Raw genomic sequence first — 57403 nt, 5'->3', positions numbered from 1 at the left:
AGTCTCGATGCCAATCCTGGCACCAATCTCCTGAATCGGCTTCTTGTTCGCTTCGCGGGCGATTTCGATATCGGATTTGTAACTCATTGGGCAGGGTCCCTGATTGAATGCCGTGCAAAATCGACGCGATGCGCCGATGCTGCGCAACACATACAATCGCACACAATGCCGATGGCTATGGATTCCGACATATTCATGCCGCGAAACGGCGTCGCCCGAAATCGTTAGGATCAAATCGGAAACGAATGTCTCTTATGGCCGCCAAAGCGGCTGATCCGGCACAAACAACCGCATCTTGTCCCCGACCCTCAAATTCCCCGGACGCTCGACCCAGGCCGTGACACCGCGACGTCCCTGCGCCGCAGGTTTGAACGCAGCCCCCAATCCTGTGTGATCGGCCTCGATCTCGCGCCCCGGCAGAACGCAGGGGGCGTTTTCCATATCCACCGTGACCGTCGTACCAGTTCCGGCCTGCAGGCGCGAAGACGGGGGGATATGCGAAAAATCGGGAATCCCCTTCACCACAATTGACGCCCCGAGGTAAGACGGATCAAGCTCAGCCAAGTTCATCTCGGCTGCGATGCCCGACAGTTCTTCTTCGGACAGGATCGAAACCTGTCTGACATTTCTGATTTCGGTGCCTTGCGGATACAGATTCCTGACCCGCACGCAGGACCCCCGGTTGAGCCCCTCATGACGCTCACCCAGCACGCCGTCAAAGTCCAGTTCCAATACCTCTACGGGATGCGCCTTCAAGGAAGCGCCCGCAGGCACATGGCCCAGCCAGATCACTTCGCCCGCATATTCGGTTTCACGCAAAAACGGCATCGGCATTTCCTTTTCACCTGCACTCTTGCGCGCATAATGCCCTGCGACACCACGATGAAAAGAGAAAACCCGGAGGCTGGCTCCGGGTTTTGCTGTTATGTGGTTGGTTCAGGTTCCATCCCGCCCTCGGGTGGAGATTTTTTAGGTTTGGTCTTGGGAATGGCAGTGACGCTGGGTGCGCTGCCCTGATCCGGGCTGTCGCCTTCGTCATCGCCTTCGGTCGGCGATTCACCATTCATGACGCGTTTGATCTCATCACCTGTCAGGGTCTCGTATTCCAGCAACCCTTGTGCCAGGCGTTCCCACTCTTCGCTCTTGGCACTCAGGATCTTGTGCGCACGCTCATAGCCCTGCTGGATCAGGCGCTTCACCTCTTCTTCGATCAGCTCTTTGGTATGCGCGGACACCGAGAACCCGGCGGTGTTGCCGGAATAGCCCTCATGCGCTTCGGCATAGTCGATGTTGCCGACCTTGTCGGACATACCCCAACGCATCACCATGGCCCGCGCCAACTGGCTGGCCTGCATGATGTCGCCGGCCGGGCCGTTCGAGACGTGGTCTTCACCATATTTGATCACCTCGGCGGCTTTACCGGCCATGGTCATCGCCAATTTTTGTTCACACTCATCTCGGTGATAGTTCAGGCGATCCATCTCGGGCAGCGACACAACCATTCCCAGCGCGCCACCGCGCGGAATGATCGTCGCCTTGTAGACCGGATCACACAAGGGCAATTCCAAACCAACCACCGCATGGCCCGCCTCGTGATAGGCGGTCTTTTCCTTTTGGTCCTGGGTTAGGACCATCGAGCGGCGCTCGGCCCCCATCATCACCTTGTCTTTGGCGTTCTCAAAATCTTCCATGGTGACAAAGCGGCGCCCCACCCGTGCCGCCATCAGTGCGGCTTCGTTCACGAGGTTCGCCAGATCGGCACCTGAAAAGCCCGGCGTTCCGCGCGCGATGATGCGCAGGTCAACGTCGGGGCCCAGAGGTGTCTTGCGCGCATGCACGCCCAAAATCTTCTCACGCCCTTTGATATCGGGGTTGCCGACGGTCACGTTGCGGTCAAACCGGCCCGGGCGCAGCAACGCAGGGTCCAGCACGTCCTTACGGTTGGTGGCCGCCAGAATGATCACGCCCTCGTTGGCTTCGAACCCGTCCATCTCAACCAGCAACTGGTTGAGCGTCTGTTCGCGTTCATCGTTACCGCCGCCATACCCGGCACCACGATGGCGACCAACGGCGTCAATCTCGTCAATGAAAACGATGCAAGGCGCATTCTTCTTGGCCTGTTCGAACATGTCACGGACACGGCTTGCGCCGACACCTACGAACATCTCAACAAAGTCCGAACCCGAAATGGTAAAGAACGGCACGCCCGCCTCGCCCGCAATGGCACGGGCCAGCAGCGTCTTACCGGTGCCCGGAGGGCCAACCAGCAGCGCACCTTTTGGAATCTTACCGCCAAGACGGCTGAATTTTTGCGGATTACGCAGGAATTCGACGATCTCTTCCAATTCTTCCTTGGCCTCGTCGATGCCCGCGACGTCGTCAAAGGTCACACGGCCATGCTTTTCGGTCAGCATTTTCGCCTTGGACTTGCCAAAGCCCATTGCACCGCCTTTGCCGCCGCCCTGCATCCGGTTCATGAAATAAACCCAGACACCGATCAGCAGCAGGAAGGGCAAAAGAGTGATCAGGAAGGACTGGAAACCCGATTGCTGCTGCTTTTCGGCCCGCACCGGGATGTTTTCGTCAATCAGCAGCTTGGTCACCTCGGCATCGCCGGGTTTGATCGTCACATAGGTCCCGCCAGATTCGGTGGTATAGCGGATCTGCTCACCATCCAGCGTCACATTCTTGACCTCACCGTTCTGAACGGCACTGACAAAGTCGGAATAGGTTCGTTCGTTGTTCTGAAGTGTTCCACCCGGTCCGCTGAACAGATTGAACAGTGCAAGGATCAGCAAGAACAGAACGACCCAGAAGGCGATATTGCGAGCGTTGCCCAAGGAAATTCTCCCAAAAGATATCGGCAGATGGGGATCTGCCGGGTTGTCTCTTAAAATAGAGAGGATTGTGGCATGTTCAATGCGATAAAAGCGACGCGTGAAACTCGGGCCAGTCCGGTGCCGGGTCCGCGCGCCATCCATTGGTCAAACCTGCCAAAGGCGCGGCCAAAAGCTCGTCCCCTTGCCAAACTGCCGGAGAAGACTGCAACGCAAGACGCGGTCGCCCCGTGGCGCGCCAATCCGGTAGCATTGCAATGCCGTCTTCACCCAGCGCGCGCACCTCGGCCCCGTCAGGCTCGGGGCCGGTCAAAATCCATCTTGCGTCCCATTTTGCCCCAACCGGCGCTGTCAAACCTTGGACGGCCTTAAATTCCCTGCAAATCCGTACGTTATCGCGTTGCGGGACCAGCAGACAGCCGCCAATAGACCCGGCCTGCCCGTTCAAAACTGCTTGAATAGCCTGATCTACACCCGATTGTCGGGGCGGATAACCGGGGCCTGCGATCCAGGACACGGCACCAATCAAAAGCCTGCGGCGGATTTCTTCAGGCAAGATCGCAAAGCCGGCGCGGTTCAAAATTAAATCGCCAGCTTCGACATAGGTGATTTGTTGCGCAGACTCCTGCGCAAACCGGTCCAATGCCTCACGTGCCTGTGCCAGATTTTCTGCAACGCGCGTCAAGGATTCGGCCGTTATTCCCAGTGGCTGCAACGCCGCCATAGCTTGTCGGGCCTTGATACGGTCATAGCGCACGTCCTGATTCGAGGGATCTTCTGCCCATCGGACATCGATGTCGCCCATGTAGTGACGCAGCCGTTCCCGTGTGATCTTCAGCATCGGCCGAAGCATGGCGATGCCCTCGCGGTGTCGAATGGACGGCATACCTGACAACCCGGTCACACCCGCCGCCCGACCCAGCCGCATCAGTACCGTTTCAGCCTGATCATCCGCAGTGTGACCCAAGGCAATCGCTGGAACGTCATTGTGCCGCGCCCAATCTGCAAGCAACGCATAGCGCGCCTGCCGCGCCTGATCCTGCAGGTTGCCAGCCCCATCCCAGCCCCGCCAGCGCAACGTGTCATGGCGCAGACCCAATGCCGCCGCCTGACCTGCGACCATTTCGGCCTCTTGTGCCGCATCCGGGCGCAACCCGTGATCAACCGTTGCGGCAAACAACTCTACCGCGTCCCCCTGCGCGATCTTGTGCAAAAGGTGCATCAAAGCGACCGAATCGCCGCCACCCGAGACGGCGACACCCAGCCGTCGCGGCAATCGCTCAGGCAGCTGTGCCCGGATTTCGGATGTCAGGCTGTCGATGCCCTGCGTCAAGAACACCCCAAAGTGGCCATTTCCTGCGTGGCGTTGGTGGCCAGACCCGAAGCCGGGAACCGAACGCCCACCTCAGCCAGTGTGATACAGGCCTGATCCGTCTGGCCCAAACGGCCCAGGGCGGCACCAAGCTCGAAAAGCGCTTGCGGCGCAACGGCCCCTTCGGAATCTCCAGTGAAGCTGGCGAGGAACGCACGCGCGGCCTCGCGTGTGTCTCCGAGCCCTTCGAGCGCCTTGCCGCGGTTCAAATGCGCCTCGGGCGCAAGGGGGCTGCCGGGGTATGACGTGTCAAACTGTGCGAACATGGTCGCGGCCGTTTGAAAGTCGCCATCAGTCAGGGCTTGCGTGGCATCGTCAAAATCGGCCCGCTCACCAACTGCCAGCTCACCCTGATCTGTGGCGCCGGGTTGCGTGGGCGCTGGCGTGATCACCGCGCCAGATTGGCTTTCGCCACCTAGCGTCGAGGTCTCGCCCAAGGTCGACAGGTCGCCGCCTTCCAGTTCGACCAAACGGAATTCGAGGTCTCCGATCCGATTGGTCCCGTCTGTCACGATGTTCTGTACACGCTGGTTCAGCTGCTCGGTTTGGCGGGTCAAACGCTGTAACTCGGCCTCGATCGCGTCAACGCGTTCGAGGATCGAACTGCCGGACAGGTTCGGAGCGGGCGAGCCAGTGGTCGAAAACTCACGCTTCAGGCGCTGTATCTCAACATGCAGCACCGTCAGTTCCTGACGAATATCCGCCAGTGTCTGCTGATCCTGCGCTTGTGCAACGCCCGCCGTTGTCAATACCGAGGCCAAAACCCATCCTGCAAGTCTCATCGTCTTACCCCAAGGTTGAACCGGTCAGCACCGTCACCGCACGGCGGTTCTTGGAATAACATTCCTCGGTACTGCAAATTTCGATCGGGCGTTCCTTGCCATAGCTGACAGTGGTCAGGCGATTGCCCGCCACACCGCGCGAAATCAGGAACTCGCGCGCGGCATTCGCCCGACGCGCGCCAAGTGCAAGGTTGTATTCGCGTGTGCCCTGCTCATCGGCATGACCTTCGATGGTCGCAACATAATCCGGGTTGGCCATCAGCCAGTCTGCCTGCCCTTGCAACACGGTCTGCGCTTGCGGCGACAGTGTTGACTGATCCACTGCGAACAACACGCGATCACCAACCGTCTGTTGGAAATAGGCAGGCGAGCGCGGATCACTTGGCGAGCCCGGAACCAGTGCGCCGCCACTGCCGCCCGGACCACCGCCACCCAATGCCGAAGGATCATTGCTGGTGCAGGCCGCGATCACGCTTAGCGCGCCCACAGCCAGGATTTTGCCCAATACATTCATCTCAAGTGCCTCGTTGTTTTGTTTATTGCCGCCTGTCTACCACAGCGGCGGTTTATTGTGAACTTTGCCGCGCCTCAGCGGCGATCAATTCTGCAACGGACCCCAGGATGGATCGCTGCCGCCGTCCGGTGTCCGCACCGGGCGCAGGTTCCGACCCGAAATATCCACCGAATACAGGGTTGCCCGACCGCTCGCGCCCTGCGTTTCACGGGTGAACATGATGACGCGCCCGTTTGGCGACCAGGTCGGGCCTTCATCCAGGAAAGACGATGTCAGCAGGCGTTCCTCGCTGCCATCCGTGCGCATCACGCCGATATGAAACCGGCCTTTGTTCTGTTTGGTGAATGCGATCAGGTCGCCGCGTGGAGACCAGACAGGCGTGCCATAGCGACCCTGGCCAAAGCTGATCCGCGTCGCCTCGCCCCCGTTTGCAGGCATGACGTATAACTGAGGCGTTCCCGACCGGTCGCTTTCAAATACGATCTGGCTGCCATCCGGCGCATAGCTGGGCGCGGTTTCGATTGCAGGCGTATTGGTCAGACGGGAGCTTTGGCCCGAAGCCAGATCCATCCGCCAAAGATCCGTGTTGCCACCTTGGATCAACGAATAAACGATCGACCGTCCATCCGGCGAAAAACGCGGCGAAAAGCTCATGGTGCCATCTTGCGTGCGCAGCTCACGCCGCTGAACCCGCCCGACGTCCAGAATGTATATCCGGGGGCTGCCGGTTTCGTAGCTGGTATACAGCAGTTGCTCGCCTGTTGGCGAAAAGCGTGGGGCCAGAACGATGGCGGAACTGTCGGTCAGATACTGAACGTTTGCCCCGTCATAGTCCATGATGGCCAGCCGCTTGAGGCGCTGATCCTTGGGGCCACTTTCCGATACAAACGCCACGCGGCTGTCGAAATATCCGCCCTCGCCCGTAATGCGGCTGTAGACCTGATCGGCAACCTTGTGGGCCATGCGCCGCCAGCCATCCGTGGTGCCCGCCAGTTGCAGGCCGTTCCCAAGCTCCTGCCCCGAGAACACGTCCCAGACCCGGAACCGAACCGTCAGGCGCTTGCCCGAGACATTCACCGCCCCCGTCACCAGCGCCTGCGCATTGATCGCTTTCCAGTCCGCAAACTGGACCGGTGCGTCAAAGCTGCTGACGCGGCTGATGAACGCGTCCGAGGAGATTTCGCGGAACAGCCCCGTTCCGGTCAGATCCGCGGCAACAACACGGGAAATGTCGCTGGCATATTGCGTCGCTGCCGGACCATCGGGCACGAAATCCGGCACCGCAAAGGGCATCGGCTCGATGATCCCTTCGTCAATTTCCAGACGCAAAGGACCGCTTTGCGCGTAGACCGGCGCCGACATCAGGGTCAGGCCAAGGAAGAGGCTGGTCAGAAGTTTCATCATTTGATCCGCATCCTCTCGGGATTGAATGTAATCTCAATATCCTGCCAGTGATCGTATTTGTCAGCAGGCAGATCGTATCCACGCGCGCCACAGCGCAAAATTGCGCGTCGGGCCGCCTGATAGGCTTGATTTTCAGCACCCGACCCACCGCCAGAACTGTTCAGCAGCCGGATGCTCTCGCCAATGACCGTGCCGTCCCGGTTAAGCGAAAACGCAACGACAACCACGACGTTCAATGCATCGGTCGACAATGAGCCGACATTCCAGCACCGTGACACGGCGACGCGCATCGCATCTTTTTCGCCGCTGGTAAGCGGTGGACCAGACGGTTCGTTGCCACCAGCCAAAGCCTCGGACAGGGCATCGTTGATTGCGTCGCTGTTGTCGGTCGTCGGCGTCTCTGGGGCAGGCTCGGGTGTTTCGGCCACTTCGGGCTCGGGTGTCGGGGTGGGTCGATCTGGCCGCACGCGCGGGCGCGGAGAGGTCAGCGGCGATTGCTCAGCCGTTTCCTCGGCCTCGGTCACAATCTCGGGTGCGGCCTCTTCCGGCGCGGTCTGATCCTGCTGCTCCTGCTGCGTCTCCGCACCGTCGTCCAAAGAAACAGGCGGCGTCTCGACCTCATCCGGCCTGGCATCGGGCGGAGGCGGCACGATGGGTTCGGGCGCGACTCGCTCGGCCGGGCTTGGCTGCGCCTCGGGCCCTGGTGGAACGGGCAAGGCGGCCGTCTCGGGTTCCGTCAATGTCGGGGGCTCTTGCGGCAACTCAGGCTCCGGCGGAACCTCGACCGTTTCCGGGACGACTTCTGGTTCCGGCTCAGGCGGAGCCACAGGTTCGGGGCGCGGTTGTTCTTCCGGGGTCACTTCGGGGGCGCTTGCTTCGGGTTCCGGCGCGTCTGGCTGCTCTAGCGTACCGGGCGACTCCGGCAGTTCGGGCGCGTCCGTCTGCGCGGTCAGCGCTGCGAATTGCTCAGCCGAAATCACAGATACGTCCTGCACATTCATCGGCAAAGGCTCGGACCGGAAGGTGCCGCCGAACAACGCCCAGCCGATCAGGCTGACATGCGCAATCGCTGAAATCTTGGTGCCGGTATCCACCGCGCAACCCCACCTTTACCCGTCGTCCAGCGTCGGCCCGCCGGTATCCGTTACCAGACCCACATTCGAAAACCCGCCCGCGTTCAGCGCACCCATGACCTGCATCACCTGAGCGTAGGGGATCGCCCCATCTGCCCGCAGGAAGACGCGGTCACTGCTGCGTTCCGCCGCAATGGCGCGCAACCTGCCGACCAGCTCTTCGCGCAGAACATCCGTGGTCTGAATCTGAACCCGGCCATCCGCCGTCAGCGTGACCGTCAGCGGTTCTTCATTGTCACCCGGCAAGGCACTGGCCGCGGTCTTGGGCAGGTCCACCGGCACTCCAACCGTCAGCAACGGAGCCGCCACCATGAAGATGATCAGCAACACAAGCATCACGTCCACAAACGGCGTCACGTTGATCTCTGACATCGGCTGCGCCCGGCCGCGGCGACGCCCGCGTCTTCGTCCGTTCCCACCCGAGCCCTGCTGAACCGCCGCACCCATGGTCAGCTGTCCAACTGGCGCGACAGGATCGTCGCGAACTCGTCTGCAAAGGCCTCGTAGCCGCCAACGATCCGGTCGCTGTCAGCGCTGAGCTTGTTGTAGAAGATCACCGCAGGAATCGCAGCCAGCAGGCCCAAACCCGTGGCCAACAGAGCCTCGGCAATCCCTGGCGCTACAACGGCAAGATTGGTGTTCTGCTGCTCAGCGATCTCGATGAAGGCATTCATGATGCCCCAAACCGTGCCAAACAGGCCAATGAACGGCGCAGTCGAGCCAACGGTGGCCAGAATAGGAAGACCTTTCTGCAAGGTTTCCGCTTCTTTTGCGATGGCAACATCCATCGAACGATCGATCCGAGCCGTTGCCCCGGCAATCAACCCGCCATCCGTGCGATGCGACCTGCGCCACTCGATCATGCCAGCGGCAAAAATCTTTTCAGAACTGCCATCGGGCTGGGACCCGATCTGCTCAAACAGCTCGTCCAGAGGGTTTCCAGACCAGAAATGCTCGTCAAACACCTGCGCCTCGCGTCGTGCGGCTCGATAGTTGATGAGTTTCTGGATGATGATACCCCAGGACCAGATTGATGCCGCGATCAGCATCAGCATCACCAGTTTGACGATAAAAGTTGCGCGGGCATACAGCCCCCACATGGAGAAATCGATCTCCTGCGCCAGCGCCAGCGTTTCAGCTTCCATGAACCTGCTCTTTGTTTTGCCTGACGGCCGTTGGTTTGGCCTTGTTTTGCCAAACGCTAACGCAGTTGGGGCTGAAATGCCAACAGAACCACCCCCGGCATCGAAATTGTTACATCAATGCGCGAATCTCTGCCGGGAGGCGGATTGGCCTACCATCTTTGTTGATGCAGACGGCGGTGACCGAAGCTCGAAAGATCACGGTCTCGCCACGGCGCACAAGCTGCGCCATGGTCAGACGCACGCCCGAAATCTCGGTCACTTCAGTTTCGACAACAAGCTCGTCATCGAATCTTGCGGGCGACAGGTAATCTGCCTCGACCCGTCGCACCACCCAGACAATGCCTTGGTCCCGCATTGCATTCTGATCGTTGCCCAGATTCCGGACCCAATCCGAGCGCGCACGTTCAATGTAGCGAAGGTAATTCGCGTGATAGACAACACCGCCCATATCGGTGTCTTCGTAATAGACGCGTATGGGAAAGATGTGCGTCACTGGGCAGGCTCCAACCGCGCAAACAGGCGCAAGGCATGCGAGGGATCTTGTGCCGCGCCCGGCAACACCGGGTCATAGGCGGCGCGGATCAGACCGGCAATGTCAGGCCGCAGGATCGTCGTCTCACCTGCCACAGCCAACGGCGACTGTGCCCGGAATGCGGTATCCGACCATAGCAGGATGGTCTGCACCACCTGGCTGAGCGCAAGGGTTTCAGCGGGCACTTTGGACAATTCCTTATCCATACGCAGGAACACAAACGCCGCCCGAATTGCACCATCCTCTTCGAACCGGAAAATCCGGTATTGGTTGGCGTCCGCCTCCAACAGGCGCGCCACCAAAGGTCTAAGATCGGGGATCAGACGATCCAAATCCGGCACGTCCGGCAATTCCTGCCAATCTCGAAAAAAGAACACCATGCAATTGGCGCCAAGCTCCGGGTCGGTCTCGGCCATCTGGTGTCCGGCCAGTGTCACAACCGCTTCGAACGCGCCCTTAACCGTCGCAAGCGTCTCATCCTCGACGCCAAAAACAATGGGAACGATGGGCCGCCCCCAGCGTGCAAACAAGAACTCACCGTTTTCGCGCGTAAACAGCGCCTCGATGTCTTCTGGTGTCACGCGCAGCCTTTCATCATTTGGAAAACACTCTCGCCAAAGGCATAGGTTCAAAAGCGCGCGGCTTCAACCAAACAGATCGCTCTGGCCTTTGGGCGCGGCCATCCCCAAATGTGTCCACGCTTTCTGCGCCAGCATCCGACCGCGCGGCGTGCGTTGAATCAGACCCTGCTGGAGCAGATACGGCTCGATCACCTCTTCCAGTGAATCCCGGCTTTCAGAAAGCGCCGCCGACAGAGTTTCAATCCCCACCGGTCCACCCGCATAGTTCTCGGCAATCAAAGTCAGATACCGCCGGTCCGCGCCGTCAAGCCCCAGATTGTCGACACTCAACCGCGTCAAAGCACCATCAGCGAGGTCGCGCGTAATCCGCCCGTCGCCTTCAACGATGGCAAAATCCACTACACGCCGCAACAATCGCCCTGCAATCCTGGGCGTTCCACGCGACCGGCGTGCAATCTCGCGCGCGCCTTCATTGTCCGCCGGCGCCCCCAGTTTGCGGGCATTGCGGGTGACGATCTCGTGCAACTCATCGACCGTGTAGAACTGCAACCGCGTGGGGATGCCGAACCGGTCGCGCAAGGGGGTCGTCAGCAACCCCATCCGCGTTGTCGCCCCCACCAATGTGAACGGCTGCAACTCGATCCGAACCGTCCGGGCCGCCGGGCCTTCGCCGATGACCAGATCCAGTTCAAAATCCTCCATCGCTGGATACAGCACCTCTTCGACCGCAGGGTTCAGACGGTGGATTTCATCGATGAACAACACATCGCGCGCTTCCAGATTGGTCAGGATCGCCGCCAGATCGCCCGCCTTGGCCAGAACCGGACCAGAGGTCATGCGGAAATTCACCCCCAACTCGCGCGCCATGATCTGTGCCAGGGTGGTCTTGCCCAGCCCCGGGGGGCCATGGAACAGCGTATGATCCATCGCCTCGCCCCGGTGCTTGGCAGATTGGATAAAGATGCGCAGATTGGCGCGCGCCTCGGCCTGTCCGATGAACTCATCCAAACCCTGCGGACGCAGTGCCCGATCATTGTCCTCGGGCAGCGGGTCGGGGCGCAAAGTTTGGTCAGCATCTACCATTCAACTACCCTTTCGGTGCCAAAAGCTTCAGTGCCGCCCGGATCAACTCGGCCTCGCCCGCATCGGGCAGGGTTGCGGCTGCTTCGGCCACGGCAGAGGCCGCCTCGGACGGCCCGTAGCCCAAATTCGAGAGTGCCGACAACGCCCCCGCCGACACTGCCGCAGATCCCGATGCCGGTTTGACGGTACGTTTCGGGGCCGGGGCCGGTTCGGCCAATTCCACCACTTCCAGTTCGGGGCCGTCCGTCGCCTCGGTCACCGTGCCGCCCATGGCCATGACACCCGGTGCCTTGTCCTTCAGGTCCAGCACGATCCGCTGTGCCGTTTTCGGACCGACACCCTTGGCGGCCTTGACCGCCCCCCAATCGCCCAACGCAATAGCACGGCTTACGCCATCGGGCCCCAGCGCCGACAGAATAGACAGAGAAACCTTGGCCCCGACACCCTGAACAGAGCAGAGCAACCGGTGCCATTCCTTTTCGATCAGGGACAGAAACCCATAGAGCTGCATAAGGTCTTCGCGCACCACCATGTCGGTGTAGATCGAGACCGCCTCGCCTGCCCCCGGCAAGGCCGCCATTGTCCGGTCCGAACAATAGACGAGGTAACCAACACCGCGCACGTCGATCAGGACATGATCCGCCGCGCGGTAGTCGATACGCCCCGTCAGCTTGCCGATCATGCCCGCACCTCTTTCAATCGTGATTGCTGCGTCTTGCCGTAATACGCGTGACAAATCGCAATCGCCAGCGCATCTGCCGCGTCCGCGCCTTTTGGCAGACATCCCGGCAATTGCAGTTTGACCATATGCAGGACCTGTTCTTTTTCGGCATGGCCGACGCCCACGACCGTTTTTTTCACCCGGTTGGGCGCATATTCCCCAACCGGCAAACCTGCCTGCGCCAAGGTCAGCAAAGCAACCCCGCGCGCCTGACCCAGTTTCAGCGTACCGGCCCCGTCTTTGTTCACGAAAGTCTGCTCGATGGCTGCCTGATCCGGCTGATGATCGGCAATGACCTCGACAATCTGATTGTGCAGAGAGAGCAAGCGTTCACCCAGATCGTCGCCGTCTGATTTGCACAACCCATTGGCAACATGGCTCAGGCGACTGCCGTTTGATTCGATGACGCCCCATCCCAGGGTTCTCAGCCCCGGATCAATGCCCAGAATTCTCATGTTTCGCCTTGGCCTGCTCGGGTTGTGTGGTGTTTTTTCAACGCCTAGCACGAAGCGTGAACATTTTCCAAGCGAATTGACCCCGGGCCCAAAAACGACATCACTGTTCTGCCCGCGACCCCAAAGCAAATTTGCGACCCGGAACAGTCTGAAATCGACACAAAAATGAAGGCGAATTCACCAATTATTTAAGGGGATTACAGCTGTGTGAAGCATTGCAGAAATTGCATAACACACATGCAAAAAATGATCTTGCACACCCGAAATCGCGACACTAGATGCCGCTCAGATCGCAAGATCAAACGTGAACACAAACCAGAAGGAAACAGGATATGGCTGCACTGGATACCACCCGCATTGCCACCACTGGCTCGTTCGGCCTCGTTGGCCGTATCGGCGCATTTTTCGCATCGGTCGTGAACGCCGCTGTCGAATGGAACGACGCCCGCGTCACTCGTAACGCGCTGACCGGTCTGACGGACCGCGAACTGGAAGACATCGGCCTGTGCCGGGGTGACATCGACGTCATCGCCGAGGGCCGTCGTTAATACCGACTACCACTCACACGCCCCTTCCTCCTCTCTTTGGGGCAAACAGAAACACCGCGTCCTGAGAAGGCCGCGGTGTTTTTCGTTTCAGCCAGTGCTTAGTAGAGAAGTTTGTTGAGCTGAACCGAGAGAAGCTGTGACAGCGGGTCGATCTGCATCACCCACGCGCCGGCCTGTTCGACCTGCGTCCCTTTGTTGAGGTCGTCCACGCGGGACTGGTATCCTGTTGGACCCAGACTGGACAAAAGGAAGGCCTTAAAGGCGAAAAACCCGACCAAGCTCAACAGCAGGACTTTGGCAGGAACCGCCGAGCGTACCCGTTGCGGCCTCATGACCACCAGACCATCCTTGCGCATTGTCGCGCGGTAGCCGCGGCTGAGTTTCGCGTGTTTCTTGTTCAGGCGATGAACGCGCTGATCAAATTCCAGTTGCTTTCCAGACATGGCAGCCTCCAAAAACCGCCCCCCATCAATTTGATTAAAAACGGTACGTAGAGATTGCGCCAAAATCGTGGCAAAAATCCAAAAAACTCCTGTAAATGGTCTAATTTAAGCCCTGTTTGCTTAAGATTAGCGTCGTCCATTCACCAATCTCACCCCTTTGATGCAGATTGAACCCGTATTCGGAATAAACGGAAACCACGTCATCTGCTTGCTCGTTTAGGAGTCCCGACACGATTGCATAGCCTCCGGGACGGAGATTCGCGGCAATTTCCGGGGACAGGGCTACCAGTGGGCCTTTGAGTATATTGGCAAAAATCAGATCGTAGGGCGCATGCGCGCTCAGGTCGGGGTGGTCGAACCCTGCGGCTTCGACACAGCGAACCCGACCGAACATGCCATTGGCTTTCAGATTTGCCTCGGCAACATCCACGGCAACCTGATCGATATCGCTGGCGATGATCTCCCCATCCCAAACACGGGCCGCCGCCATCGCAAGAACCGCCGTTCCGCAGCCGATATCTGCGACCTTGGAGGCAGAGAGACCTTCGTCCAACAACTGATCCAGTGCTTTAAGGCAACCCAGAGTGGTGCCATGATGACCGGTGCCAAAGGCCATCGCGGCCTCAATCAACAAGGGGATACGCCCTTCCGGCACTTTGTCGGCATCATGGCTGCCATAGACGAAGAAACGACCTGCCTCAACAGGGGCAAGCTCGCGGCGGACATGGGCGACCCAATCCGTTTCAGGCAGTTCCGAGACAACAAAAGGCTTGGCATCGAAGGCTGCAGAAAGCACCGCCAAAGCAGTCTCGTCCGGTGCTTCGGTGAAATAGCCCCCGACCTCCCAAAGACCAGAGCCGTCCTCGACTTCGAATACGCCAACACCTGTGGGTTCCGGTTCCAGTCGCTCCATCGCCTCACCCAGACCTTCGGCGGCTTTCTTGCCGGTCAGAGTGGTCAACGCGGTGAATGTGGGCATGGCGGTCTCCTGTCTCAGTTGAGACTGCGCCTATGGCGTGGGCCCCGCAAGGTCAAGCTCCAGCGCCTACTCGGCGGGGGCCGGAGCGTATTTGGTCAGCGTCGTCTCATTGCCCGGCTCGGGGTGGCGCGGTATCAGCAGCGACAGCAGCAGTGACACGATGGCCATTCCGGCTGCAAGACCAAAGACCGCGCCGGGTGAGATAACCCACAAAAGGCCCAACAGCGCAGGCAGGAAAACCGCAGCGATATGGTTGATGGTGAAGGCTACTGCAGCCGTTGGCGCGATATCCGCCGGATCCGCGATCTTTTGGAAGTACGTTTTCAAAGCTAGTGCCAGAGCAAACAATACATGGTCGATCACATACAGGATCGCGGCAAGCAGCACACCCCAGCTGAACCAGTAAATCCCGCCATAGGCTGCAAAGACGATTGCCAAACCCGCGTATTCGAAGATCAGCGTCCGGCGCTCTCCGAACTTTGCCACGGCTTTCCCCAGCATGGGGGCAACGGCCATGTTGATCATCAGGTTGATCAGATAGAGGCTGGTAAGCTCATGTACTTTGAAGCCGAACTTTTCGACCATCATAAAGCCCGCAAAGACGACAAAGATTTGACGTCGCGCACCGGCCATGAATTGCAGTGCATAATACAGCCAGTAGCGTTTGCGCAAAATCAGCTTCTTGGTTTGCGGTGTCGGCGCTTCGAATTGTGGGTACGCAATCAGGCACACCAACGCCAGCACCGCCGTGACACCCCCGGTGATCATGAACACCATGTTGTAGGTCAGATCAAACCGATCCCAGGTCAGCACGATCAGCCCATAAACGACGGCCGTCGCCGCAGACCCCATGGCGACGAGCCAACCCAGTATCTGCGGGGCGCGGTCCTTGGGCAGCCATTGCAGCTGTAGTGATTGGTTGACCGTTTCGTAATAGTGAAATCCGATCGAACTGAACAGCGTCACGAACAACAGCCCGCCGAGGCTGGGAAACCATGCCGTTATCGCCGTGGCAACGCCGAGCATCATCAGCGAAATCATCGCCAGCACCTGCTCGCGGATGAAGATAATCACAGCAATCACGCCGACGGCCAGAAAGCCCGGAATCTCTCGCACCGTGTGCAGCAGACCAATATCCGCCCCGTCGAAATTCGCCACTTCGATGACAAAGTTGTTCAACAATGCGCTCCACCCGTTGAACGCAATGGGCATCATCAACGCCATCATGAACAGCAACGTCATGGGACGTCGCCAGAACGGCAGGCTTTTCGCCTCGGAAAGCGGCACGAGTTTCAGCATAAGTCACCCTCTACGCCCATTTCCCAGGTTTGGCGAGGGGGAAGCTGTCGCCGCACATCAGGTCTGCGCAGATGCAGAGGTCAGTAGAAGTTTTGCGGGTCGATGTCGACGGTCAACCGGATATCCCGTTTCAAACGCAGCGGCGCAATCCAACGGGCGATGGCATCCTGAATCGGCGCGCCTTTGGGGGCTTTGACCAACAGCCGCACCCGATGCCGCCCCCGGATACGCGCAATCGGCGCAGGCGCGGGGCCAAAGACCTGCGCATCGATATCCCGCAGAGGCGCATCGTTGCGGGCCATCGCGTTGCCGATGTCGAACACCGGTCCGACCTCTGGCCCGGACAAAACGATCCCGGCCATGCGCCCGTATGGCGGCACACCTGCGGCCTGTCGCCCAGCGGCCTCGGCTTTCCAGAACCCTTCTTCATCACCCGACAGGATGGCGCGAATGACGGGATGTTCGGGCTGAAAGGTCTGCAACAGCGCCTGTCCGGGCTTATCCGCACGCCCGGCGCGGCCAGCCACCTGACGCATCAGCTGGAACGTGCGCTCGGCCGCACGTAGGTCCGCCCCGTGCAGGCTGAGATCGGCGTCGATGACACCCACCAAGGTCAATTTCGGAAAATTATGCCCCTTGGCCACAAGCTGCGTGCCGATGACGATATCAGCATCACCCGCAGCAATCTCTTCGATCTTCGCCTTCAAGGCGCGCGCCGATCCGAACAGATCAGAGGACAGCATTGCAATATTCGCCTCGGGGAAAGTCGCCTCGGCCTCTTCCGCCAGTCGTTCAATGCCTGGGCCAACCGGGGCCAGCTTGCCTTCGACCTGGCAAGAGGGGCAGACCTCGGGCATAGGTTTGGTCTCACCACATTGGTGGCACATCAGACGCTTGAGGAACCGGTGTTCCACCATGCGCGCATCGCAATGATCGCAAGCAATCTGTTCGCCACAGGCGCGGCACAGGGTCACCGGCGCATATCCACGGCGGTTGATGAACAGCAACGATTGCTCGCCCCGCTCAATCCGCTGCCGCACCGCCTGCCGCAAAGACGGGGAAATCCACGTCCCCGGCTGCATCTGCTCGGCCCGCATGTCGATGGGCTTCATCTCGGGCAGCACCGCGTCGCCAAAGCGTGAGGTCAGATCAAGACGCTCGTATTTGCCCGCCTCGGCATTGGCCCAGCTTTCCAGTGACGGCGTCGCGCTGGCCAGGATCACCCGCGCGCCACAGATGGCCGACCGCAGCACCGCCATGTCACGAGCGCTGTAATGCACCCCGTCTTCCTGTTTGTAGGACGTGTCGTGTTCCTCATCGACCACGACCAAGCCCAGATTGCGAAACGGCAGGAACAGTGCGGATCGCGCGCCCACCACCAGCTGCGCATCACCCTGCCCCACCATGCGCCAGACCCGGCGGCGTTCGGTCATCGTCGCGCCCGAATGCCATTCGGCCGGGCGCGCACCAAACCGAGCCTCGACCCGGGTCAGGAATTCGGCGGTCAGAGCAATCTCGGGCAGCAGAACCAGCGCCTGCCGACCCTGCCGCAAGGCCTCGGCGACGGCCTCAAGGTACACCTCGGTCTTGCCCGACCCGGTGACGCCTTTCAGCAATGTGGTGCCATAGTCGCCCGTCCGCAAACCAGATTGCAGAACCTCAACGGCGGCAGCCTGATCCTGGGTCAACGCCTTGCCGGGCAAATCCGGATCAAGATGCGGATAGGGCAGATCGCGCGGGCTGTCCTCTTCCCGCACCGCGCCCAGTTTCACCAATCCCTTGACGACCGAAGAGGTCACGCCCGCCTGTTCGGCCAGTTCCTTCAACGTAAAGGCCAAACCGCCATACTCTCGCAGTACCTCCAGCACACGGGTCCGCGAGTCTGTCATTCGATCGGGATCTTTGTCGCCAAGCCGATAGATCTTGCGCATAGACGGCGGATCGCCCAGCCCCGGCGCGCGCGTGGCCAGCCGCAGCATCGCCGGCATCGGCGTCAGCGTGTAATCGGCCACGCGACCCAGAAACAGGCGCATCTCCTCGCGCATCGGTGCAACCTCAAGCACCCGGATCACCGAACGGGCCTTGGCCAGATCAAAACCACCCTGCCCCGGCCCCCAGACCACGCCCAACACTTTGCGCGGGCCCAGCGGCACCTCGACATAGGCGCCCAGAAAGCACCCGCCCTCGGGCGCTTTGTAATCCAACGTCCGGTCCAGCGGCTGCGTTGTTAGCACCGCAACCAGCTCTCCTTGGTCGAAAAATCCGTTAGCGCTCACGGCATATCCTTCGCAGGGGGTTCCAGCATGGGTCTCTTTGAGGTAAAGCCATCCGCGACCAAGGCCAACCCATCAAAGGACTGCCCGCATGAAATTCTTCGTAGACACAGCCGAGATCGACGCAATCGCCGAACTGAACGATCTGGGCATGGTGGACGGTGTCACCACCAACCCTTCGCTGATCCTGAAATCGGGCCGCGACATTCTGGAAGTGACCAAGGAAATCTGTGATCTGGTCGACGGGCCGGTCTCGGCCGAGGTCGTGGCAACCGAAGCCGACGACATGATCGCCGAAGGCCGCAAGCTGGCCAAGATCGCGCCCAATATCGCGGTGAAAGTGCCGCTGACATGGGCAGGCCTGAAAACCTGCAAGACGCTCAGCGACGAAGGCCAGATGGTCAATGTCACCCTCTGCTTCTCAACCAATCAGGCGCTTCTGGCCGCCAAAGCGGGCGCGACCTTCATTTCACCCTTCATCGGGCGTCTGGATGACATCAACCTCGATGGCATGGACCTGATCGCCGATATCCGTCAGGTCTATGACAATTACGGGTATGAGACCGAGATTCTCGCCGCCTCGATCCGCACGGTGAACCACGTGACCGACAGCGCCCGCATCGGTGCCGACGTGATCACCGCACCGCCAGCCGTGATCAAAAAGCTGGCCGACCACCCGCTGACCGACAAAGGCCTCGAAACATTCCTGGCCGACTGGGCCAAAACCGGCCAGAAAATCCTCTGATCCTATGCGCGACCGCGCGGCGCCCTCAGGCGCCGCGCCCGGCCCAACTGCGCGGGGCTGATCCATGATCAGCTCCAAACAGGCGGGAGCGTTCCGGACACAGCGCAGCACGAAATCCACCTTTGCGTGCATTTTTTCCAAGGCAACTCCGTTTGGTCGTGTTATAAGCCGCCAAAACAAAAAACGACCGGACGGGACATGAGCAGCAACCCTAAACTCGAGGATAACCTCCGCGCCGCTATTCTGGCCAAGCCAGATGCTTTGCTGGACGACAAAGACCTGATGCAGGCATTGGTCACCGCCAATGAACAGGCGCGCGGCGACAATGTGATCGACCTGCGTGGCATCGCCATGCAACGGCTTGAGGCCCGGCTGGACCGGCTGGAAGATACGCACCGCTCGGTTATCGCCGCTGCCTACGAGAACCTGGCCGGGACCAATCAGGTTCATCGCGCGATCCTGCGGCTGCTTGAACCGGTAGAGTTCGAAGATTTCCTGCGCGTGTTGGGTAAGGACGTGGCCGATATCCTGCGGGTGCAACGCATCACGCTGGTGCTGGAAACCATTGCTTTCAAAGACGACACGGGCATCGACACACTGGGCGGTGTGCTGACCGTGACCGAGCCCGGCTTTATCGACCAGTACCTCACCTATGATCGCAGCGGCCCTGCCCGAGAGGTTACACTGCGCGAAATCCATCAACCCAACCCGCGTGTGTTCGGCAATCTGGCCGCGCAGCTGCGCTCCGAAGCTTGCCTCAAGCTCGACCTTGGTCCGGGTCGCCTGCCCGGGATGATTGTGATGGGGGCCACCGATCCCAGACATTTCACACCGCAACTGGGCACCGATCTTCTGGCGTTCTTTGCCGGTGTGTTCGAACGCTCGATGCGCCACTGGTTATCGTGAGCCTGATCTCACCAGCCTGCCGCGACGCGCTTCAGCACTGGCTGGACAGCCTCGGCGCACTGGCGGGACGATCCGAGAACACCCAGACAGCCTACCGGGGAGATGTGACAGACTTCCTGTCCTTCATGACGCTCCATCATGGGGATCGTCAGGGCCTTGCGGCGTTGGACCGTATCACGATTTCCGACATGCGGGCCTGGATGGCGGATCAACGCGCGGGGGGCGTCGGCGCGCGGTCGCTGGCGCGCAAGCTGTCTGCCGTCAAAAGCTTCTACCGTTGGCTGGCTGAGCGTGAAGGGTTTGAGCCTACCGCCGTTCTGTCGACCCGTGCGCCGAAATTTACCAAGAAACTGCCTCGTCCACTGGCCGAAGACGCGGCCCGTGCGATGATCGATACCGTCGAACTGCAATCGAGCAACGATTGGGTCTCGGCGCGCGATGTGGCCGTTGTCACGTTGCTTTATGGCTGCGGGCTGCGCATATCCGAGGCACTTTCGCTGACGGGCGCGGACGCTCCTTTGCCGCCAACGCTCCGCATCACGGGCAAGGGCGACAAAGAGCGGATCGTCCCTGTCCTGCCTGCCGCGCGTGAGGCTGTCGATCGCTATGTGCAGCTCTGCCCGCATCCGAAATCTGACAATCAGGCACTGTTTCGCGGTATCCGCGGTGGGTCTTTGAATCCAAGGGCCATTCAGGGCGTCATGGCCAAGGCCCGCATGCAGTTGGGCCTGCCGGCAACGGCGACACCACATGCCATGCGGCACAGTTTCGCCACCCACCTGCTTTCGGCCGGTGGGGACCTGCGGGCTATTCAGGAACTGCTGGGCCATGCCTCGTTGTCCACAACGCAGGCCTATACAGCCGTTGACACAGCACGTCTGATGGAAGTCTACAACCGCACGCATCCCAAGGCCTGAGGGGACAAAACCGGGACAATCCCGACGTCCTTTCAGGATAAGGAGCTTTTTGCTTTGCATCTGCGGCACGCATCGTACATGACACGGGCATGACACTCAGATTCAAAGCGCTTGCCGTTCATCTTTTCACTGCAACCGGAGCTGTTTTTGCCATGCTCGCCATGCTGGCAGCGGTCGAGGAAAAGTGGAGCCTGATGTATCTGTGGCTGGTGGTTTCGTTCATTGTCGATGGCATAGACGGCCCCTTGGCCCGGCACTACCACGTCAAAAAGAATGCACCTGAATTTGACGGCGTATTGCTTGATCTGATCATCGACTACCTGACCTATGTGTTCATCCCCGCCTATGCGCTGTTCAAGTCAGGCCTGATGGATGGTTGGACCGGCTGGTTTGCGATCATCGTCATCACCTTCACCAGCGCGATGTATTTTGCCGACACCCGGATGAAAACCAAAGACAACTCGTTTTCCGGTTTTCCCGGATGCTGGAACATGGTGGTCATTGTCATCTTTGCGCTCGAGCCGAACTTCTGGGTCAGCCTCATCCTCGTGACCCTGCTGGCGGTTGCGATGTTCCTGCCATTGAAGTTTGTCCACCCCGTGCGGACCGAACGCTGGCGCAGTTTGACCTTGCCCATGGCGCTGGCCTGGACATTCTTTGCGGGTTGGGCGGCCTGGGTCGATTTTCACCCGGAAAGCTGGGCGCATTGGGGATTGGTGATCACCAGCCTGTATCTGGTTTTTGCAGGTATTGCGCAACAGATGATTCCGCAGCGCAAAGATGCGGGTTATAGAACGTCCTGAACCTCGAACTCGGTTCCGTTATGGGTAAAGACATCGCCTGCCTGCAATCCGACCATGGCCAGGTAAATCGGGCTTTGGGTTGAGATTCCCATATAAGTTTTGCCGTCCACCTCGAACCGGGTTGTCGAAACGCAGACCACAAATCGGCGATTGTTAAACTTGATGACCGCGCCCGGCTGCACTGTGTCCGTAAGCCCGAAATTCGTATTCTCAATGACATCGATTTTGGCATGATGCGCGTGAACCGGAGCGTCGAAAGCGGCAGCAAGATCTGCATTCTCGCGCGAGGCCGCGATATCGTCCTTGTCGTGCCCTTCACGGTCATCCAGTTGCGCGTCCTTCAGAAAAGCGTCGTAATGCGCCTGTGCGGTGGCCAGTTCCTGGGCCTCCAGCGACATCAGGCGATCTATGATGGCCTTCTTGTAAGCGGCGCGTTCTGCTTGGTCGGTCATTCAATACGATCCTTCAAACTCTCCATCTGATACAAGGTGAGGCTCGGACCCTTGAAATGCAATAGGTTTTCAGCATTCAGATCAACAGGCCCGCCGCCCGTTCATGTCGCAACAGGGCGACCTTGGTCTCGATCCCGCCATCGCCCGAGAAACCGCCCAACCCGTTGGCGGCCAAAACGCGATGGCAGGGAATGATGACGGGGATCGGGTTCGCGCCGCAGGCCTGACCAACCGATTGCGGCGGTTGCCCCAGGTCTTTGGCGATATCGCCGTAAGTGCGGGTTTCACCCAGTGGTATCGCATACATCAGATCGCAGACCTGCCGCTGAAACTCGGACCCGGACACGCGATAGGGCAGATCAAACTGTTGCAGCCGTCCCTGATCATAGGCCGTCAACTGTGCGGCGGCCTCAGCCAGCAAGGGCGTTTGTGGCTCGTCGTCCCGGCCGTTCCAAACAAGGCGTATAATGGCCCCGTCCGTCTCTTCGACGCCAAGGCGACCAAACTGGGTTTCAACAGCTATCATCGGCATGGGCGCAGGGTTTCAGATCACCGAGCCCAGCGCAAGCGATGAAAAAACCCCCGGCGAGCCGCCGGGGGCTCGGATCGCTAGTTGAGCGCTTCGTTGCAGCGCCCACAGACACCCGGGTGAGAATGAAGCCCCACATCGGGCAGAATTTTCCAGCACCGCTGGCATTTCTCGCCCTGGGCTTTTTCGAACACAACAGCAACGCCATCGATTTCCGGTACACGAAATGCCTCGGCCGGAGCCGGATCGCCGGTGACCGTCAGGCCTGACGTGATGCACATGTCATCCACGTCAAATGTCGCCAGCAGATCGCGGGTTTCGCTATCCTCGACATGAACGATGGGTGCGGCCTCCAAGCTGGACCCGATCATCTTGTCCTGACGCTGAATTTCCAACGCAGCGGTAACGGCGCGACGGACACGGCGGACCTTGGCCATGCTGGTTTCCAGCTGTTCATTGTGCCAGTCAGCAGGCGTATCCGGGAAGTCGACCAGATGAACCGAGCTGTCATCCCCCGGGAACCGCTCCAGCCAGACCTCTTCCATGGTGAACACCAGCACCGGTGCCAGCCATGTGGTCAGACGTTGGAACAGGATATCCAGCACGGTACGCGCAGCGCGGCGGCGCAGGTTATCGCCGTCACAATACAGCGCATCCTTGCGGACGTCGAAGTAGAAGGACGACAGATCAACGGTCGCAAAGGTGAACACGGCACTGAAAACCCCTTGGAAGTCGAAGGTCGCATAGCCTTGGCGCACTTGGCTATCCAGATCGGCCAGACGGCTGAGCACCCACCGTTCCAGACGCGGCATGTCATCGGGCGCGACGCGGTCGGCCTCGGTGAATTCCGCCAGTGAACCCAGCATGAACCGCATGGTGTTGCGCAGCCGGCGATAGCTGTCGGCGGTGCCTTTCAGGATTTCCGGCCCGATCCGCTGGTCGGTCGTGTAGTCAGTTTGGGCCACCCAAAGACGCAGGATATCCGCACCGTACTGTTTGATCACTTCCTCGGGCACGATGGTGTTGCCGATGGACTTCGACATTTTCATGCCCTTTTCGTCCAGCGTCATGCCGTGAGTGATGACATTGCGATACGGTGCCCGCCCCTTGGTGCCACAGGCCTGCAACATCGACGAATGGAACCACCCGCGGTGCTGGTCAGTGCCCTCCATGTAGACATCGGCGATACCGTCTTCGGTGCCGTCCTCTCGGTCGCGCAGAACAAAGGCATGGGTAGAGCCTGAATCGAACCAGACGTCCAAAACATCAAAGACCTGATCCCAGTCATCCGGGTTGTAGTCATTGCCCAGGAACCGCTCTTTGGCCCCTTCCACATACCAGCAATCGGCCCCGTCCTGTTCGAACGCCTCTCTGACCCGAGCATTTACCGCCGAATCCCGCAGCAGGAAGTCCGGATCGGTCGGCAGAGCACCCTTTCTGGTGAAACAGGTCAGCGGTACACCCCAGGCACGCTGGCGCGACAGAACCCAGTCCGGGCGCGCCTCGATCATGGAATACAGGCGGTTGCGGCCCGTCTGCGGCGTCCACTTCACCAGTTCGTCGATCGAGCGCAGGGCGCGTTCGCGGATGGTGTCGCCCATCTCACCCATGCCATCGTCCAGCTTGCGGTCAACGGATGCAAACCACTGCGGCGTGTTGCGGTAGATGATCGGCGCTTTCGAGCGCCACGAATGTGGGTAGCTGTGCTTGATCTTGCCGCGCGCCAGCAGCCCGCCAACCTCGACCAGCTTGTCGATGACCGCTTTGTTCGCGTCACCCTCGCCGCCCTTGCGGGACAGGATGTATTTGCCGCCAAAGAACGGCAGATCAGCGCGGAACGAGCCGTCGTCCATTACGTTATAGGTGATGACCTGCTCCAGCATACCCAGATCGCGAAAGAGTTCGAATTCCTCCATCCCGTGGGACGGCGCACAGTGGACAAAGCCGGTGCCTTCGGTATCGGTGACAAACTCGGCGGCGCGGAAGTCGCGGATGTCGTCCCATTCGCCGTTGCCGCCCTCGGCCCCAGCCAGCGGGTGGGTCAGTTGCACGCCTGCCAGCTCATCGCTGGTCACGTCACGGACGCGAGTCCACTGGTCGTCGTTCAGACGGGCTCGGCCCAGCACATCTGCGGCCAGATTGTCGGCCAGCAGGAACTTGTCGCCCGCCGCAGCCCAGCATTCCTCGGGCGCGCCGGTGACCTCATAGAGACCGTAAGAGATGCCTTTGCCGTACACGACCGCTTTGTTCGACGGCATGGTCCACGGGGTCGTGGTCCAGATCACAACAAATGCGTCATCCAAATCACCGGCATTCACGACCTTGAACTTCACCCAGATGGTGAAGCTTTCCTTGTCGTGATACTCGACCTCGGCCTCGGCCAGCGCGGTTTTCTCGATGGGCGACCACATAACAGGTTTCGAGCCCTGATACAGCGTGCCGTTCATCAGGAACTTCATGAACTCATCGGCGATCACCGCTTCGGCGTGATAGTCCATGGTGATGTAGGGATCAGGCCAGTTGCCGGTGATGCCCAGACGCTTGAACTCTTCGCGCTGGATGTCGATCCAGCCCTCGGCGAACTTGCGGCATTCCTGACGGAAATCGACGATGTTCACCTCGTCCTTGTTCTTGCCTTTCTTGCGGTACTGCTCCTCGATCTTCCACTCGATTGGCAGGCCGTGGCAGTCCCAGCCGGGCACATAGCGCGCGTCGAAGCCCATCATCTGATGTGACCGTACGATCATGTCCTTGATGGTCTTGTTCAGCGCGTGACCGATATGCAAGTGGCCGTTCGCGTAGGGTGGGCCATCGTGCAGGGTGAAAGGCTTACGGCCTTCTTTCTCGCGCAGGCGGTCGTAGACGCCGATCTTTTCCCACCGCTCCAGCCATGCGGGTTCGCGCTTGGGCAATCCGGCGCGCATGGGAAAATCGGTCTTGGGCAGGTTCAGCGTGTCTTTGTAGTCAGGTGTCTGGATCGTGTCGGCGCACATTGGGGGCGTCCTTTGGATGATCTGGTCGTCTTGTGGATCGAAGCGGTCGGTGCGAAATCTCAAACACCTTTGCCCGGCGTCTCAGGAGATCAGAGCGCCGGGGATATAATTCGAATAATGATGGCCAGACGGGCATACATGGCGGCGCTTATAGGACGCCGATGCCTGATGGTCCAGAGGTTCCGGGCCTTGCGGCAATTGGCACCGGTTTGGCCCGGCGATTGAATCGAGTTTTACGACTTAAACCGCCGAGAGCGCGGGGCGGGAACCCATCGGCAACAGACTGAACACCAGTGCGTGCCCAAGCGGAATGTCGATCTCCGACCGCAGCACTGCACCAGCCTACGGATGAAACAACGAACCGACCAGATAGGCAATCGCGGCGGCCACACCTCCGATGGCCAGGGTTTCAAGTCCCGACCGCCACCACGAGGCCAGGGACCACCGGCTTTTGACTGCTCCGATGAAAAAGAAGACACCCATTGTCATCCAGGCCGAGATCACGAAGGCATTGGTCAAGGACAACAAAAACGGCAGCAATGGAACCAGACCTGCGACAAGGAACGCGAGAAACGTCGCAAGAGCCGCTTTCATCGGATGCGGATCGACGCTGCCCAACCCGTACTCGCCTTCGATCATAAGATTGATCCAGCTTTCATGGTTCGAAGTGATGGCAGCGGTCGCGTCATCCAGCACCGCACCAGACAAGCCTTTCTGGGTCAGAATTTCACGGACCTCATCGCGTTCCCCCTGCGGGTAAAGGGCGATGTGACGCTCTTCAATCGCCCTGATCCGTTTGATGTTGTCCAGTTCGGCCTTGGTGCCCGAATAGTTACCCGCCGCCATTGAAAACCCATCGGCCAGAACATTTGCAAGCCCAAGGGCCACGATCACGAAGGACGACAGGCCCGCCCCCGCGACACCGGCCACAATCGCAAATGTCGTAACCGAGCCGTCGATGCCACCATAAACCATGTCGCGCAATACGCCACGTCCAGGTGGGGCGTTGATCCGTTCTGCGATCTCTTGCTGGCTGTGACCGTGGTCTGTCATGACTGGCTCTCCATCACATTCAGTGTGACGAATAGCTTGCAGCGATGCCTTGCGTCAGATCAACCCTTCGAGAACAGCCCTTTCAAAGCCCGTTTGATCACAGCCCGCGTCGACGGTTTGTGACGCTCCGAGAACGGTAAAGGTCGGCACACCTCCATCGCGGCGACGCCAACACGGGCGCTGAGGGCACCGTTGACCAGCCCTTCACCGAACCTGCGGGACAGCTTGCTCAGAACCGATCCGCCCAGAACCGGCTCCAACAGGTCATCGCCCACCGCAACTGCTCCGGTGGCGACCAGATGAACAAACACCGCGCGGGTGAGACGCCAACTGCCAAGAAACCCGGCCCGACCGCCGTAGATCTCTGCGATACGCCGGATCATGCGCAGCGACGCCGCTAGCGCCGTCGCCACATCCGCCAAAGCCAGTGGCACCAATGCGGTCACCGTCGCCACTTGGCGCGCTGCGGCTTCAACTTCTCGGCTGGCGGCGACGTCGAGAGGGGCCAGCAGTTCATCTTCGGCCAACGCAAGCAGGCCAGAGGCATCGAATTGCTCGGGCATCCGCTCGGATAGCCGGTCTCGACCCCAGCGGGTCTCATCCCGACCTTTGTAGAATGCGATCAGACGCGTTGTGACAGCGCGGGCCTTGGCCAGATCAGCTTCGGCCAAAGCCTCATCCGCCGAACGGCGCATTCCGTCGACCCGGGACAGCCGTCCAATTGCGGCCAGTTCGCGGATCGCGATGATCAGTGCGACCAGAACCAGCGCCCCGATCAACCCGGTGACGATCCACCCCAGAAGGGGTGCGCGCGCCAACAGCGATGTCGCGAAATCCCACGCCGCGACCGAGATCGTAGCGCCGACAACTGCGAGCGCCAGACCCCAGAACCACCGCGACAGAGCAGACGGTTTTCGGGCGGCAAAACGCGCCGCGCTCTGCATCGCCTGACCTTGAGGGTACGCAAGGTCAGGCACTGGCGGCGCTTGTGCAACGTCAACAACAGGTTCATCTGTTTCCAGATCGATCAGGACCGGGCCCTTCGCCATTCCTTACCCTTTCACTCTGCCAAACAGATTTGAGGATCGACAGGTCGTCATAAATGTCTGTGCTTTCGCTGAACTTGGAAGACGCGCAAAATTCATAGCCTGTCTCCGATCAGGAACTGCGCCGCCCGATCCAAGCGGATATGCGGTGGACCGTCGCCGGGGCGCAATGTCAGTTGCGCTGGAGCAAAAGCCATGAAGCCATAGTCGTTTGCCAGCCACGTCTCCTCCCCGTTGCGGGCCGGGCCGAGCAGATGGGCCGGGTCATCGGGCAAGTCACCGGGGTAGAACGCCGCCTGTTTTCCGCTGTCCAGCAAGGTGCCGCGCACGCACGGCAGCTCAACCCCGTTATGGTTGCGCATCTCTTCGGTCGTGGCCCGCAGTGAGGCCAGCGACAGGGCCGCCGTTTCAGCCCCCGCAAAACTTGCCCGGTCTCGTGCGTCGCGGATCAACGCCTCCATGATCGCAGTCAGGCGGGGGTGCTGCGTGTGGTGCAGGTGGTCAGCTTTGGTTGCTGCAAACAGGATGCGCTCGACCCGCTTTCCCAGCAAGAGTTGGCTGAGCCACGCGTTGCGGCCCGGGCGAAAGGCCGACAGGATGTCGCCCATCGCGCGTCGCATATCCTCGACCGCTTGTGGGCCTTTGTGGATCGCGCCCAGCGCATCGACCAGAACCACCTGTCGATCAATGCGTGAGAAATGATCGCGGAAGAACGGTTTCACCACCTGAGATTTGTATGCCTCGTATCGCCGCTCCATCTCGCGGTGTAAGGTGCGGCGGCGCGCGGGCTCGGACACCGGCAAAGGCGCAAAGGTCAGAACCGGAGACCCGGCCAGATCACCCGGCAAAAGGAACCGCCCCGGCGTACAATCGTAAAACCCAGCGTCCCGCGCGTTGTTCAGATAGGTGGTGAATGCAGCGGTCAGTGCTTGCGCGGTGGGTTCGTCATGTACGGCTGTCAGATCGGTTGCGCGGGTCTGCGTCAGAAACTCTGCCGCTTCGGGTCGGGTTTCTAGGCGTGCAAGCGTCTCTTGCGACCAATCCTCGTAAGATTTGTCCAGCAAGCCGAGGTCCAACAACCACTCGCCCGGATAGTCCACGATATCCAGATGCACTTTGCGCGGCCCCTGCAGCCCGGCCAGCAAACCGGCGGGGCGGGCCTTGAAGGACAAGCGCAACTCGGACACCGCGCGAGTGCTGTCGGGCCAGTGCGGCTGAGGGCCGGTCAGGTCAGTCAGGTGCGATTCATAGTCGAACCGGGGCACGGTGTCATCGGGTTGCGGCTGCAGATAGGCGGCGTTGATCCGTCCCTCTTGCTGCGCGACAAGGCCATGCATGCGGCCTCGGTCCAGCAGGTTGGCCACCAGCGATGTAATGAACACAGTCTTTCCAGAACGGGCCAGACCGGTGACGCCCAAACGGATAACCGGCTCGAAAAACGTCTCGGACACGCTGTCGCCGATGGTTTCGACGCTGCGCGCAAGACTGTCTGCCAGGGATGAGATGACCAAACTGTCGCCCCGCACTTATCGTTTTGCCCAAGATAGGTAGCCGCCGCCGGACATGCCAGCGCTTTCGCCCCCTTGCCCGCCTGCGCGCCGCGCGCTACCAGCGGCTCATGCCCAGATATGCATTACAAGTCGAATACCAAGGGGAACCGTTCGCCGGGTGGCAACGGCAGAAACAGCTGCCGTCAGTGCAAGGTGCCATAGAACAGGCCCTGTCCTGCATCCAACCGGGCGCGCACACCATCGCTGCCGCCGGGCGCACCGATGCGGGTGTTCATGCGCTGGGGCAAGTCGCGCATTGCGATCTTGCGAAGGAATGGGACCCCTTCCGCTTGTCCGAGGCGTTGAACTATCACCTCAAACCGCAGCCGGTTGCGATTGTTCAGGCCGCGCGGGTGGCGGATGACTGGCACGCCCGGTTCACGGCTGTTGAACGCCAGTACCTCTTTCGCATCCTGATGCGCCGCGCGCCCGCAACACATGACAAAGGACAAGTGTGGCAGATCAATCATCAACTGGATGTCGATGCCATGCAGGCCGGGGCAAATATGCTGATCGGGCGGCATGACTTTACCACCTTCCGATCCTCGATCTGTCAGGCGGCCAGCCCGATCAAAACGCTGGATGAACTGCGGATCGAACAGGTTCAGGGTTTTTCCGGCCCCGAGGTTCACTTTCACGTCCGCGCCCGGTCTTTCCTGCACAATCAGGTCCGCAGTTTTGTCGGCACGCTGGAACGTGTTGGCGCGGGGTCATGGCTGCCTGAAGATGTGCGCGGGGCCTTGCAAGCGGCAGACCGCGCAGCATGCGGGCCGGTTTGTCCTCCGCAAGGGCTGTATCTGGCGCGGGTCGGGTATCCCGAGCCGGTCTTCGGCTAACCTAGATCGCCCGCAGCAGCAAACCGCCCGCAATCACCGCGATGATCAGACCTGCTGCCAATTCGATGGTCGGGGCCAGCACCGATGCAAATCGCGTGGCCGAGGCAGAAGCCAACAAACCACCACGCAGGCCAAAAGACGTCCAACCCACCAGTGTCGTGACCAAGGCCGTGCCCAGGGCCATCGCGAACGCTCCGGCAATACCGACCATGGCAATCCCCATCTGCCAGGTCAGGATCAGCACAAAAACGGCGCCGGTACACGGGCGGACTGCGATGCCTGCAATCAGGACAATGGCCTCGCGCAGACCGCCGACATTGGCAACCTCTTCTGCGCTGGGGCCGTGACGATGACCGCAATCCGAGCAGGCCTGACCGTCGGGATGATGGTGGTGGTCTTGGCGGTGGGCCTCGTGATGGTGGGTGTGTTCTCGGACAGCATCGCGGCGTGATCGCCGGGCGAAACTGCGCACGCCCCGATACACCAACCACAAGCCAATTGCCGCAATAGCAGCATAGCTGATCGGGGCCATGACCTGTTCAGTCGTTCCGACAAGAGTGTTCCGGGACACCTGAAAGATCAGAACCCCCGCATAGACCAGAACAATCGCTGTGACGGCCTGCCCAAGGCTTGACAGCACACTGATCGCCGACAACCGCCAGAACGCGACACGGCGTCCAAGGCCGTATCCTCCGATCAGAACCTTGCCGTGACCGGGGCCGACGGCATGGAAAAACCCATATGCAAAACAGACGGTCAGCAAGGTCGCCACGGCCTGCGGCTGTTCTGCCCGCGTCGCGCGCAACGCTCGGGCGATCTGGTTCTGAAACTCCCGCTGCTCGCCGGCGGCCCAGGCTGCGAGACTGTCAAAGCCACCGCTTCCCCAGAACCACAGCAGCAGGCCGCAGGCGACTGCAACAGGAACAATCAGGTATTTGGACATGAAACGAGAATCTCGGTCGCAAAATTTTCCCCGACCAGCGGGATATCATTCTCTTCCAGATCGTAGCTCGCATCCAGTGTCAGCAAAAACGCCCGCATCTGTGCCAACTGGCCATCAATATCCGGGTCGATGCGTTCCACCAAACACGAGGATGGCCCGGACACGGTTACAGGACGGGCGACTTCATAGGCCGTATAGTACGTTTCATCAAACGGCTTTGCGGACAAGGCTTCGGCGGGCACTGAACCGCCTTCAACTGCGCGCAAATGGGTGGTGACAATGCGGCCATGCTCAGTAGTGGCCAGAGGCTCCAGTGGTCCTGACAAGGCAACAGGAGCGCCACCTGCCGTCACGACCAAATCGCCGTTGTATCCGTCCATCCACTGTGCATCAAAACCGGTAAGAAACTGCTTTTCGCTCTCGGTCAGTTCCCCGTCGCCGTCCTGATCCAGTTTCATATCTTCCAGCTGCAGCAGCGAAAACAGCTCATCATAGGCCCATGTGACACGGACATGAGTCAAATGCCCGGCCTCGTCCACAATGAATTCCAACCCGGTGTCGATGAAGACATGCGGGTGGGCCAGAGCCGGAATCGGCAGGCAACAGGTCAGAAATGGGAACAACCAACGCATGGGCGAAAAGATAGGTGTCCGGACAGGCATCGGCAATGCGTTTCCCTCACCAGATTGCAAATAGCCGCCGACCGGGTCATGCGGGCGGGAACAATACCAGCGTTTGCAACGCCGTACCCACAGGCCCTTGCGTGTCATACAGCACGGATTGAGACATGCCGACCCCCGAGCTTTGCCAATGCGACACCGAATCCGCCGCCAGCCAGTCGGACACCGGTTCGCGGTGGATGTTAACTGTCAGGTCGGTGTTCATGAACCCCATCTCGGCCGTTGGCGCATTCCATGAGATGCCATTGCCGCAATCGGCCAGTGGACAAAGCGACTGGATCGGCGATTGAACCTCGTCCTCTAGCAGCTGAGGTGTACGCATCCAGACTGTTTTTGGACCCGCGCCCAAAGTGCTACCTGCCGGGTATTTAATGTCGCTATGATGCGCGAAACCGGGCAAATCGTGGCGCAGTTCGCCAATTGGGAAGGGGCCATCCACCACGTCTTCAAACCGAAGAGGAGGCATTTCAACGTTGGGCACCGCGCCCAAATCCCGACGCACGATGTGCATCGTTGTGGCCGTGGCGCACAAGGTGTCCTCAAGATCGTGCACCGTCACCCGCTTTGTCCCAAGCGTCTTGGTATGGCGCGTGGTTTCGGCTGCCACGCGCAGCCCGGACAACGGCAACGGGCGCAACAGGTCAACTGTCAGGCGCGTCAGCACCTTTTCGGGTCCAATCTCGGTTTCCGCGGCGCGCACGATCAGGCCGCTGACGGGCCCGGCATGACAATGATCGGCTGACCAGGGTCCACGCGCCGGGTCATTGCCAACAAACACCCCATCTTCTCGTTGATGAAAATAAGCGAGAGTGCCGAGTTCCTTGGTCGCCATCCCGGGGTTCAAACCTTTTCCTGCGTGTATTTCTTCAGCTCGGCCCGCGCGACCTGACGCCGATGTACAGCATCCGGCCCATCGGCCAGACGCAGCGTCCGCACATGGGTCCACGCGGTGGCCAGCGGCGTGTCCTGACTGATCCCCTGTGCGCCGAACATCTGCACCGCCTCATCGATCACTTTCAGAGCAACGCGCGGTGCGACAACTTTGATCTGGCTGATCCAGGGCGCCGCCGCCCGCGCATCTCCCTGGTCCATGTACCAGGCCGCTTTCAGACATAGCAGACGGGCCATCTCGATCTCCATCCGGCATTCGGCGATGATGTCAAAGTTGGCCCCCAACTGCGCCAGCTTCTTGCCAAATGCCTCGCGCTGCATCGCGCGTTTGCACATCTGCTCCAGCGCGCTTTCCGCCTGTCCTATGGCGCGCATACAATGGTGGATACGTCCCGGTCCCAACCGGCCCTGAGCAATTTCAAACCCGCGCCCCTCGCCCAACAGGATGTTTTCGACCGGAACCCGCACATCGGTGAACCGAATGTGCATGTGGCCATGCGGTGCATCATCATGTCCGTAGACCTGCATGGGCCGCAGGGATTCGATCCCCGGCGCATCAGCCGGCACTACGATCATCGATTGCCGCTGATGTTTCGGTTGATCCTCACCCCCCGTCTTGACCATCACGATGTAGACCTTGCAGCGCGGATCACCTGCGCCCGAGGACCACCATTTCTCGCCATTCAGAACATAGTCATCCCCGTCCCGCACGCAGGACATCGACACGTTGGTGGCATCCGATGAGGCCACATCAGGTTCGGTCATCAGATAGGCCGAGCGAATCTTCCCTTCGAGCAGAGGCTTGAGCCATTGCTGTTTCATCTTCTCGGTGCCGTAGCGCTCGAACACCTCCATATTGCCGGTGTCGGGTGCAGAGCAGTTGAAGACCTCTGCACCCAGAGGCGTTTTGCCCATCTCTTCGGCAAAATAGGCGTATTCGACAGTGGTCAGCCCGAAACCCTTTTCACTGTCAGTCAGCCAGAAGTTCCAAAGCCCGGCAGCCTTGGCCTTGGCCTTCAACCCTTCGAGGATTTCAGCCTGTCTTTCAGTGTATTGCCAGCGGTCGCCCTTGCCGATCTCGGTCTGATATTCATCCTCCAGCGGCGTGATCTCGTCCCGGATCATGTCCGAGACACGCTGCAGGAGGGCGCGGTTTTCCTCACGCAGACTGAATGACATGTTCATGAACGCTCCTCCGTTGCCCCGGGATCGGGCTTTACCTTCGACTCAAGAATGGCTTAGCTGCCGTGACCCTGTCTAGCTCAGTGACGGGACGTCACCACCTCAATTTCTGATGAAGGAGCCGCGCATGGCACTTTTGATCGACACGGGCCTTTCCGATTGGATGAGCAATGCGGACCTGGCCGATGGAGTTCGTCGACTGTCGCCCGAGGCGGATGTGCGGACTCCCGACACCATAGGAGACCCGGACGAGATCACGATGGTCGCGGTGGTGAGCCTGCGGGATGCGCAGCTGGTGGCTTTGCCCAACCTCAAACTGGTGCAGAAACTGGGGGCTGGTGTTGAGACGATTGTGGGCAACCCGAACCTGCCGGATCATATCCGCGTCGCTCGCCTGAAACCGGATGCCCCGGCGCAAGGGATCGCCGAGTGGTTTCTGGCCTATATCCTGCGCGCCCAGCGCCACATGAGTTTGTATGAAGCCGCGCAGCGTCGTTCGGAATGGGCGCCCAAAGCCCCGCTCATTACGCCCGACACAATAGTCGGTGTGTTGGGGTTGGGTCATATCGGCGCACGCACCGCGCGTATGCTGAACGCTGTCGGGTTTCGGGTGATGGGATGGAGCCGTTCACCCAAACACATCGATGGCGTCACCTGCATGCGTGGCGACGACGCGTTGCCAGCGCTGCTTGGCCAATGCGATCATGTCTGTGCCATCTTGCCATCGACCCCTCAGACCATTGGCTTGTTCGACACAGATATGCTTGCCGCAATGAAACCCGGCAGCCAATTGCTAAACGCCGGGCGCGGCGACTTGATTGACGAAACCGCTCTGCTGTCCGCTCTGGACCGGGGCATCCCCAGGCATGCGGTTCTGGATGTGACCAGCCATGAACCTCTGCCGAAAGACAGCCCCCTGTGGCAGCATCCCGGCGTCACAATCACGCCCCATGTGTCCGGCTGGCATTTGGGGGATGCATTGTCAGATGTGGCTGAGAACTTTCGCCGATTGTCTTCTGACAGCCCGTTGTTACACGAGGTCGACCGCAGTCAAGGCTATTGATCCAACGCCCGGATCAGGGCGCCAGCAACCAATTGCCATTGGCGTCCTTGCAACGGCGCGTTCGGGCCTGGCGGCTTGGTTCATCGCCGCCCGGATCAACGGAATGAAGCAACGAGACACAATCACCCTGCACTGCACTTATGCGCACGGTTCCTTTCGAGCCGGTCGCGTCGTTTGTCCACGCACGTTCTTGTCCCACGGTCGGAGCGCCACTGGACAGCAAGGAATTCGACGCTTCGCTAAGCACTTCGAAATCCTGTGGACTCAAACCCATTTCCGCAATGATCCGCGACAGCGGTTTGGCCTGAACCGCCGCAACCGCCAGAATACTTGCCGCCGCCAATACCAAAGAAATCCGGGCTTTCATCACCGCCTCGTCTAGTTGAATTCAATTTGACCTCAAGGATATACCCCAACGCGGGCGGGGCCAAGCCCTTGGGCCCTGCACCTTCAAAATATCCCGAACAAACCTATCGCAACGCAAGTGCTAGAGGCGGGGTGCCATTCCCCTCATAGTGCCCTCAAAACGACCCTGAGGCTTGTGATGACAACTCCCAGCTACTATGCCCCCACCGGTGGGCACCCCGGTCAAGAGCAATTGCTGACCGACCGTGCCATGTTCACCGATGCCTATGCAGTGATCCCCAAAGGCACGCTGCGCGACATTACCACCAGTTCTCTGCCCTTTTGGGAACGGACGCGGCTGTGGGTTCTGTCCCGCCCCCTAAGCGGGTTCGCCGAGACCTTTTCTCAGTACATCATGGAGGTTCAGCCCGGTGGCGGCAGCGACCATCCCGAAACCGAAACTGCCGCGCAGGCCGTATTGTTTGTGGTTGAAGGCTCTGTGACCCTGACCCTGGACGCAACAGAGCATTTGCTGGACACTGGCGGCTACGCATACCTGCCACCTGGCTCGAACTGGACGCTTCACAATCACTCCGATGCACCAGCCCGCTTTCACTGGATTCGCAAAGCGTATCAGGCGGTACCGGGCCTGCCAGCGCCCGACCCGATCCTTACAAATGAGCAAGATGTGGCACCTGTCGAAATGCCCGGAACCAACGGGCGATGGTCCACAACCCGCTTTGCTAACCCGCAGGATCTGCGCCACGACATGCACGTCAATATCGTCAATTTCGAACCCGGCGGCGTGATACCTTTCGCGGAAACGCATGTGATGGAACACGGGCTCTACGTTTTGGAAGGCAAGGCCGTCTACCGGCTGAATCAGGACTGGGTCGAGGTTGAGGCGGGCGATTACATGTGGCTGCGTGCGTTCTGCCCGCAGGCGTGCTATGCGGGGGGTCCGGGGCGGTTTCGGTACCTGCTTTACAAAGACGTGAACCGGCATGTGCCGTTGTCCCTGTCCGCTCGATGAGCGGCAAGTGCCGCCACTGCGCTACAATTTTATCGCTCCAAGGGTTCACAGACGTGTCGAAATTTGCTGAAATCAAAGAAAATTCTCTTTTGAGTATCGGAGTTTGCTTCATGACACTGCGTTTGCCTCTCATGGCCCTGGCCGCGATTGCCACGCTGGCGGTCGCGCCAACCGCGCCTGCTATCGCCAAGGAAGAGACCAGGTCCGTCGTGGTCCTGAGCCGCACGTGGGCGGTAACCCAGGTCGCAGATGCCCCGGTGATCTACCGCGCCACCCGCGACAATAACAACCTGAACCCTTTCGGCCCGCCGCCCCGCCTGCGCACCCTACAGGCCATTGCGGCGATTCAGCAGGCAACCGGTTGCAAGCCGATCGTGGCCAGCATGTATCAGAACATCTCGGGCCAGTTCTTTTCCCAGGTCAGCTGCAATTGAAATTGGTACAATACTTTCGTTGAGGTCGCCTGATCTGCCTGCCATAGCTTTCGCATGAAACTCGCGATCAACGGATTCGGCCGCATCGGCCGCACGATTCTGCGGCAGGTGCTGGCCTTGCCGAAGGAATCGGATATCGATCTGGTTCTGGTCAACGACATCGCACCGCTTGAAACCTGTGCGTATCTCTTCAAATACGACAGCACGTTTGGTCCTTACCCGGGCGATGTATCCGCAGACAACGCGGCGCTGGTCGTAAATGGGCGTAGCATCTTGATGACCCACAGTTCGGATCTGGCCAATATCGACCTGTCAGGCGTCGATGTGTTGCTCGACTGTACCGGGATTGCGCGCACGTCGGACGTGGCCCGGCGGGGGCTGGCTGCCGGGGCGGGCAAAGTTCTGATCTCGGGCCCATCCCCGGCCGCAGAGGTGACGATTGTTCTGGGCGCAAACGAAGGGCAGCTTGGCAGCGCACGCATTGTCTCGAACGCCTCTTGCACCACTAATGGGCTGGCCCCGCTGGTCAAGGCACTGGATGAGATCGGAGGTATCGTTTCGGGCCACATGACAACCATCCATTGCTACACCAACAGCCAACCGATGGTCGATGCCCCTCGCGGCAACTTGGCGCGTTCTCGCGCGGGCGCGCTGTCGATGGTGCCCACCACGTCAAGCGCGATTCATCTGATCGACGTGGTGCTGCCCCACCTGGCCGGACGCGTCTCGGGTGCTGCGGTTCGGGTCCCGACGGCCAGCGTTTCCGCCATTGATATCGTCGTCACGCTCGAACGCGGCATAGGCGCGAATGCGTTTGACCACGCCCTGCACCAAGCCGTGGACGCATCCCCGGTGCTTGCCTGGACCGACATGCCGCTTGTCTCTTCGGATCTGCGCTCCCGGCCCGAGTCTTTGGTCATTGCGGGCCCAGAAACCCGCATGGTTGGCGACAATCAGGTACGTGTCTTTGGCTGGTATGATAACGAATGGGGCTTTTCTGCCCGTATGCTCGACGTTGCCCGTCTTATGGCCGCGGGCTAGTTTGTCGCAATCGCAGCGCGCCCTGCGCGCTGCCCGGCCCAACGGGTCATGGCGCATCTCCGATGTGCCCTGACCGGGCGGGAGCATCTCGGCCTAGGCTTTGACCACCTCAAACGGCGCATCGAACCAGTGTTCTTCCAGATTTGCACCGTCCCCGATACGGTCGATCACGGCAAACAAACCCGGCTCGTGCAGAGGTGTCAGAACCCCATGCCATGTGCCCCGGTGGTAGTTCACCGCCTGTCCCGGCGCGGTCAGATAGGCAAGTGGCACACCCGGCTGCCCGTCCTCATCCGGTGCGACGATCACCAGAAACGGTTGATACGTCATCGGAATGAAGGCCTGACTGCCGGCAGGGTGACGCTCGACCATCTCCAGCCGATACGGCAGGCTACGCGGATTGGCACTGAACAGGCTGACCCCGGCCCGCCCGTTCGTAAAGTCCATGGCAGCCCGGTCATGATAGCGCCCGCACTGCCCCTGATTGATGATCTTGTCCGGTTCGCCCGACGTTTCGATCAGATCCCCAAACGGCGCAAACGCTGCGGCCGAGATCGGCTCGGCTACAAGTCTGCGGTTCATGACGGCAACATATCCGCAAGGCGGACTTCCGCGATGCGCTCGACCTGACGGCAAGCCTCGGTAAATTCGGCGTCCCGGTCCTGTTCGATTCGCCGTTCAAAAGCCGCCAGAATCGAAGCTTTGTCGTGATCCCGCACTGCTATGATGAAGGGAAAACCAAACTTCTCCGTATAGCGCGCGTTCAGATCCGTGAACGCCGCGCGCTCTGCATCCGTCAACGCATCCAACCCTGCTGAGGCCTGCTCGGACGTGCTTTCCCGGGTGAGCCGCTTGGCCTGAGCAAGCTTGCCAGCCAGATCAGGATGCGCGGTCAGAACGCCCAAACGTTCATCCTCGGTCGCCGACCGGAACATACGCGTCAGCGCATTGTGAAGTCCGCCAGCGGTGTCATGGGCTGGCCCAAGTTCAAGATCATAGGCGCGTTCGGCAATCCATGCCGAGTGCTCAAAGATACTTCCATAGGCGGAAACGAACTGCTCGCGCCTCATCTGCGATGGTTTTGGATGCGTCTGCGGCGGGTGGGTCTGCGCCCAATGATCGGCAATCTGTAGCCGCGTGGCAAACCACACATCCGAGAAACTACGCGCGTACTCCAGAAATCGTTTCAAGGCCATCACCCGCCCCGGGCGCCCGATCAGGCGGCAATGCAATCCGATGGACAACATCTTGGACGCTCCGCCCTGCCCTTCTTCGTACAACGCATCGAAACTGTCCTTCAAATATGAATAGAACTGATCTCCCGCATTGAACCCCTGCGGCGTGGCAAAGCGCATGTCATTGCAATCCAGGGTGTAGGGCACGATCAACTGATCCCGATCTCCGGCCTGTACCCAATAGGGCAGATCGTCGGCATAGGTGTCGGCGACGTAAGCAAACCCGCCCTCTTCGGCCACCAGACGCACCGTGTTCTGCGAGCAGCGCCCGGTATACCACCCCAAGGGGCGTTCCCCGGTGACCTCGGTGTGCAACCGGATCGCCTCGGCAATCCCGGCCCGCTCCTGCGCCTCGGGCATGTCCTTGTGTTCAACCCATTTCAGACCGTGGCTTGCGATTTCCCATCCCGCGTCCTTCATCGCCGCCACCTGATCCGGCGATCGTGCCAGTGCGGTCGCAACGCCGTACACGGTGATCGGCAGGTCTTTCATCAACCGATGCAGTCGCCAGAACCCGGCCCGCGCGCCGTATTCGTAGATCGATTCCATGTTCCAATGGCGTTGACCAGGCCATTGAGCAGCGCCAACGATTTCGGACAAGAATGCCTCGGACGCCGCATCACCGTGCAAGACGTTATTTTCCCCGCCTTCTTCGTAATTCAGCACGATCTGCACCGCCAGCTTTGCGCCGCCGGGCCAATTGGCCTGCGGCGGGTTTGCTCCGTATCCGATCATGTCGCGAGGGTAGCGGGAGGGCTGCATGGTATCTTCCGTTCCTTGGTGTTTCGACAGGCTTAGCCTAGAAATCCCCACAGGATTATCAAATCAATCCGAACGCTGTTTCCGGTTCTTTCGGCATTTCCACCGTTTTGATGTTTGAGCCAGACTGCGACAAACCAAAAGACACATCAAAGGAGAGTACCGTGGCAGGTTATCTGACAACCCATGTTCTGGACACCGCACGGGGGTGCCCCGCCGCCGGATTAAAGATCGCGCTCTATCACGTGTCAGGAAACTCTCATCGCAAGCTTGTCGAGATGCAGACCAACGCAGATGGACGGACAGACAGCCCGATCCTACCGTCTGAGACATTCAAGACAGGCACCTACGAGCTGGTCTTCTTTGCAGGGGACTACCTGCGCAGCACTGATCAGGCTGGGGATGATCCTCTGTTTCTGGATCAGGTTCCAATCAGGTTCGGCATGTCCGATGCCCAGGCGCACTATCACGTGCCGCTTCTGCTGTCTGCCTATGGATACTCGACTTATCGCGGCAGTTGACGCGTCAGACCTCGGAATTGCGCACCACCTTGCCAATCCGTTCGATCATGAAATCCATGAACAGGCGGGCTTTGGGGTCCTGATGACGACGGTGGGTATACAGGCACGCCATCTGCACCGGCACCGGCGGGGTGTCCTGCGCAACTGCGACCAGACGACCAGCTTTCAGATGCTCTGCCACTTCGAACACCGGCTTCATCGCGATACCCTGCCCTGACAAAGCCCAGTCCGTCAGAACATCCCCGTCATCACACTCAAACCGCCCGGACACGGCAAATCTCTTGGGGCCGTCGGGCGTTTCCAGCATCCACTGAAACTCTGTCGCGCCGGGATACCGCAGGTTCAGGCACTCGTGTCCCTCTGCAAGCAGCGCGGCCCCAGTTTGGGGCATCCCCCGCCGCTTCACATAGTCCGGAGCTGCGCAAAGCACGCGCTGGCAATCGGCGATCTTGCGTATACGCAACGTGCTGTCCTCGGGCTGGCCAATAAAAAAGGCCAGATCCAGCCCCTCGGTCGTCAGGTCCACCGACCTGTCCGTCAACCGTAAGCGAACGTCAATCTCGGGGTATTCACCCAGAAAATCAGGCACATGCGGGGCCAACAGCCGTCGCCCGACACCCAGCGGAGCCGCCACAAACAAGGACCCGCGCGGCGCTTCGGTCAGATGCGTCACTTGCGCCTCGGCTTCATCCACCGCATCCAATACGGCCACCGCACCGGGATAAAATGCCTTGCCCTGCTCGGTCGGGGACAGGTTTCGGGTTGTGCGCTGAAACAGGCGCACGCCCAGATGATCCTCAAGCTGAGAAATCCGCGCCGAGGTTACGGCTGGCGAAATCCGCAAGTCACGCCCCGCAGCGGACATACTGCCCAAATCGTAGACGCGGACAAAGGTTCGGATATTGTCGAGATAGGACATCTTTTCGTTTTTTTTGATACAGTTTGACAATATACGGGAATACCGAAGAAAACCCCGCTTGCCTAGTGTGGCGGCAAGCAATCGGAGACCTCTGAAATGTACGACTTCGCCGTGTTCTGGGACTGGATGGCCTTTGCAGTGCGCTGGCTGCACGTGATCACGGCCATGGCCTGGATCGGATCGTCCTTCTACTTCATCGCTTTGGATCTGGGCCTGAATCGCAATATCCCCGGTCCGGCGGATGGCGAGGAATGGCAGGTACACGGTGGCGGCTTTTATCACATCCAGAAATACCTGGTTGCACCGGAACGGATGCCCGACCACCTGACCTGGTTCAAGTGGGAGAGCTATTCGACCTGGCTGAGCGGCGCGGCCTTGTTGATGATCGTCTATTGGGTTGGGGGCGAGCTGTACCTGATCGACGCGGAAAAGGCTGATCTGGCGCTTTGGCAGGGTATTTTGATTTCGGCGGCCTCGCTGACAATTGGATGGCTGGTCTATGATTTCCTGTGCAAGTCGGGTCTGGGAGACCGCCCAACCCTTTTGATGGTTCTTCTGTTCCTGCTGCTGGTGGCCATGGGCTGGGGCTACAACCAGATCTTCACCGGGCGCGCAATGATGCTGCATCTTGGGGCCTTCACGGCCACGATCATGACGGCGAATGTGTTCTTCATCATCATGCCGAACCAGCGCATCGTTGTGGACGACCTCAAAAACGGACGCACGCCAGACCCGAAATACGGCAAGATCGCAAAACTGCGGTCCACCCACAACAACTACCTGACTCTGCCGGTATTGTTCCTGATGCTGTCCAACCACTACCCGCTGGCCTTTGCGACGGAATACAACTGGATCATCGCAGCGCTGGTGTTCCTGATGGGCGTGACTATCCGGCACTACTTCAACACCTGCCATGCCCGTGCTGGCAACCCGACCTGGACCTGGCTGGCCACTGCGCTGCTGTTCATCGCCATCATGTGGCTGTCGACCGCGCCGATGTATCAACCACTGGAAGAGACCGAAGCCCATGCCTTAACGCCATATGAACAGCAATTCGCCTCGGCCGACGGGTTTGAAGAGGCGCATGATATCGTGCTGGGGCGGTGCTCAATGTGCCACGCCCGCGAACCAGTGTGGGAGGGTATCCTCTGGGCTCCCAAAGGTGTGCTGCTGGAAACCGAAAGTGACATTGCCCGGAATGCACAGCAGATATACCTGCAAGCTGGCGTGACCCACGCGATGCCCCCGGCCAATGTGACCTATATGGAACCGGAAGATCGTCAGGCAATCATTCGCTGGGTCCGAAACGCGGGCTTGTAGCGCAACACCTGTTCAGGCGTTGTTCCGTATGAAGGCGTCAAAAACCTTTCCACAGCGGGTTTCAAATGCTCTAACATGAATTCAACCAGCCGCGGATTTGAACAACGCGGCCCAAGTGATTTCGAGTTGGGGCAGTTGGAGCCATCTGATGCAGGGGAGCAGACCGCGACGCCGTCTGAAATGCTGTCTGTTGGGCGCGCTGATGATGTCGGTGCCGACGGGCCTTATGGCTTTGGAAACCAGCTTGGTCGCCCCGGGCGCTTCCAAAGAGTTGAAAGCGCGGATCGAAGAGACCTCATCCGTTACAACAGCCGATGCGCGCGGGCTGGACACACCTTTGGAAATACTTTCGGCAGGCCTGTCGGACTACCGCACCATCGTTCAGATTCTGTATGACGAGGGCTATTTCAGCCCGGTTGTCAGCATTAAGCTCGATGGTCAGGAAGCGGCCGAACTCAGTACGCTCAGCGTTCCCAGCCAGATCAACAGCGCGGTTATCACGATCCAGACCGGACCAAGATTCCGTTTCGGCGACGCAACCGTTCAACCGCTCGCGCCTGATACTGAGCTGCCGGAAGAATTTGCGACGGGCAAAATCGCAACCACAGGCGCCATTCAGCAAGCAACCTCAGCCGGTGTGCAGGGCTGGAGAAACGCGGGGCACGCCAAGGCCGATGTGGCCAGCCAGACCATAATTGCCCGACACACGCAGGCACAATTGGACGCACAGATTGATCTGGACCCGGGACGTCGCCTGACCTTTGGCAGGATGTTCATAAAGGGCGACACAGACGTCAAACACCGCTCGATCGAAAAGATCGCCGGGTTCCCCAGTGGCGAGGTCTACTCTCCGGCTCAAATCCAGAAGGTCGGGACGCGGCTGCGCAGAACCGGCACGTTCAGCGTTGTCTCGCTTGAGGAGCGCGAGACACCCAACCCCGATGGAACATTGGATTTTGATGCAACTTTCGAGGACTTGCCGAGGCGCCGACTGACCTTCGGGCTCGAACTGGCCTCGCGCGATGGGATTGATTTGACGGCATCATGGACCCACCGCAACGTGTTCCGTCGAGCACAGCGCCTGCGCTTTGAGGCCGCATTGCGCAACATTGGCGGGGCCGAGGATCTGGACGGTCGCATTGGCTTGCGTCTGGATCAACCCGATCGTCTGGGACCGGATGACAATACGTTCTGGAATGCTCTGCTGGAACGGCGCAACACCGAAAACTACAATGTCTCCGTAGCGTCTCTGGCCTATGGGGCAAGGCGCACTTTTTCAGACAGGCTTTTTGCCGAGGCTTCCGTCGGGTTTCAGTGGTCGGATGCAGACGACGCCTACGGAGACGGTCGCAAGTTCCGCTACTTTATCCTGCCCCTTCGGTCCGAATGGGATGAGCGCGACAGCAAGGTCAGCGCCACCCGCGGTTTCTATCTGGACGCTCAGGCAACACCCTTTGTCGGGTTTTCCGGCACCGAAAGCGGTATCCGCATTTTTGCCGATGGGCGCGCCTATACAAGCCTCAATACCGGTGGTCGGCTGGTTCTGGCGGGGCGCGTACAGCTGGGATCGGTCATTGGACCGTCGGCTGATGGTGTGACGCCCGACTTCCTGTTCTTCTCGGGTGGCGCGGGAACCGTGCGCGGGCAACCCTTTGAAAGTCTTGGCATTCCGGTTGGTACTGGCATCGCGGGGGGCAGGTCATTCCTGGGATTGTCCGGTGAGGTACGGGGCAAAGTCACCGAAAGCCTGTCGCTGGTCGGGTTCTACGATTACGGTATCGTGGACACGTCCTCGTTTGTTGGCAGCGGTGCAGAAGACCATTCCGGGGCTGGCCTGGGTGTCCGGTATGATCTGGGCGGGTTCGGACCGTTGCGCTTTGATCTGGCCTATCCGGTTCAGGGCGATACGGGTGACGGGCTGCAGTTTTACATCGGGATTGGACAGGCATTTTGAAACGGCACCTTGCATACCCGCTGCTGATCGGCACGCTGACCTGCACGCCACTTGCCACATACGCGCAAGAGGATGAAGGCGGCAGCATGATCGAGCGGTTCCTGCAGGATACGCTGTCAGGCGATGACCAGAACGTCACCGTCAAGGGCCTGCAGGGCGCGCTGAGTTCCCGCGCCACCATCGCCGAGATCACGGTCGCCGATGACGAAGGCGTCTGGCTGACCATCAAAGGGGCCGAGCTGGACTGGAACCGGCTGGCGCTGATCCGGGGCCGGTTTTCCGTCAACGCGTTGACGGCGCAGGAAATCGACATCGCCCGCGCACCCGGCACAACAACCAAGGATACTCCGCCGCCGTCAGCTGAAACGACACCCTTCCAACTGCCCGAACTGCCTGTCGCCATCGAAATCGGAGAACTTCGGATCGATGAGCTGGCACTGGGACAGCCTTTGATCGGTGTGGCTGCGGACCTCAACGTCACTGGCAACCTGTCGCTTTCCGATGGTACGCTGGATACCAGTCTGGACATCACCCGACTGGACCGCGCCGGAGACGAAATCACCCTGACAGCGGGATTTCAGAACTCCAGTCGTCAGATTGATCTGGATCTGAGCGTTGTCGAGGCTTCGGGCGGCCTGATCTCGACGGCCCTGAACATCCCGGACAGCCCACCCATCGGATTGACCGCCAAAGGCTCGGGTCCGGTCACGGATTTCACTGCCGATATCAGCCTGAGCAGTGAGGCCCAACCGCGCGTGACCGGTCAGGTGCGGTTGCGGGCCGCAGAAAGCGGTGCCGCAGATGGTATCGCCTTTACCGCTGATCTGGGTGGTGATCTAACGCCCTTTGTCGCCCGCAACATGGATACGTTCTTTGGCACCCGGACGCGTCTTTTTGTCGACGGGCAGACACAGGCGGATGGCGCGCTCAGCATCAGCGATCTTGAGTTCACATCTGAGGCGCTGAACCTTGAAGGCCAGTTGGAACTGGCGTCCGGTGGTGCGTTGGAACTGGCCGCCTTGCAGGGCCGTATTACCCCTCCTGAGGGGCAAAGTGTCGTTCTGCCGGTCTCCGGCGGGGACACATCCATCGAAGCTGCCCAGATATCCGCGCTGTTTGACCAGAAGAACGGCAATCTGTGGGACCTGAGCCTGACGACCAATGGGTTGACGACGGACCAGATCAGCCTGGAACGGGCGCAAATTGCAGCGCAGGGCACGTTGGAACAAGGGACCGACTTCAGCCTCGACGGAGACTTGCAGGCCGCGATCGACGGGCTCGACATGGCTAACCCGGCTTTGAACACCGCGATTGGCGACAGGATCACGCTGGACGGAGTGTTCGAATATGGCAGCGACCAGACGCTGAACCTGTCCGGGTTTGAGCTGATCGGATCGGATTACACGCTGGATCTCGACGCGCTGATCAGCGGGCTGACCAGTGGCTTGAACATCGAAGGATCGGCAAAGCTGGACGCCTCGGACCTGTCCCGTTTCTCGGATCTGGCGCAGCTTGATCTGGGTGGGCAGGTCTCTGCAACGGTCGAAGGGAGCGGCTCGCCGCTGGAACGCAGTTTTGACGGCAAGGTGATCGTCAACGGCAACAATCTGTCTACTGGTCGAGACGACATCGATCCGGTGATCAAAGGCGAGACCACGATCACGCTGGATGCAAAGCGTGGAACAGATGGTGTGACGATCCGCGATTTCACTTTGATTGCGGATGCTTTGCGGGCGCAAGCGGACGGTACGCTGACAACGCCGGACGGGAACCTGTCCATTGATGGGCAGGCAACCGTCAGCGCGCGGGACTTGTCGGTTTTCTCGGGCCTTGCGAAACGTGATTTGGGCGGTTCGGTACAAGCCAAACTGACCGGAAAAGGCACGGTTCAGACGCTGGAGTTTGATGGCACGGCCAGCGTGACGGGGCGGGACATCAAAGCCGGGATGGACGATCTCGACCCGCTTCTGGCAGGGCGAACCTCGGTCGAGTTCGACGGTGCACTGGCGCAGGACCTGGTCACGATCCGTCAGGCCACGATCAACGGACGCGCCCTGACGGCGGAAGTTGCGGCAACGATTACCGACCCTACGGGTGATCTGGCCGTGGATGGGCAAGCCAAGTTCAAGGCCCCGGACCTGTCCCTGTTTTCCGGCCTGGCCGGTCGCGATCTGGCAGGCTCGGTCCAGGCCGACATGCAGGGTAAAGGCGCAGTGGGCAGTACGTTTTTCGATGTCCAAGGCAACGCCCAGGCAAATGACATCCAAACTGGAATAGATCCGTTGGACGCATTGATCTCGGGCCAAACGACCCTGACGGTCGATGCCGAGAATACCGACGCCGGAATGAACATCCGCACATTCCAACTGAACGGGACCGCCCTTACGGCCAATGCCTCGGGCCAGCTGAACCGCGAGAATGGCGGGTTGAGTTTTTCGGCCATGCTCGACGATTTGAACCGCCTGTCCAACACGCTGTCTGGCCCCCTGAAACTGGATGGCAATGTGGCGCCAACGGGGTCCGGGTTAGAGGGGACAGCTCGATTGCAGGGGCCCGACAGCTCGTATCTGAACCTGACCGGGACGGTCGAGACCAACGGATCGGCGGATGTGGATTTTGAGGCCAAGCTCAATCGGGTCGAACGGTTCGCCCCCGACTTCCCCGGAACGGTCTCTGCCGAAGGCAATGCCAAGCGAGCCGATGGCGTCTGGACGATTGCGGCGAAAGCTGCAGGTCCGGCAGATATCGCGAGCGACGTGGCGGGCACATTTGACGAAACCACGGGCGAAGCCGATTTGACGGCTCAGGGCGGGGTCAATCTGGGCATTGCCAATATCTTCCTCACGCCCAACAAGATTGATGGCTCGGCTCGGTTCAACCTGGCTTTGAAAGGCAAACCCGGTCTGGATGCGCTGAGCGGTTCGATTACGACATCGGGCACGTCTTTTGCCATTCCAAATGCCGGGCAGACCATCACCGGAATTGGCGGGTCGGTCGATCTGGCGCAAGGTCGCGCGACGATTTCCATGACTGGCGCGATGCGCGCCGGAGGCGGCTTTACGGTCAGCGGACCTGTGGACCTGACCCCGCCTTTCAACGCCCAGATCACCACCGCCCTGAACAATCTCGTTTTGACCGACCAGTTGCTGTACGAGACCACGTTGAACGGCCAGATTGCGCTGACCGGCGCACTGGCCGGAAACAGCGCCTTGTCCGGGCAGATCACTTTTGAAGAAACAAATATCAACCTCGCAGCGGCCTCAGGCGCGGTCGGCGCGGCTCCGATCCCCGATATCCAGCATATTGGCGAAACCCGGGCTGGCTTCGTAACACGCGAACGTGCGCAGCTGGTGGTCTCGGAAGAACAGAGCAAAAGCGATTCACGTATGGCGCTGGATATCAGCCTGTTGGCGCCAAAAGCCGTATTTGTGCGTGGGCGGGGTGTGAATGCGGAACTGGGCGGGCGTATCTTCATCGGAGGCACTACAACCTCGGTCGTCCCCTCTGGTCAGATCGAACTGATCCGCGGTAATTTCGACATTCTGGGTCGAAGGCTGGCCCTGAGCAAAGGGATCGTTACCCTGCAGGGCGATCTGACCCCCTATATAGAGTTTGAATCCTCGGCCAGCACTTCGGACGGGACGGCCACCATCGAGATCGCAGGACCATTGGATTCACCAGAAGTTGACGTCTTTTCGGACCCTGAACGCCCGGCCGAAGAAGCACTGGCCATGTTGTTGTTCGGCAACCGGTTCTCAGAGCTTTCGCCCTTTGTCATTGCGCAAATGGCAGCCTCCTTGGCGCAGCTCAGCGGCGCCGGTGGCGACGCGACCAAGGGCCTGCGTGAATCGACGGGCGTCGACACCGTGGATATCGGAGCGACCGAAGGCGGGGCGGGTCGTCTGGGCGCAGGCGCGTATCTCAGCGACAATCTATACACCGATTTCACCGTCAACACCGAAGGCGATACAGAGGTCAACCTGAACCTGGACGTCACCGACAGTTTTACCGTCAGAGGAACCGTTGACGGACGCGGGGAAACCGGGATCGGTCTGTTTTTCGCACGGGATTACTGACGCTCTACTTGCGTCGAATGCCGATCGGCTGACCGATCTGGGGCGCAAGTGGCAGGGCCTTGTGATCTTGGACCATTCGTTCCAGCCGCGCAATTGCCCAATCCGGGTAGCGTTCTGACCGTCCGGTCTTGTGGCTGACATTCATAAACAGTGCTTCTTGCGTGGCGCAGACCACCTGATCCGTGGCCGAGATCATCTGTGCAAAATAGTGCCCGCGTTTTTGATCCGCATCCAGCAGCCGAAACTGAAAATAGATCGTCATCTCCGAGGTGATCTCGCGCAAGAACTGCATGTGAGATTGCAGAATGTAGGGCCCCTGCGCCAGCGTTTGGACCTGCGGTTCCCCCAGGCCCAGATGCTCTACCAAAAGACGTTCAAACGCGACATCAAACGCAACCCCGTAGTAGCCGACATTCATGTGCCCGTTGTAGTCAATCCATGCCGGATCGAGTTCAAATCCGGTCAGTTCCACCGGTGCGGGGTACGGGCCGTCATGACCGGATGAGTGGTTTTCAGACATCAGTTTTCCTCGCTGACCAACATCACCATCAAGACATCCAACGCAGGCACCGTCCAGTGCGGTGGGTCGATCCGATCTGATTGCTTCAACCCCGCATCCCGGCGCAACACACATAGACAAGCCTAAAAATCCCTTGTGTGAACAATAGCACTGACAGGTTGGGACCCGAAGATTCTATAAGCGTTGGTGAAATCAATAGGAGAAAGCCGCAATGAAAGCGGAAGAAGCCGAGAAAATCGTCGGGGCACTCAAGAACAAAAAGGCAAAACCCAAAGCCATCAATACTGAGATTTCCGGAACAAAAGCCACCAAACTGAACAACAAGCTTCGCAGCAGCCTGGAAAGTGCGCTTGGGGCAGATCTATCGAAAGTTCGGGTTCATGTCGGTGGCAATGCGGCGGATATCTGCAAGGAACTGAAGGCAAAGGCATTCACCAATGGGAATGACATCTACTTCGCCAAAGGCGGAGACGCCAAGGACAACAAGTTGTTGGCGCATGAGATCACGCATGTTGTGCAACAGGCGAATGGACGAATGCCCAAGGCACAAAAAGGCAAAGTGCTGATTTCAAAATAAAATTGGTTTTGGTTCTAACAGGAGGGAACAAAGATGGTGATCAAAGTAGGTGAATGGAGTGACGAATGGACGCGAACGCTCAGACAGTTCGAGAAAAGCAACGAGACGTCCGCAAAGAAATTCAAAATTGTCGGCAAAACCCGATGGTGGGACAGCAATAAAAAAGAGGATTTCTCCAAGGCGCTGAAAGAACTGGATATGATCTATTCCAAGATCGTCAAATCCACCAAAGGACGCACTTGGAACACAAAAGCGCTGGACCTGTTCGAAAAGGTCGCCAAGAAAGCCGTCAAGGCTGGTGACGACTATCTGGGTGTGCTGGATCAGCTTCTGACAAAGGAACGCAAGAACCAAGCCAAGGAAAAGGGCCTGGGAGACGCGTATTTGAATGCGCTGAAGATTTTGAAGAAGGATATCAAGGCCTGCACCACCAGCGCTAAATCCGAGTACATGGAACAGCGTCTGAAGTTCGAAAAGGCGTCCAAGGGCGACGCCAGCGGTGAAAAGATCATCAAGGTCGAAGAAGCCAAACTGCTGGCAGCGATCAAAGGGGCATCTTCAGAGCTGCAAAAGGCGAAAGGCGATTTTCCATCCTTCCTCGAGATGATCCGGGGCGGCAGTCTTGTCACCCTGTCCAAGGTGCTTCGCGACACCCCATGCCTGGATGACGGTCTGGGTGCAAAACTTGCGTCCGTCGTGGACGATATCCAACGCTACAAGCACAAACCACTTCCAGATAACTTGCTGACCGAGGCCGAAAAGCAAATCGAAAACGGTACAAGTGCATTCAAACCCATTGATAAGGTAGCGATAGCGGAGAAGAAGGAAAAATTCCGCGAGCCTGAGCTGAAAATGTTGGTTGCAAGGCTAACAGCTGTGATCAAAGACACGGCACAGCAATTAAAGCGGTAGTTCTGCCAAGGTGCTTGCGATGTCGCGATCAGTGGCAGCAAACTGAGGCTCAAATTCAAAAAAGGTTGGCTCAACACAGAGCCAACCTTGTTTTTGTTTTTCTTCTCGCGACTATTCCGCCGCGATGGCGTCTTCGATCTTGTCGACGCGAATGGCCGAAAACTTGAACTCGGGGATCTTGCCATAGGGGTCGATGGCCGAGTTGGTCAGGATATTCGCCGCCGCCTCGACATAGGCAAACGGGATGAACACCATATCCTCGGCAATCGCGCGGTCAGCCCGCACCATGATCTCGATCGAGCCGCGACGGGTGGTCAGGCGGATGGTCTCGCCCGGTTCAATACCCATCAGCTTCAGCTGACGCGGGTTCATTGAACAGTTTGCTTCGGGCTCGACCGCGTCAAGCACTGTGGCGCGACGCGTCATAGACCCGGTGTGCCAATGCTCCAGCTGACGGCCTGTGGTGGCGATCATCGGGTATTCCTCATCCGGCGCTTCGTCCGGCGGGATGACACTGGCCGGGGTGAACTTGGCCCGCCCATCGGCGCGGGGGAAGCCATCGCCGAACACAATCGCCTGGCCCGGATCGGTCTCAGACAGCGACGGGTAGGTGATTGTTTCGGTCTCCAACCGTTCCCAGGTGATGTTGTCGAGCGACTCCATCGTCAGCTTCATCTCGGCAAACACCTCGGACACGTCCGAATAAGACCAGTTCAACCCGATCCGCTGCGCCAGTTCGACGGTGATCTTCCAATCCTCACGCGCCTCACCCGGAGGTGCCACAGCCGGGCGCACCCGCTGCACCTGACGGTTGGTGTTCGAAACGGTACCGTTCTTTTCATAGAGCGCCGAGGCCGGCAGGATGATGTCGGCATAGTTCGCCGTTTCGGTCAGGAAGATATCCTGCACGATCATCAGTTCCAGCTTGGCCAGCGCGTCCCGTGCATGGCCCACATCAGGGTCGGACATCGCCGGGTTTTCACCCTGAATATACATGCCCTTGATATTGCCTGCATAAGCCTGATCGATAATCTCGGTCACTGTCAGGCCCTTTTCGTTCGAGAAATCCTCAGACCCCCAGACCGACGTGAACTGCGCCCGGATGCTGTCATCGGTCACCGTTTTATAATCCGGCAGGAACATCGGGATCAGGCCCGCATCCGAGGCGCCCTGCACGTTGTTCTGACCGCGCAGCGGGTGCAGACCCGCGCCCGGTTTGCCGACATTGCCTGTCATCAGGGCAAGGCTGATCAGGCAGCGCGAATTGTCGGTGCCGTGGATATGCTGGCTGACGCCCATGCCCCAGAAGATCAGCCCAGCCTTGGCCTGCGCAAAGGTGCGCGCCACGCGGCGCAGCTGATCGGGTTCGATACCGCAGATCGGCGCCATCGCTTCGGGGGTGAAGGCGCGCAGGTGCTCCTTTTCGGCCTCCCAGTTTTCAGTCCAGCGATGGATATACTGGCTGTCATACAGCTCTTCCTCGACGATCACATTCATGATCGCGTTCAGCATCGAGACATCGGCACCGGGGCGGAATTGCAGCATCTCATCAGCGAACTTGCGCATGCCGACGCCGCGCGGGTCCATCACGATCAGCTTGCCGCCGCGCTTGGTGAACTGCTTGAAATAGGTCGCCGCAACGGGGTGGTTCTCAATCGGGTTGGCCCCGATGATGATGGCCACATCGGCGTTTTCGATCTCGTTAAAGGTCGCCGTCACCGCGCCCGAACCCACATTCTCGATCAGCGCCGCCACCGATGAGGCGTGGCACAGACGGGTGCAGTGGTCGACGTTGTTGTGCTTGAAGCCCTGACGGATGAATTTCTGGAACAGATAGGCCTCTTCGTTGGTGCATTTGGCCGAACCAAAGCCCGCGACATTGCGCGGATCTTCGTCGCGCAAGGTTTTCAGCCTTGTGGCGGCCAGATCCATCGCCTCTTCCCATGTCGCCTCGCGGAAATGGGTGTCCAGATTGCCCGGATCGACATTCAGCCCCTTGGCGGGCGCATCCTCGCGCCGGATCAGCGGCTTGGTCAGGCGGTGCGGGTGGTGGATATAGTCGAAGCCGAAGCGCCCTTTGACGCACAAACGGCCTTCGTTGGCGGGGCCGTTGATGCCCTCAACATATTTCACCTTGCCGTCTTTGACCTTCAGCGAGACCTTGCAGCCCACGCCGCAAAACGGGCAGACGCTTTCGGTTTCGCTATCGTAGTCCTTGCTGTCGCCATGCTGCTGATCATCCAGCACGGTCGCTGGCATCAAGGCACCGGTCGGACAGGCTTGAACGCATTCGCCGCAGGCCACGCAGGTCGACGCGCCCATCGGGTCGTTTTGATCAAACACCACCTGTGCCGTATGGCCACGCCCGGCCATGCCGATCACGTCATTGACCTGCACATCGCGGCAGGCGCGGACACAGAGGTTACAGTTGATACAGGCATCCAGATTGACCCGCATCGCGATGTGACTGTCATCCAGCAGCGGAATTTTCTCGGGCTCTTTCGCCGGGAACCGGCTGTCGCTGACATCGTTCAGCGCCGCCATATCCCAGAAATGGCTGGATTTGTCATGGGCCACCTCGGGCTGATCCGCGACCAGCAGTTCCATCACCATGGCGCGTGATTTCTCGGCCCGGTCGGTGTTGGTTTTGACCACCATGCCCTCGGCTGCGGGCCGGATGCACGAGGCGACCAGCGTTCGCTCGCCCTCGACCTCGACCATGCAGGCGCGGCAATTGCCGTCGGGTTTATAGCCCGGCACAGGCTTGTGGCACAGATGCGGAATGATCAGGCCCCGGCCATTGGCCGCGTCCCAGATCGTGGTGCCCTCGGGCACGGTCACGTCATCGCCGTTCAGGTTGAAGGTGACGGTCTTGGTTGGGCTTGCGTCAAGCATGGCTCTGTCTCCCTCAGATTTCGTCAGCGAAATGTTTCATGACCAGGCGGATCGGGTTCGGAGCCGCCTGCCCCAGACCGCAGATCGAAGCATCGCCCATCACCTGACACAGGTCTTCCAGCAGGTCCTGATCCCACGTGTCGGCCTGCATCAGCTTGACCGCCTTTTCGCAGCCCGCCCGGCAAGGCGTGCACTGGCCGCAGCTTTCATCCTCGAAGAACCGCAACATGTTCAGCGCGGCGTCGCGGGCCGTGTCCTGATCGGACAGAACTACCACCGCGGCCGAACCGATAAACGTGCCCAGCGGTTGCAGCGTGTCGAAATCCAGCGGCACGTCGTCGATTGACGCGGGCAACAGGCCCGACGAGGGTCCGCCCGGTTGATAGGCTTTGAAGGCATGACCCTCGGCCATGCCACCGGCGGCGTCGATCACATCCAGAATGGTCGATCCCGCAGGCAACAGATAGACGCCCGGCTGCGCCACCCGGCCCGAGACCGAATAGCTGCGCAGACCGGTGCGGCCATTCTTTTCGGTGGTGTTGAGGCATTCCGGCCCCTCGCGGCAGATCTTCGACACCCAATACAGCGTCTCGACATTGTGCACCAAGGTCGGACGGCCAAAGACCCCAACCTGCGCCACAAACGGAGGACGGTGACGCGGCAAGCCTTTCTTGCCTTCAATCGACTCGATCATCGCGGATTCTTCACCGCAGATATAGGCGCCAGCACCCCGACGCAGATCGATATAGCCCTTGGCAACGATCCCGGCCTCTTCCAGCGCCGCGATCTCGCGGGCGAGGATTTCCAGCACCGCCGGGTATTCGTCGCGCATGTAGATAAAGCAGGTCTCGGCCTCGACCGCCCATGCGGCGATCAGCATGCCCTCAAGGAAAACATGCGGTGTGCGTTCCAGATAGTAGCGGTCCTTGAACGTGCCGGGCTCGCCCTCATCGCCGTTCACGGCCAGATAACGCGGGCCATCGTTCATGCGAACAAAGCCCCATTTCTTGCCAGAGGGGAAGCCAGCGCCGCCCAGACCGCGCAGGCCCGAGGCCAGAACGTCCTCTTGCACCGCCTCCCAATCACCGCTGTCGTGTAGCTCTTTCAGCTTGGCATAGCCGCCGTTCGCCTCATAGGCGGCGAAGGTTTCATAGTCGGGCAGATGGGCGTGGGTATCACCCGCCGCAATTGCCGCCTGCACCTTTTCAGGGGTGGCGTGATCGATATGGTTGTGGCCGATCTCAAGCACCGGTGCGGTGTCGCAACGGCCCATGCAGGGCGCGCGCAGCACACGGACTTCGGACGGGTCCAACCCGTCTTCCAGCGCCTTTTGCAGCTGCTGAGCACCGGCCATCTCGCAGGCCAGGGAATCGCAGACGCGGATGGTCAGTGCGGGGGGTGGGGTTTCATCCTCTTTGACCACATCGAAATGAGCGTAGAAGGTGGCGGTCTCATAGATCTCGGCCTGACCAATCCGCATCTCGACGGCCAGCGCAGCAATATGGTCGGCGCTGATATGGCCATGCGCATCCTGAATCAGATGCAGAAATTCGATCAGCAGGTCGCGGCGGCGGGGGCGATCGCCCAGCAGACGCGTAATCTCGGCCTGTGCCTCATCCGTGAACTGACGGCCTTTGGGCGTGTGCCGCCCCTTGCCTTTACCTGACTTCCAGACGCCCTTGGGTGCGCCTGATGGCTTGGTATCTAATGGTGCCATGATGCCCTCCGATTGAGACCCGTGTCTCATCAGAATAACATATCGTCAAATCGCATCTACCAATCGCACGATAACGACAGATTATCAACGTAAAGACGTCACCACGCCCCGCAAAGCCTCGACAGTGGGCAGATCAGGGTCGCGGCTTAGTGTGGCCAGACAAATCGGTTTGCTGACAACGGGATCGACAAGAGGCAACACTTTGGTTCCCTTCAGGTCGCCCAACGCGCGCACCAGAACCCGAGGCACAACGGTCGCGGCGAGCCCCTCGCGCGCCATCACCATAGATGCAGTGAATCCGCTGGTTTCGGCCACGACATGGGGGTGAAGACCCTGTTCCGCAAAAATCCGGTCGAGGATGCGCCGGTTCTGCATCTGAGGTTCAAGCAGGCTGATCGGAAACTCAGCCACCTGTGCCCAGGGGATCGGCCCCGTTTCTTCGGTCATGTGGGAGGGAACCAACAGGACATAGGTTTCTTCGTACAGCGGTTGTACCTGCCGTAAATCGGTACCGATACTGTCGCCATATGTGATGCCCGCATCCAGGCTGCCCTCATCCAGCCGATGCTGAATGGCACTGGCAGACATGGTCTCGATCCGGGTGACGATCTGCGGATGGGCCTGTTGCAGACGCTTGATCAGCCGCCCGGTGAAAGCAATCGCCGTGGGGATCACCCCAAGGATCAGGGTGCCCGTGATCTCACCTTTAGAGGCCAGAACCTGCTGCTCCAGCGCCTTGGTGTCGTCCAGAATACGCCGCGCCCGCAGGACGATCATCTCGCCCTCTTCGGTCAGACCCTGAAAGCGGTTGGCGCGACGGACGATGGATACGCCCAGCCGATCCTCGAGGTTACGGATGCGCATGGAAAATGCGGGCTGCGAAATCCCGCATTCCTCGGCCGCTTTGGCAAAATGTCGGTGCCGCGCCAAGGCGCTGAGAAGTTGGAGGTCGCGGATTTCGATCATCTTAGGGCGTCTCAATGGGCAAGTTGGACGGCAGACTAGCGAGTTTTGACCGAAGAGAAAGCGCGAGTCGATTTAGAATAGGTCGAAAATGTATAGGAGTTTGTGCGAAGCCCCATGAAACCGAACAGAACGAACGCAATGCAAAAGTCAACACAGCAGACAGAGCGGCCATAAACAATATCTTGGGCAATGTCCGATATGGGATCGTCTGCTGTAGAACTGAGAAATCCAACTAGAAGGAAAATTGAAATCGAAAGCTTTGTTCCACTTTCAACGCGCATGTCGTGGCCTGTTCAAGCGGCTTGCCAGGATGACAGTATGAAGCAACTCGCCATTAGATCGAGATGCGCACCACCTCCGTTTTTGAACACGGTGATCTCATCGTAACTTTCTCGCTGCATGCGATCCATCTGATAGAAGTCCGCAATCACATCATCTTGAGTTATTACGCCCTGCGAGATTGGGGTCATCAACTCGCCGACGTGATCAACTGTGGTGTCCCGGCCGTCGACAAAGAGGCGACCCCGGCGCAACGCCTCATCATCGGCCTCACGCATATCTGGCCGGTAGGCCCCGATAAGGTCTACATGTTGGCCTGGCCGCAACCATTCTCCTCTCAGCAGAGGTTGGGTCGACATGGTTGCAGATGTGATGATGTCGGCCTGCTCAACAGCATCAGCAAGGCTGGTGGCTACGTCAGTCTCGGGATAATGCTTGGCAAAAGCCTCGGCTCCCTCGGGCGACCGGTTCCAGACGGTGAATTTAGCGTTCGGGAAGAGTGCGCTGTAAGCTGCGTAAAGAGAGTGACTGACGGTGCCTGCGCCAACAATGAGAATTTGGTTGCTATCAGGGCGCGCGAGGCGTCGTGCGCCCAAAAGGCTGTCCCCTGCGGTTTTCCATTTGGTCACAAGGTGAAAATCAATGATCGCCACCAGCGTTCCGTCCTGATCTGAGAAGAGATTGACTGCGCCCCCAATCGTGGGTTTGCCCGAAACCGCGTTCTTTGGAAAGACTGTGGCACATTTTACCGCAAGTCCCATGCCATCGATCCATGCTGACCGATTCAAGAACGTGTTGTCACCACGGTAGAGAAGCACATCGGCGACTTCAGCTTTTGGCAGGTCGTGCCCTTTAATGAAAGCGTCTGTAAGCGCAATCCAATCGAGGTTTTTTTCGCCCTCTTCGAACGAAATAAACGCGGTCATCTCAATGTCCTGCTCTTGGTATCTTTCAGCCCAGATATCTCCGACGGTGTCACCCTTCAAATCGTATCAGGCGGCTCAACGAAGTACCGGCCCGTATCTTAGACCATCAGACAGCGACTGCAACTTTGCGGTCATCTGTCTCCATTGCAGCATTGGTCACTTTGGGCCCAAAGCATGCGTAATTGGGCTGACCGTGAACTGAGGTCGAGCTCCCGATAGGCTCACAGGGAAACTGTGAACATGGGAGATTTCGAATGGAGTATTTTGCAGGTTTGGACGTGTCG

General features: G+C 59.5%; 53 protein-coding genes. 16 read left to right on the top strand and 37 right to left on the bottom strand.

The features are described 5' to 3' along the window. Positions 1-252 precede the first annotated feature (252 nt). The 14 genes from ACR0L4_RS21585 to ruvC all read right to left on the bottom strand — a co-directional run bounded on the left by ACR0L4_RS21585 (position 253) and on the right by ruvC (position 12559). Positions 253-828 (bottom strand): MOSC domain-containing protein, encoded by a 576-nt coding sequence (locus ACR0L4_RS21585; protein WP_480515045.1) that lies wholly within the window; start codon positions 826-828, stop codon positions 253-255. A gap of 95 nt (positions 829-923) precedes the next feature. Next, entirely contained in the window at positions 924-2840 is a 1917-nt protein-coding gene (gene ftsH, locus ACR0L4_RS21580; RefSeq protein ID WP_170754351.1) for an ATP-dependent zinc metalloprotease FtsH, read from the bottom strand. 76 nt (positions 2841-2916) lie between these two features. Next, the gene (gene tilS, locus ACR0L4_RS21575; protein ID WP_480515042.1) at positions 2917-4176 is read right to left on the bottom strand and encodes a tRNA lysidine(34) synthetase TilS; all 1260 of its coding nucleotides are present in this window, start codon (positions 4174-4176) and stop codon (positions 2917-2919) included. Continuing rightward, positions 4167-4991 carry a tol-pal system protein YbgF gene (gene ybgF, locus ACR0L4_RS21570; RefSeq protein WP_480515040.1) on the bottom strand — a complete coding sequence of 275 codons (825 nt, stop codon included), beginning with the start codon at positions 4989-4991 and terminating at the stop codon, positions 4167-4169. The genes tilS and ybgF overlap by 10 nt, the downstream gene beginning before the upstream one ends. Positions 4992-4995: 4 nt before the next feature. After that, entirely contained in the window at positions 4996-5505 is a 510-nt protein-coding gene (gene pal / locus ACR0L4_RS21565; RefSeq protein WP_480515038.1) for a peptidoglycan-associated lipoprotein Pal, read from the bottom strand. Between the two features lie 84 nt (positions 5506-5589). Continuing rightward, positions 5590-6909, bottom strand: a complete 1320-nt coding sequence (tolB, locus tag ACR0L4_RS21560; protein WP_480515036.1) for a Tol-Pal system beta propeller repeat protein TolB — start codon at positions 6907-6909, stop codon at positions 5590-5592. Further along, complete coding sequence (locus tag ACR0L4_RS21555; RefSeq protein ID WP_480515034.1) at positions 6906-8003, bottom strand: energy transducer TonB family protein; 1098 nt, start codon at positions 8001-8003, stop codon at positions 6906-6908. Before ACR0L4_RS21555 ends, tolB begins: the two co-directional genes overlap by 4 nt. A gap of 15 nt (positions 8004-8018) precedes the next feature. Beyond that, the gene (tolR, locus tag ACR0L4_RS21550; protein WP_170754363.1) at positions 8019-8489 is read right to left on the bottom strand and encodes a protein TolR; all 471 of its coding nucleotides are present in this window, start codon (positions 8487-8489) and stop codon (positions 8019-8021) included. A gap of 2 nt (positions 8490-8491) precedes the next feature. Beyond that, positions 8492-9187: a protein TolQ gene (tolQ, locus tag ACR0L4_RS21545; RefSeq protein WP_170531046.1), complete on the bottom strand. Its 696-nt coding sequence runs from the start codon at positions 9185-9187 to the stop codon at positions 8492-8494. Positions 9188-9296: 109 nt separating this feature from the next. Continuing rightward, a complete protein-coding gene (ybgC, locus tag ACR0L4_RS21540) occupies positions 9297-9680 on the bottom strand; it encodes a tol-pal system-associated acyl-CoA thioesterase (RefSeq protein ID WP_480515031.1) in 384 nt (127 codons plus the stop codon). Continuing rightward, positions 9677-10300 carry a hypothetical protein gene (locus ACR0L4_RS21535; RefSeq protein ID WP_170754369.1) on the bottom strand — a complete coding sequence of 208 codons (624 nt, stop codon included), beginning with the start codon at positions 10298-10300 and terminating at the stop codon, positions 9677-9679. The genes ybgC and ACR0L4_RS21535 overlap by 4 nt, the downstream gene beginning before the upstream one ends. A gap of 63 nt (positions 10301-10363) precedes the next feature. Next, on the bottom strand, positions 10364-11383 hold the full coding sequence (ruvB, locus tag ACR0L4_RS21530; RefSeq protein WP_480515028.1) for a Holliday junction branch migration DNA helicase RuvB: 1020 nt from the start codon (positions 11381-11383) through the stop codon (positions 10364-10366). A 4-nt stretch (positions 11384-11387) separates the two neighbouring features. Further along, positions 11388-12065, bottom strand: coding sequence for a Holliday junction branch migration protein RuvA (gene ruvA, locus ACR0L4_RS21525; RefSeq protein WP_480515026.1), 678 nt, complete (start codon positions 12063-12065; stop codon positions 11388-11390). Beyond that, positions 12062-12559 (bottom strand): crossover junction endodeoxyribonuclease RuvC, encoded by a 498-nt coding sequence (ruvC, locus tag ACR0L4_RS21520; protein ID WP_170754375.1) that lies wholly within the window; start codon positions 12557-12559, stop codon positions 12062-12064. The genes ruvA and ruvC overlap by 4 nt, the downstream gene beginning before the upstream one ends. A gap of 332 nt (positions 12560-12891) precedes the next feature. Between ruvC and ACR0L4_RS21515 the strand changes: the two genes are divergently transcribed. Then, on the top strand, positions 12892-13107 hold the full coding sequence (locus ACR0L4_RS21515) for a DUF1127 domain-containing protein (RefSeq protein WP_170754377.1): 216 nt from the start codon (positions 12892-12894) through the stop codon (positions 13105-13107). Between the two features lie 98 nt (positions 13108-13205). Here ACR0L4_RS21515 and ACR0L4_RS21510 read toward each other — a convergent pair whose 3' ends face one another. From ACR0L4_RS21510 to ACR0L4_RS21495, 4 genes are all read right to left on the bottom strand, one after another. After that, on the bottom strand, positions 13206-13550 hold the full coding sequence (locus ACR0L4_RS21510; RefSeq protein ID WP_170754379.1) for a hypothetical protein: 345 nt from the start codon (positions 13548-13550) through the stop codon (positions 13206-13208). Between the two features lie 100 nt (positions 13551-13650). Continuing rightward, positions 13651-14529 (bottom strand): 50S ribosomal protein L11 methyltransferase, encoded by an 879-nt coding sequence (locus ACR0L4_RS21505; RefSeq protein WP_480515023.1) that lies wholly within the window; start codon positions 14527-14529, stop codon positions 13651-13653. Between the two features lie 66 nt (positions 14530-14595). Beyond that, positions 14596-15828: an MFS transporter gene (locus ACR0L4_RS21500; protein WP_480515021.1), complete on the bottom strand. Its 1233-nt coding sequence runs from the start codon at positions 15826-15828 to the stop codon at positions 14596-14598. Between the two features lie 80 nt (positions 15829-15908). Further along, positions 15909-18104, bottom strand: coding sequence for a primosomal protein N' (locus tag ACR0L4_RS21495; RefSeq protein WP_480515019.1), 2196 nt, complete (start codon positions 18102-18104; stop codon positions 15909-15911). An 88-nt stretch (positions 18105-18192) separates the two neighbouring features. Between ACR0L4_RS21495 and fsa the strand changes: the two genes are divergently transcribed. From fsa to ACR0L4_RS21475, 4 genes are all read left to right on the top strand, one after another. Beyond that, positions 18193-18846, top strand: a complete 654-nt coding sequence (gene fsa / locus ACR0L4_RS21490) for a fructose-6-phosphate aldolase (protein WP_170754387.1) — start codon at positions 18193-18195, stop codon at positions 18844-18846. A gap of 198 nt (positions 18847-19044) precedes the next feature. Next, the gene (locus ACR0L4_RS21485) at positions 19045-19752 is read left to right on the top strand and encodes a DUF484 family protein (RefSeq protein ID WP_170754389.1); all 708 of its coding nucleotides are present in this window, start codon (positions 19045-19047) and stop codon (positions 19750-19752) included. Next, positions 19749-20669, top strand: coding sequence for a tyrosine recombinase XerC (locus ACR0L4_RS21480; protein WP_480515017.1), 921 nt, complete (start codon positions 19749-19751; stop codon positions 20667-20669). Before ACR0L4_RS21485 ends, ACR0L4_RS21480 begins: the two co-directional genes overlap by 4 nt. Before the next feature lie 89 nt (positions 20670-20758). After that, positions 20759-21472: a CDP-alcohol phosphatidyltransferase family protein gene (locus tag ACR0L4_RS21475; RefSeq protein WP_480515015.1), complete on the top strand. Its 714-nt coding sequence runs from the start codon at positions 20759-20761 to the stop codon at positions 21470-21472. Here the strand turns inward: ACR0L4_RS21475 and ACR0L4_RS21470 are convergent. The 6 genes from ACR0L4_RS21470 to ACR0L4_RS21445 all read right to left on the bottom strand — a co-directional run bounded on the left by ACR0L4_RS21470 (position 21457) and on the right by ACR0L4_RS21445 (position 29056). Beyond that, complete coding sequence (locus ACR0L4_RS21470; protein ID WP_170754395.1) at positions 21457-21924, bottom strand: hypothetical protein; 468 nt, start codon at positions 21922-21924, stop codon at positions 21457-21459. The two genes, ACR0L4_RS21475 and ACR0L4_RS21470, sit on opposite strands and share 16 nt — an antisense overlap. A 76-nt stretch (positions 21925-22000) precedes the next feature. Then, on the bottom strand, positions 22001-22456 hold the full coding sequence (locus ACR0L4_RS21465) for a methylated-DNA--[protein]-cysteine S-methyltransferase (RefSeq protein ID WP_480515012.1): 456 nt from the start codon (positions 22454-22456) through the stop codon (positions 22001-22003). A gap of 77 nt (positions 22457-22533) precedes the next feature. After that, positions 22534-25446, bottom strand: coding sequence for an isoleucine--tRNA ligase (ileS, locus tag ACR0L4_RS21460; RefSeq protein ID WP_480515010.1), 2913 nt, complete (start codon positions 25444-25446; stop codon positions 22534-22536). Positions 25447-25788: 342 nt separating this feature from the next. After that, the gene (locus ACR0L4_RS21455; protein WP_480515008.1) at positions 25789-26499 is read right to left on the bottom strand and encodes a VIT1/CCC1 transporter family protein; all 711 of its coding nucleotides are present in this window, start codon (positions 26497-26499) and stop codon (positions 25789-25791) included. A 59-nt stretch (positions 26500-26558) separates the two neighbouring features. Then, the gene (locus ACR0L4_RS21450) at positions 26559-27548 is read right to left on the bottom strand and encodes a YcjF family protein (protein WP_480515006.1); all 990 of its coding nucleotides are present in this window, start codon (positions 27546-27548) and stop codon (positions 26559-26561) included. Positions 27549-27640: 92 nt separating this feature from the next. After that, positions 27641-29056 carry a YcjX family GTP-binding protein gene (locus ACR0L4_RS21445; protein WP_480515004.1) on the bottom strand — a complete coding sequence of 472 codons (1416 nt, stop codon included), beginning with the start codon at positions 29054-29056 and terminating at the stop codon, positions 27641-27643. A 107-nt stretch (positions 29057-29163) separates the two neighbouring features. Here ACR0L4_RS21445 and truA point away from each other — a divergent pair, with 107 nt between their 5' ends. Next, complete coding sequence (truA, locus tag ACR0L4_RS21440; protein WP_170754408.1) at positions 29164-29931, top strand: tRNA pseudouridine(38-40) synthase TruA; 768 nt, start codon at positions 29164-29166, stop codon at positions 29929-29931. Position 29932: 1 nt separating this feature from the next. Here truA and ACR0L4_RS21435 read toward each other — a convergent pair whose 3' ends face one another. Genes ACR0L4_RS21435 through ACR0L4_RS21420 form a run of 4 tightly spaced genes read right to left on the bottom strand, consistent with a single transcriptional unit; the run spans position 29933 to position 33630 of the window. After that, positions 29933-30874 (bottom strand): nickel/cobalt transporter, encoded by a 942-nt coding sequence (locus tag ACR0L4_RS21435; RefSeq protein ID WP_480515001.1) that lies wholly within the window; start codon positions 30872-30874, stop codon positions 29933-29935. Next, positions 30859-31536: a DUF1007 family protein gene (locus ACR0L4_RS21430; protein ID WP_480514999.1), complete on the bottom strand. Its 678-nt coding sequence runs from the start codon at positions 31534-31536 to the stop codon at positions 30859-30861. The genes ACR0L4_RS21435 and ACR0L4_RS21430 overlap by 16 nt, the downstream gene beginning before the upstream one ends. Before the next feature lie 46 nt (positions 31537-31582). Then, on the bottom strand, positions 31583-32386 hold the full coding sequence (locus ACR0L4_RS21425) for a thioesterase family protein (protein ID WP_480514997.1): 804 nt from the start codon (positions 32384-32386) through the stop codon (positions 31583-31585). Between the two features lie 8 nt (positions 32387-32394). After that, positions 32395-33630: an acyl-CoA dehydrogenase family protein gene (locus ACR0L4_RS21420; protein ID WP_480514995.1), complete on the bottom strand. Its 1236-nt coding sequence runs from the start codon at positions 33628-33630 to the stop codon at positions 32395-32397. Between the two features lie 124 nt (positions 33631-33754). Here ACR0L4_RS21420 and ACR0L4_RS21415 point away from each other — a divergent pair, with 124 nt between their 5' ends. After that, positions 33755-34690 (top strand): 2-hydroxyacid dehydrogenase, encoded by a 936-nt coding sequence (locus ACR0L4_RS21415; RefSeq protein WP_480514990.1) that lies wholly within the window; start codon positions 33755-33757, stop codon positions 34688-34690. Positions 34691-34703: 13 nt separating this feature from the next. Here the strand turns inward: ACR0L4_RS21415 and ACR0L4_RS21410 are convergent, their stop codons facing one another. Beyond that, positions 34704-35057, bottom strand: coding sequence for a hypothetical protein (locus ACR0L4_RS21410; RefSeq protein WP_480514988.1), 354 nt, complete (start codon positions 35055-35057; stop codon positions 34704-34706). A gap of 177 nt (positions 35058-35234) precedes the next feature. Here ACR0L4_RS21410 and ACR0L4_RS21405 point away from each other — a divergent pair, with 177 nt between their 5' ends. From ACR0L4_RS21405 to ACR0L4_RS21395, 3 genes are all read left to right on the top strand, one after another. Beyond that, on the top strand, positions 35235-36068 hold the full coding sequence (locus ACR0L4_RS21405) for a bifunctional allantoicase/(S)-ureidoglycine aminohydrolase (protein WP_480514986.1): 834 nt from the start codon (positions 35235-35237) through the stop codon (positions 36066-36068). A gap of 110 nt (positions 36069-36178) precedes the next feature. Further along, complete coding sequence (locus ACR0L4_RS21400) at positions 36179-36502, top strand: hypothetical protein (protein ID WP_480514984.1); 324 nt, start codon at positions 36179-36181, stop codon at positions 36500-36502. A gap of 54 nt (positions 36503-36556) precedes the next feature. Next, positions 36557-37543, top strand: a complete 987-nt coding sequence (locus tag ACR0L4_RS21395) for a type I glyceraldehyde-3-phosphate dehydrogenase (protein WP_480514982.1) — start codon at positions 36557-36559, stop codon at positions 37541-37543. 93 nt (positions 37544-37636) lie between these two features. Here ACR0L4_RS21395 and ACR0L4_RS21390 read toward each other — a convergent pair whose 3' ends face one another. Both ACR0L4_RS21390 and puuE read right to left on the bottom strand, forming a co-directional pair. Beyond that, complete coding sequence (locus ACR0L4_RS21390) at positions 37637-38125, bottom strand: ureidoglycolate lyase (protein WP_480514980.1); 489 nt, start codon at positions 38123-38125, stop codon at positions 37637-37639. Further along, a complete protein-coding gene (puuE, locus tag ACR0L4_RS21385) occupies positions 38122-39540 on the bottom strand; it encodes an allantoinase PuuE (RefSeq protein ID WP_480514978.1) in 1419 nt (472 codons plus the stop codon). The genes ACR0L4_RS21390 and puuE overlap by 4 nt, the downstream gene beginning before the upstream one ends. Positions 39541-39701: 161 nt before the next feature. Here puuE and uraH point away from each other — a divergent pair, with 161 nt between their 5' ends. Next, positions 39702-40058, top strand: coding sequence for a hydroxyisourate hydrolase (gene uraH / locus ACR0L4_RS21380; RefSeq protein WP_170754429.1), 357 nt, complete (start codon positions 39702-39704; stop codon positions 40056-40058). Positions 40059-40062: 4 nt separating this feature from the next. On the opposite strand, the gene ACR0L4_RS21375 is transcribed toward uraH, so the two are convergent. Further along, positions 40063-40977 carry a LysR family transcriptional regulator gene (locus ACR0L4_RS21375; protein ID WP_170754431.1) on the bottom strand — a complete coding sequence of 305 codons (915 nt, stop codon included), beginning with the start codon at positions 40975-40977 and terminating at the stop codon, positions 40063-40065. Positions 40978-41073: 96 nt separating this feature from the next. Between ACR0L4_RS21375 and ACR0L4_RS21370 the strand changes: the two genes are divergently transcribed. The 3 genes from ACR0L4_RS21370 (at position 41074) to ACR0L4_RS21360 (ending at position 48327) form a co-directional block, all read left to right on the top strand. After that, positions 41074-42297: a urate hydroxylase PuuD gene (locus tag ACR0L4_RS21370; protein WP_480514975.1), complete on the top strand. Its 1224-nt coding sequence runs from the start codon at positions 41074-41076 to the stop codon at positions 42295-42297. Positions 42298-42445: 148 nt separating this feature from the next. After that, positions 42446-44251 carry an autotransporter assembly complex protein TamA gene (locus ACR0L4_RS21365; RefSeq protein ID WP_480514974.1) on the top strand — a complete coding sequence of 602 codons (1806 nt, stop codon included), beginning with the start codon at positions 42446-42448 and terminating at the stop codon, positions 44249-44251. Continuing rightward, the gene (locus ACR0L4_RS21360; RefSeq protein WP_480514973.1) at positions 44248-48327 is read left to right on the top strand and encodes a translocation/assembly module TamB domain-containing protein; all 4080 of its coding nucleotides are present in this window, start codon (positions 44248-44250) and stop codon (positions 48325-48327) included. Before ACR0L4_RS21365 ends, ACR0L4_RS21360 begins: the two co-directional genes overlap by 4 nt. A 4-nt stretch (positions 48328-48331) precedes the next feature. On the opposite strand, the gene ACR0L4_RS21355 is transcribed toward ACR0L4_RS21360, so the two are convergent. Then, entirely contained in the window at positions 48332-48847 is a 516-nt protein-coding gene (locus ACR0L4_RS21355; RefSeq protein ID WP_480514972.1) for a thioesterase family protein, read from the bottom strand. A gap of 211 nt (positions 48848-49058) precedes the next feature. Here ACR0L4_RS21355 and ACR0L4_RS21350 point away from each other — a divergent pair, with 211 nt between their 5' ends. Both ACR0L4_RS21350 and ACR0L4_RS21345 read left to right on the top strand, forming a co-directional pair. Further along, complete coding sequence (locus ACR0L4_RS21350; protein ID WP_170754440.1) at positions 49059-49424, top strand: eCIS core domain-containing protein; 366 nt, start codon at positions 49059-49061, stop codon at positions 49422-49424. A 33-nt stretch (positions 49425-49457) separates the two neighbouring features. Continuing rightward, positions 49458-50336 carry a hypothetical protein gene (locus tag ACR0L4_RS21345; protein ID WP_480514971.1) on the top strand — a complete coding sequence of 293 codons (879 nt, stop codon included), beginning with the start codon at positions 49458-49460 and terminating at the stop codon, positions 50334-50336. Positions 50337-50447: 111 nt separating this feature from the next. Here the strand turns inward: ACR0L4_RS21345 and fdhF are convergent, their stop codons facing one another. From fdhF to ACR0L4_RS21325, 4 genes are all read right to left on the bottom strand, one after another. Next, positions 50448-53231, bottom strand: coding sequence for a formate dehydrogenase subunit alpha (gene fdhF / locus ACR0L4_RS21340; RefSeq protein ID WP_480514970.1), 2784 nt, complete (start codon positions 53229-53231; stop codon positions 50448-50450). Between the two features lie 13 nt (positions 53232-53244). Further along, entirely contained in the window at positions 53245-54948 is a 1704-nt protein-coding gene (locus tag ACR0L4_RS21335; RefSeq protein ID WP_480514969.1) for an NAD(P)H-dependent oxidoreductase subunit E, read from the bottom strand. Between the two features lie 84 nt (positions 54949-55032). Continuing rightward, positions 55033-55914, bottom strand: a complete 882-nt coding sequence (locus tag ACR0L4_RS21330) for a LysR family transcriptional regulator (RefSeq protein WP_480514968.1) — start codon at positions 55912-55914, stop codon at positions 55033-55035. Between the two features lie 293 nt (positions 55915-56207). Next, positions 56208-57119 carry an ornithine cyclodeaminase family protein gene (locus ACR0L4_RS21325; protein WP_480514967.1) on the bottom strand — a complete coding sequence of 304 codons (912 nt, stop codon included), beginning with the start codon at positions 57117-57119 and terminating at the stop codon, positions 56208-56210. Positions 57120-57403: the final 284 nt, after the last annotated feature.

It is taken from the genome of Ruegeria sp. AB5 (assembly GCF_056542645.1).
The sequence above is the reverse complement of the archived record's forward strand: the minus strand, read 5'-3'. Positions and strand labels throughout refer to the sequence as shown.

Excerpts from the sequence above, each read along its gene's own strand:
- ACR0L4_RS21455 (WP_480515008.1), bottom strand. The coding sequence starts at position 26,499 with ATGACAGACCACGGTCACAGCCAGCAAGAGATCGCAGAACGGATCAAC.
- ACR0L4_RS21325 (WP_480514967.1), bottom strand. The coding sequence starts at position 57,119 with ATGACCGCGTTTATTTCGTTCGAAGAGGGCGAAAAAAACCTCGATTGG.
- ACR0L4_RS21510 (WP_170754379.1), bottom strand. The coding sequence starts at position 13,550 with ATGTCTGGAAAGCAACTGGAATTTGATCAGCGCGTTCATCGCCTGAAC.
- ACR0L4_RS21365 (WP_480514974.1), top strand. The coding sequence starts at position 42,446 with ATGCAGGGGAGCAGACCGCGACGCCGTCTGAAATGCTGTCTGTTGGGC.
- tolR (WP_170754363.1), bottom strand. The coding sequence starts at position 8,489 with ATGGGTGCGGCGGTTCAGCAGGGCTCGGGTGGGAACGGACGAAGACGC.
- tolB (WP_480515036.1), bottom strand. The coding sequence starts at position 6,909 with ATGATGAAACTTCTGACCAGCCTCTTCCTTGGCCTGACCCTGATGTCG.
- fdhF (WP_480514970.1), bottom strand. The coding sequence starts at position 53,231 with ATGCTTGACGCAAGCCCAACCAAGACCGTCACCTTCAACCTGAACGGC.
- pal (WP_480515038.1), bottom strand. The coding sequence starts at position 5,505 with ATGAATGTATTGGGCAAAATCCTGGCTGTGGGCGCGCTAAGCGTGATC.
- truA (WP_170754408.1), top strand. The coding sequence starts at position 29,164 with ATGCCCAGATATGCATTACAAGTCGAATACCAAGGGGAACCGTTCGCC.
- ACR0L4_RS21500 (WP_480515021.1), bottom strand. The coding sequence starts at position 15,828 with ATGCTGAAACTCGTGCCGCTTTCCGAGGCGAAAAGCCTGCCGTTCTGG.
- ACR0L4_RS21400 (WP_480514984.1), top strand. The coding sequence starts at position 36,179 with ATGACACTGCGTTTGCCTCTCATGGCCCTGGCCGCGATTGCCACGCTG.
- ACR0L4_RS21395 (WP_480514982.1), top strand. The coding sequence starts at position 36,557 with ATGAAACTCGCGATCAACGGATTCGGCCGCATCGGCCGCACGATTCTG.
- ACR0L4_RS21375 (WP_170754431.1), bottom strand. The coding sequence starts at position 40,977 with ATGTCCTATCTCGACAATATCCGAACCTTTGTCCGCGTCTACGATTTG.
- ACR0L4_RS21465 (WP_480515012.1), bottom strand. The coding sequence starts at position 22,456 with ATGCCGATGATAGCTGTTGAAACCCAGTTTGGTCGCCTTGGCGTCGAA.
- ACR0L4_RS21335 (WP_480514969.1), bottom strand. The coding sequence starts at position 54,948 with ATGGCACCATTAGATACCAAGCCATCAGGCGCACCCAAGGGCGTCTGG.
- ACR0L4_RS21350 (WP_170754440.1), top strand. The coding sequence starts at position 49,059 with ATGAAAGCGGAAGAAGCCGAGAAAATCGTCGGGGCACTCAAGAACAAA.
- ACR0L4_RS21355 (WP_480514972.1), bottom strand. The coding sequence starts at position 48,847 with ATGTCTGAAAACCACTCATCCGGTCATGACGGCCCGTACCCCGCACCG.
- ruvC (WP_170754375.1), bottom strand. The coding sequence starts at position 12,559 with ATGAGAATTCTGGGCATTGATCCGGGGCTGAGAACCCTGGGATGGGGC.
- ACR0L4_RS21420 (WP_480514995.1), bottom strand. The coding sequence starts at position 33,630 with ATGAACATGTCATTCAGTCTGCGTGAGGAAAACCGCGCCCTCCTGCAG.
- tolQ (WP_170531046.1), bottom strand. The coding sequence starts at position 9,187 with ATGGAAGCTGAAACGCTGGCGCTGGCGCAGGAGATCGATTTCTCCATG.
- ACR0L4_RS21470 (WP_170754395.1), bottom strand. The coding sequence starts at position 21,924 with ATGACCGACCAAGCAGAACGCGCCGCTTACAAGAAGGCCATCATAGAT.
- ACR0L4_RS21505 (WP_480515023.1), bottom strand. The coding sequence starts at position 14,529 with ATGCCCACATTCACCGCGTTGACCACTCTGACCGGCAAGAAAGCCGCC.
- ACR0L4_RS21435 (WP_480515001.1), bottom strand. The coding sequence starts at position 30,874 with ATGTCCAAATACCTGATTGTTCCTGTTGCAGTCGCCTGCGGCCTGCTG.
- ACR0L4_RS21390 (WP_480514980.1), bottom strand. The coding sequence starts at position 38,125 with ATGAACCGCAGACTTGTAGCCGAGCCGATCTCGGCCGCAGCGTTTGCG.
- fsa (WP_170754387.1), top strand. The coding sequence starts at position 18,193 with ATGAAATTCTTCGTAGACACAGCCGAGATCGACGCAATCGCCGAACTG.
- ACR0L4_RS21585 (WP_480515045.1), bottom strand. The coding sequence starts at position 828 with ATGCCGTTTTTGCGTGAAACCGAATATGCGGGCGAAGTGATCTGGCTG.
- ACR0L4_RS21415 (WP_480514990.1), top strand. The coding sequence starts at position 33,755 with ATGGCACTTTTGATCGACACGGGCCTTTCCGATTGGATGAGCAATGCG.
- ruvB (WP_480515028.1), bottom strand. The coding sequence starts at position 11,383 with ATGGTAGATGCTGACCAAACTTTGCGCCCCGACCCGCTGCCCGAGGAC.
- ACR0L4_RS21410 (WP_480514988.1), bottom strand. The coding sequence starts at position 35,057 with ATGAAAGCCCGGATTTCTTTGGTATTGGCGGCGGCAAGTATTCTGGCG.
- puuE (WP_480514978.1), bottom strand. The coding sequence starts at position 39,540 with ATGCAGCCCTCCCGCTACCCTCGCGACATGATCGGATACGGAGCAAAC.
- ACR0L4_RS21485 (WP_170754389.1), top strand. The coding sequence starts at position 19,045 with ATGAGCAGCAACCCTAAACTCGAGGATAACCTCCGCGCCGCTATTCTG.
- ACR0L4_RS21425 (WP_480514997.1), bottom strand. The coding sequence starts at position 32,386 with ATGGCGACCAAGGAACTCGGCACTCTCGCTTATTTTCATCAACGAGAA.
- ACR0L4_RS21450 (WP_480515006.1), bottom strand. The coding sequence starts at position 27,548 with ATGGCGAAGGGCCCGGTCCTGATCGATCTGGAAACAGATGAACCTGTT.
- ybgF (WP_480515040.1), bottom strand. The coding sequence starts at position 4,991 with ATGAGACTTGCAGGATGGGTTTTGGCCTCGGTATTGACAACGGCGGGC.
- ACR0L4_RS21515 (WP_170754377.1), top strand. The coding sequence starts at position 12,892 with ATGGCTGCACTGGATACCACCCGCATTGCCACCACTGGCTCGTTCGGC.
- ACR0L4_RS21345 (WP_480514971.1), top strand. The coding sequence starts at position 49,458 with ATGGTGATCAAAGTAGGTGAATGGAGTGACGAATGGACGCGAACGCTC.
- ACR0L4_RS21405 (WP_480514986.1), top strand. The coding sequence starts at position 35,235 with ATGACAACTCCCAGCTACTATGCCCCCACCGGTGGGCACCCCGGTCAA.
- ruvA (WP_480515026.1), bottom strand. The coding sequence starts at position 12,065 with ATGATCGGCAAGCTGACGGGGCGTATCGACTACCGCGCGGCGGATCAT.
- ACR0L4_RS21330 (WP_480514968.1), bottom strand. The coding sequence starts at position 55,914 with ATGATCGAAATCCGCGACCTCCAACTTCTCAGCGCCTTGGCGCGGCAC.
- ACR0L4_RS21370 (WP_480514975.1), top strand. The coding sequence starts at position 41,074 with ATGTACGACTTCGCCGTGTTCTGGGACTGGATGGCCTTTGCAGTGCGC.
- ileS (WP_480515010.1), bottom strand. The coding sequence starts at position 25,446 with ATGTGCGCCGACACGATCCAGACACCTGACTACAAAGACACGCTGAAC.
- ACR0L4_RS21475 (WP_480515015.1), top strand. The coding sequence starts at position 20,759 with ATGACACTCAGATTCAAAGCGCTTGCCGTTCATCTTTTCACTGCAACC.
- ACR0L4_RS21430 (WP_480514999.1), bottom strand. The coding sequence starts at position 31,536 with ATGCCTGTCCGGACACCTATCTTTTCGCCCATGCGTTGGTTGTTCCCA.